This is a genomic window from Streptococcus sp. 2018WUSS126 (assembly GCF_044427425.1).
GTDB lineage: Bacteria > Bacillota > Bacilli > Lactobacillales > Streptococcaceae > Streptococcus > Streptococcus hashimotonensis.
Window position 1 is genome coordinate 1 of the sequence record NZ_JAOTGB010000014.1, and the last position, 57,671, is coordinate 57,671.

The 57,671-nt window shown below is 42.1% G+C and carries 55 protein-coding genes and 3 pseudogenes (1 of these 58 running past the window's edge); 44 read left to right on the plus strand and 14 right to left on the minus strand.

The genetic code is table 11. From position 1 onward, the window contains the following. The 6 genes and pseudogenes from ODU34_RS06335 to ODU34_RS06360 all read right to left on the minus strand — a co-directional run. Positions 1-200 (minus strand): annotated as a pseudogene (locus ODU34_RS06335) (hypothetical protein); the annotation flags it as partial. A gap of 109 nt (positions 201-309) precedes the next feature. Beyond that, entirely contained in the window at positions 310-723 is a 414-nt protein-coding gene (locus ODU34_RS06340) for a DUF6176 family protein (RefSeq protein ID WP_105178805.1), read from the minus strand. Between the two features lie 54 nt (positions 724-777). Next, a complete protein-coding gene (gene ilvD / locus ODU34_RS06345; protein ID WP_105178804.1) occupies positions 778-2,493 on the minus strand; it encodes a dihydroxy-acid dehydratase in 1,716 nt (571 codons plus the stop codon). 160 nt (positions 2,494-2,653) lie between these two features. Further along, positions 2,654-3,070, minus strand: coding sequence for a hypothetical protein (locus tag ODU34_RS06350; RefSeq protein ID WP_032536566.1), 417 nt, complete (start codon positions 3,068-3,070; stop codon positions 2,654-2,656). After that, positions 3,045-3,981, minus strand: a pseudogene (locus tag ODU34_RS06355) (phosphodiester glycosidase family protein). Before ODU34_RS06355 ends, ODU34_RS06350 begins: the two are co-directional and overlap by 26 nt. Then, positions 3,968-5,020: pseudogene (locus tag ODU34_RS06360) on the minus strand (glycosyltransferase). The pseudogenes ODU34_RS06355 and ODU34_RS06360 overlap by 14 nt, the downstream one beginning before the upstream one ends. A 225-nt stretch (positions 5,021-5,245) precedes the next feature. On the opposite strand from ODU34_RS06360, the gene ODU34_RS06365 reads away from it, so the two are divergent. The 6 genes from ODU34_RS06365 (at position 5,246) to ODU34_RS06390 (ending at position 11,333) form a co-directional block, all read left to right on the plus strand. Further along, positions 5,246-6,949, plus strand: coding sequence for an acetolactate synthase large subunit (locus ODU34_RS06365; protein ID WP_398578423.1), 1,704 nt, complete (start codon positions 5,246-5,248; stop codon positions 6,947-6,949). Further along, a complete protein-coding gene (gene ilvN / locus ODU34_RS06370; protein WP_136628872.1) occupies positions 6,942-7,418 on the plus strand; it encodes an acetolactate synthase small subunit in 477 nt (158 codons plus the stop codon). Before ODU34_RS06365 ends, ilvN begins: the two co-directional genes overlap by 8 nt. A 140-nt stretch (positions 7,419-7,558) precedes the next feature. Beyond that, positions 7,559-8,581, plus strand: coding sequence for a ketol-acid reductoisomerase (gene ilvC / locus ODU34_RS06375; RefSeq protein WP_009910803.1), 1,023 nt, complete (start codon positions 7,559-7,561; stop codon positions 8,579-8,581). 294 nt (positions 8,582-8,875) lie between these two features. Continuing rightward, the gene (ilvA, locus tag ODU34_RS06380) at positions 8,876-10,126 is read left to right on the plus strand and encodes a threonine ammonia-lyase IlvA (protein ID WP_074413942.1); all 1,251 of its coding nucleotides are present in this window, start codon (positions 8,876-8,878) and stop codon (positions 10,124-10,126) included. Positions 10,127-10,135: 9 nt separating this feature from the next. Next, on the plus strand, positions 10,136-11,038 hold the full coding sequence (locus tag ODU34_RS06385) for an SPFH domain-containing protein (RefSeq protein ID WP_002942264.1): 903 nt from the start codon (positions 10,136-10,138) through the stop codon (positions 11,036-11,038). 85 nt (positions 11,039-11,123) lie between these two features. Next, a complete protein-coding gene (locus tag ODU34_RS06390; protein WP_009910800.1) occupies positions 11,124-11,333 on the plus strand; it encodes a hypothetical protein in 210 nt (69 codons plus the stop codon). 123 nt (positions 11,334-11,456) lie between these two features. Here ODU34_RS06390 and ODU34_RS06395 read toward each other — a convergent pair whose 3' ends face one another. Together ODU34_RS06395 and ODU34_RS06400 are read right to left on the minus strand one after the other, a co-directional pair. Then, the gene (locus ODU34_RS06395; protein WP_205014966.1) at positions 11,457-12,200 is read right to left on the minus strand and encodes an amino acid ABC transporter ATP-binding protein; all 744 of its coding nucleotides are present in this window, start codon (positions 12,198-12,200) and stop codon (positions 11,457-11,459) included. Beyond that, on the minus strand, positions 12,193-13,758 hold the full coding sequence (locus tag ODU34_RS06400; RefSeq protein WP_044678761.1) for an ABC transporter substrate-binding protein/permease: 1,566 nt from the start codon (positions 13,756-13,758) through the stop codon (positions 12,193-12,195). The genes ODU34_RS06395 and ODU34_RS06400 overlap by 8 nt, the downstream gene beginning before the upstream one ends. 126 nt (positions 13,759-13,884) lie before the next feature. Here ODU34_RS06400 and ODU34_RS06405 point away from each other — a divergent pair, with 126 nt between their 5' ends. The 8 genes from ODU34_RS06405 (at position 13,885) to sufB (ending at position 22,382) form a co-directional block, all read left to right on the plus strand. Next, positions 13,885-14,721 (plus strand): undecaprenyl-diphosphate phosphatase, encoded by an 837-nt coding sequence (locus ODU34_RS06405; RefSeq protein ID WP_014638628.1) that lies wholly within the window; start codon positions 13,885-13,887, stop codon positions 14,719-14,721. Positions 14,722-14,848: 127 nt separating this feature from the next. Further along, entirely contained in the window at positions 14,849-15,571 is a 723-nt protein-coding gene (gene mecA, locus ODU34_RS06410) for an adaptor protein MecA (protein WP_002938171.1), read from the plus strand. Further along, entirely contained in the window at positions 15,568-16,740 is a 1,173-nt protein-coding gene (locus ODU34_RS06415; protein WP_024418504.1) for a glycosyltransferase family 4 protein, read from the plus strand. Before mecA ends, ODU34_RS06415 begins: the two co-directional genes overlap by 4 nt. 373 nt (positions 16,741-17,113) lie before the next feature. Beyond that, complete coding sequence (gene sufC, locus ODU34_RS06420) at positions 17,114-17,887, plus strand: Fe-S cluster assembly ATPase SufC (protein WP_002938165.1); 774 nt, start codon at positions 17,114-17,116, stop codon at positions 17,885-17,887. Positions 17,888-17,903: 16 nt separating this feature from the next. After that, positions 17,904-19,166 carry a Fe-S cluster assembly protein SufD gene (gene sufD, locus ODU34_RS06425; protein ID WP_105178806.1) on the plus strand — a complete coding sequence of 421 codons (1,263 nt, stop codon included), beginning with the start codon at positions 17,904-17,906 and terminating at the stop codon, positions 19,164-19,166. Positions 19,167-19,169: 3 nt separating this feature from the next. Beyond that, the gene (locus tag ODU34_RS06430; RefSeq protein WP_105178800.1) at positions 19,170-20,393 is read left to right on the plus strand and encodes a cysteine desulfurase; all 1,224 of its coding nucleotides are present in this window, start codon (positions 19,170-19,172) and stop codon (positions 20,391-20,393) included. After that, complete coding sequence (gene sufU / locus ODU34_RS06435) at positions 20,380-20,820, plus strand: Fe-S cluster assembly sulfur transfer protein SufU (RefSeq protein WP_105178799.1); 441 nt, start codon at positions 20,380-20,382, stop codon at positions 20,818-20,820. The genes ODU34_RS06430 and sufU overlap by 14 nt, the downstream gene beginning before the upstream one ends. A gap of 143 nt (positions 20,821-20,963) precedes the next feature. After that, positions 20,964-22,382, plus strand: a complete 1,419-nt coding sequence (gene sufB, locus ODU34_RS06440; protein ID WP_398578424.1) for a Fe-S cluster assembly protein SufB — start codon at positions 20,964-20,966, stop codon at positions 22,380-22,382. 378 nt (positions 22,383-22,760) lie between these two features. Here sufB and pbp3 read toward each other — a convergent pair whose 3' ends face one another. Beyond that, a complete protein-coding gene (gene pbp3, locus ODU34_RS06445; RefSeq protein WP_105178798.1) occupies positions 22,761-24,002 on the minus strand; it encodes a D-alanyl-D-alanine carboxypeptidase PBP3 in 1,242 nt (413 codons plus the stop codon). 212 nt (positions 24,003-24,214) lie between these two features. On the opposite strand from pbp3, the gene ODU34_RS06450 reads away from it, so the two are divergent. The 10 genes from ODU34_RS06450 (at position 24,215) to ODU34_RS06495 (ending at position 34,603) form a co-directional block, all read left to right on the plus strand. Next, complete coding sequence (locus tag ODU34_RS06450) at positions 24,215-26,005, plus strand: oligopeptide ABC transporter substrate-binding protein (RefSeq protein WP_105178797.1); 1,791 nt, start codon at positions 24,215-24,217, stop codon at positions 26,003-26,005. Between the two features lie 376 nt (positions 26,006-26,381). After that, on the plus strand, positions 26,382-27,380 hold the full coding sequence (locus ODU34_RS06455) for an ABC transporter ATP-binding protein (protein WP_105178796.1): 999 nt from the start codon (positions 26,382-26,384) through the stop codon (positions 27,378-27,380). A 2-nt stretch (positions 27,381-27,382) separates the two neighbouring features. Further along, a complete protein-coding gene (locus ODU34_RS06460) occupies positions 27,383-28,324 on the plus strand; it encodes an ATP-binding cassette domain-containing protein (RefSeq protein WP_002938145.1) in 942 nt (313 codons plus the stop codon). 1 nt (position 28,325) lies between these two features. Beyond that, positions 28,326-29,282 (plus strand): oligopeptide ABC transporter permease, encoded by a 957-nt coding sequence (gene opp4B, locus ODU34_RS06465; RefSeq protein WP_002938143.1) that lies wholly within the window; start codon positions 28,326-28,328, stop codon positions 29,280-29,282. 13 nt (positions 29,283-29,295) lie between these two features. Beyond that, entirely contained in the window at positions 29,296-30,198 is a 903-nt protein-coding gene (locus ODU34_RS06470) for an ABC transporter permease (RefSeq protein ID WP_024394948.1), read from the plus strand. Between the two features lie 121 nt (positions 30,199-30,319). Next, entirely contained in the window at positions 30,320-30,685 is a 366-nt protein-coding gene (locus ODU34_RS06475; RefSeq protein WP_002939192.1) for an Asp23/Gls24 family envelope stress response protein, read from the plus strand. A gap of 2 nt (positions 30,686-30,687) precedes the next feature. Then, positions 30,688-32,352 carry a DAK2 domain-containing protein gene (locus ODU34_RS06480; RefSeq protein WP_105178795.1) on the plus strand — a complete coding sequence of 555 codons (1,665 nt, stop codon included), beginning with the start codon at positions 30,688-30,690 and terminating at the stop codon, positions 32,350-32,352. Between the two features lie 100 nt (positions 32,353-32,452). Then, positions 32,453-32,893, plus strand: coding sequence for a tRNA (adenosine(37)-N6)-threonylcarbamoyltransferase complex ATPase subunit type 1 TsaE (gene tsaE / locus ODU34_RS06485; RefSeq protein WP_024376437.1), 441 nt, complete (start codon positions 32,453-32,455; stop codon positions 32,891-32,893). Continuing rightward, complete coding sequence (locus ODU34_RS06490; RefSeq protein ID WP_105178794.1) at positions 32,886-33,413, plus strand: GNAT family N-acetyltransferase; 528 nt, start codon at positions 32,886-32,888, stop codon at positions 33,411-33,413. Before tsaE ends, ODU34_RS06490 begins: the two co-directional genes overlap by 8 nt. Beyond that, positions 33,410-34,603, plus strand: coding sequence for an LCP family protein (locus ODU34_RS06495; RefSeq protein ID WP_105178793.1), 1,194 nt, complete (start codon positions 33,410-33,412; stop codon positions 34,601-34,603). The genes ODU34_RS06490 and ODU34_RS06495 overlap by 4 nt, the downstream gene beginning before the upstream one ends. Positions 34,604-34,715: 112 nt before the next feature. Here ODU34_RS06495 and ODU34_RS06500 read toward each other — a convergent pair whose 3' ends face one another. Both ODU34_RS06500 and ODU34_RS06505 read right to left on the minus strand, forming a co-directional pair. Beyond that, the gene (locus tag ODU34_RS06500) at positions 34,716-35,018 is read right to left on the minus strand and encodes a hypothetical protein (protein WP_024395377.1); all 303 of its coding nucleotides are present in this window, start codon (positions 35,016-35,018) and stop codon (positions 34,716-34,718) included. A 1-nt stretch (position 35,019) separates the two neighbouring features. Beyond that, a complete protein-coding gene (locus ODU34_RS06505) occupies positions 35,020-35,433 on the minus strand; it encodes an HIT family protein (protein WP_029171023.1) in 414 nt (137 codons plus the stop codon). Positions 35,434-35,496: 63 nt separating this feature from the next. Here ODU34_RS06505 and ODU34_RS06510 point away from each other — a divergent pair, with 63 nt between their 5' ends. The 12 genes from ODU34_RS06510 (at position 35,497) to ODU34_RS06565 (ending at position 46,962) form a co-directional block, all read left to right on the plus strand. Further along, positions 35,497-36,231, plus strand: coding sequence for an ABC transporter ATP-binding protein (locus tag ODU34_RS06510; protein ID WP_002942356.1), 735 nt, complete (start codon positions 35,497-35,499; stop codon positions 36,229-36,231). Continuing rightward, a complete protein-coding gene (locus ODU34_RS06515; protein WP_105178792.1) occupies positions 36,228-37,268 on the plus strand; it encodes an ABC transporter permease in 1,041 nt (346 codons plus the stop codon). Before ODU34_RS06510 ends, ODU34_RS06515 begins: the two co-directional genes overlap by 4 nt. Before the next feature lie 49 nt (positions 37,269-37,317). Beyond that, entirely contained in the window at positions 37,318-38,112 is a 795-nt protein-coding gene (gene ccrZ, locus ODU34_RS06520) for a cell cycle regulator CcrZ (RefSeq protein WP_002942360.1), read from the plus strand. Next, complete coding sequence (gene trmB / locus ODU34_RS06525; RefSeq protein WP_002939002.1) at positions 38,109-38,747, plus strand: tRNA (guanosine(46)-N7)-methyltransferase TrmB; 639 nt, start codon at positions 38,109-38,111, stop codon at positions 38,745-38,747. Before ccrZ ends, trmB begins: the two co-directional genes overlap by 4 nt. A 297-nt stretch (positions 38,748-39,044) precedes the next feature. Further along, positions 39,045-39,515 carry a ribosome maturation factor RimP gene (gene rimP, locus ODU34_RS06530; protein ID WP_002942369.1) on the plus strand — a complete coding sequence of 157 codons (471 nt, stop codon included), beginning with the start codon at positions 39,045-39,047 and terminating at the stop codon, positions 39,513-39,515. Between the two features lie 72 nt (positions 39,516-39,587). After that, on the plus strand, positions 39,588-40,730 hold the full coding sequence (gene nusA / locus ODU34_RS06535) for a transcription termination factor NusA (protein ID WP_014638606.1): 1,143 nt from the start codon (positions 39,588-39,590) through the stop codon (positions 40,728-40,730). Between the two features lie 16 nt (positions 40,731-40,746). After that, positions 40,747-41,043: an RNase P modulator RnpM gene (gene rnpM / locus ODU34_RS06540; protein WP_024389460.1), complete on the plus strand. Its 297-nt coding sequence runs from the start codon at positions 40,747-40,749 to the stop codon at positions 41,041-41,043. Continuing rightward, positions 41,000-41,338, plus strand: coding sequence for a YlxQ-related RNA-binding protein (locus tag ODU34_RS06545; protein ID WP_043028741.1), 339 nt, complete (start codon positions 41,000-41,002; stop codon positions 41,336-41,338). The genes rnpM and ODU34_RS06545 overlap by 44 nt, the downstream gene beginning before the upstream one ends. A gap of 17 nt (positions 41,339-41,355) precedes the next feature. Continuing rightward, a complete protein-coding gene (infB, locus tag ODU34_RS06550; protein WP_105179571.1) occupies positions 41,356-44,178 on the plus strand; it encodes a translation initiation factor IF-2 in 2,823 nt (940 codons plus the stop codon). A gap of 155 nt (positions 44,179-44,333) precedes the next feature. Then, the gene (gene rbfA, locus ODU34_RS06555) at positions 44,334-44,687 is read left to right on the plus strand and encodes a 30S ribosome-binding factor RbfA (RefSeq protein ID WP_002942382.1); all 354 of its coding nucleotides are present in this window, start codon (positions 44,334-44,336) and stop codon (positions 44,685-44,687) included. A gap of 280 nt (positions 44,688-44,967) precedes the next feature. Beyond that, positions 44,968-45,639 (plus strand): colicin lysis protein, encoded by a 672-nt coding sequence (locus tag ODU34_RS06560; protein WP_205014962.1) that lies wholly within the window; start codon positions 44,968-44,970, stop codon positions 45,637-45,639. 168 nt (positions 45,640-45,807) lie between these two features. Then, the gene (locus tag ODU34_RS06565; protein ID WP_105183868.1) at positions 45,808-46,962 is read left to right on the plus strand and encodes a carbohydrate-binding domain-containing protein; all 1,155 of its coding nucleotides are present in this window, start codon (positions 45,808-45,810) and stop codon (positions 46,960-46,962) included. 35 nt (positions 46,963-46,997) lie between these two features. On the opposite strand, the gene ODU34_RS06570 is transcribed toward ODU34_RS06565, so the two are convergent. Further along, the gene (locus ODU34_RS06570) at positions 46,998-47,657 is read right to left on the minus strand and encodes a trimeric intracellular cation channel family protein (RefSeq protein WP_024401072.1); all 660 of its coding nucleotides are present in this window, start codon (positions 47,655-47,657) and stop codon (positions 46,998-47,000) included. Positions 47,658-47,889: 232 nt separating this feature from the next. On the opposite strand from ODU34_RS06570, the gene ODU34_RS06575 reads away from it, so the two are divergent. From ODU34_RS06575 to rpsR, 8 genes are all read left to right on the plus strand, one after another. Continuing rightward, the gene (locus ODU34_RS06575; protein ID WP_013730549.1) at positions 47,890-48,858 is read left to right on the plus strand and encodes a thiamine pyrophosphate-dependent dehydrogenase E1 component subunit alpha; all 969 of its coding nucleotides are present in this window, start codon (positions 47,890-47,892) and stop codon (positions 48,856-48,858) included. Positions 48,859-49,171: 313 nt separating this feature from the next. Continuing rightward, positions 49,172-50,167: an alpha-ketoacid dehydrogenase subunit beta gene (locus ODU34_RS06580; RefSeq protein WP_014638601.1), complete on the plus strand. Its 996-nt coding sequence runs from the start codon at positions 49,172-49,174 to the stop codon at positions 50,165-50,167. 330 nt (positions 50,168-50,497) lie between these two features. Then, positions 50,498-51,886 carry a dihydrolipoamide acetyltransferase gene (locus ODU34_RS06585; RefSeq protein WP_136647199.1) on the plus strand — a complete coding sequence of 463 codons (1,389 nt, stop codon included), beginning with the start codon at positions 50,498-50,500 and terminating at the stop codon, positions 51,884-51,886. 275 nt (positions 51,887-52,161) lie between these two features. Then, the gene (gene lpdA, locus ODU34_RS06590) at positions 52,162-53,922 is read left to right on the plus strand and encodes a dihydrolipoyl dehydrogenase (RefSeq protein ID WP_105179576.1); all 1,761 of its coding nucleotides are present in this window, start codon (positions 52,162-52,164) and stop codon (positions 53,920-53,922) included. A 100-nt stretch (positions 53,923-54,022) separates the two neighbouring features. Then, positions 54,023-55,012 carry a lipoate--protein ligase gene (locus tag ODU34_RS06595; RefSeq protein ID WP_105179577.1) on the plus strand — a complete coding sequence of 330 codons (990 nt, stop codon included), beginning with the start codon at positions 54,023-54,025 and terminating at the stop codon, positions 55,010-55,012. Positions 55,013-55,183: 171 nt separating this feature from the next. Further along, positions 55,184-55,474, plus strand: coding sequence for a 30S ribosomal protein S6 (gene rpsF, locus ODU34_RS06600; protein ID WP_002942403.1), 291 nt, complete (start codon positions 55,184-55,186; stop codon positions 55,472-55,474). Positions 55,475-55,485: 11 nt separating this feature from the next. Next, the gene (locus ODU34_RS06605; protein ID WP_002942409.1) at positions 55,486-55,980 is read left to right on the plus strand and encodes a single-stranded DNA-binding protein; all 495 of its coding nucleotides are present in this window, start codon (positions 55,486-55,488) and stop codon (positions 55,978-55,980) included. Between the two features lie 32 nt (positions 55,981-56,012). Beyond that, positions 56,013-56,252 carry a 30S ribosomal protein S18 gene (rpsR, locus tag ODU34_RS06610; RefSeq protein ID WP_002939250.1) on the plus strand — a complete coding sequence of 80 codons (240 nt, stop codon included), beginning with the start codon at positions 56,013-56,015 and terminating at the stop codon, positions 56,250-56,252. Between the two features lie 388 nt (positions 56,253-56,640). Here the strand turns inward: rpsR and ODU34_RS06615 are convergent, their stop codons facing one another. Continuing rightward, positions 56,641-57,297 carry a DUF1129 domain-containing protein gene (locus tag ODU34_RS06615; RefSeq protein ID WP_012027735.1) on the minus strand — a complete coding sequence of 219 codons (657 nt, stop codon included), beginning with the start codon at positions 57,295-57,297 and terminating at the stop codon, positions 56,641-56,643. 15 nt (positions 57,298-57,312) lie between these two features. After that, positions 57,313-57,671, minus strand: the 3' end of a protein-coding gene (locus ODU34_RS06620; protein ID WP_002939248.1) for a magnesium transporter CorA family protein. Its footprint extends 586 nt past the window's final position; the window shows 359 of its 945 coding nt (coding positions 587-945); its start codon lies beyond the right edge, outside the window; the stop codon is at positions 57,313-57,315.

Consider the following 57,671-nt stretch of genomic DNA (forward strand, 5'->3'; position numbering starts at 1 on the left):
ACTAGAATGGCCACTTCTGAACTTACCTTACTCACGTCAATCCCAAATACTACTCGCATGATATTACCTCTTTGTCTTGAATGATTCCTTGTTTTAGTGATGTCATTTTCAATACTCGACGTCTGGCATCCCACATACTTTGATAACATTCTTTCTAAAACAGGTGCCTTGCCAGTTTTTGATGCGACGTCTAGCGTCAAAAGAGTTCTCGACTTAACAAGACACCTCTACTTTATCATCTTGAGAATGAAAAAAGTAGTGAGTACTCTCTCCCGTCGGAGATTTCTTCACTACTAATCTTAGTATGTTTTAGACCAGTCGAGTTCTTTCCCGCTCCCATTTTTTAAATGTCTCATCGTATTGTCTGTCTAATTCTTCCATGGTTTCATAAACAGGCTTTGGAATTATGATAACTTGCGGATCCAAATCGACCATACCATAGCTCGGGTCGATGCATTCTTCCCAGTATTCTAAATGTTTTTTATCAATATAGGATTCTGAATCTTCGACTTCAATCCCTCCTTCGACTTGGACAGAGTACCAGTAGAGGTATTCGCGGCCGTCCAGTACTTCACGGAAGATAGTTTCGACATACATTTTCTCTCCTTCAAGAGTCAGAAGGGTGTCTATCATGTGCTCGTTGAGAAAGGCCATCCATTCATCTACTTTGGCAGTCTTGCCTTCCTTAACGCGGAAGCGGGATAGTTCGACGTTTAGTTTCATTCCATTTACTCCTTTAAAAACCCCGGTCATTGTGTGACAGGGGTTGTATTCTTTTTATTTTTTACCGCTTCGTTCGGGTCTCCAGAAGTCGGTAACGGCTCCTTTAGAGGCAGATGATACGGTGTGGGCATATTTTCCAAGAACACCACGAGAGTAGAGTGGTGGGATAACAGTTGTTTTCTTGCGTTCTTCGATTTCTTGGTCAGAAACATGCATGGTGATTTCTTTGGTATCTTGGTCAACCGTCACCAAATCACCTGTACGGAGGTAGGCAATTGGACCGCCATCCTGAGCTTCAGGTGCGATGTGTCCAACAACCAGTCCATAGGTACCGCCAGAGAAACGACCGTCTGTTAGAAGGGCTACTTTGTCACCTTGGCCTTTTCCGACAATCATGGAAGAAAGGGATAGCATTTCAGGCATACCAGGACCGCCTTTTGGTCCAACATAGCGGACAACGACTACATCGCCATCTACAATTTCGTCAGTCAAGACTGCTTCGATCGCTTCTTCTTCAGAATCAAAGACCTTGGCTGGACCTGTATGGTTGCGGACTTTCACACCAGAAACCTTGGCAACGGCACCTTCAGGAGCAAGGTTACCTTTGAGGATGATGAGTGGACCATCTGCACGTTTTGGATTTTCAAGAGGCATGATGACATCTTGACCTGGAGTCAAGTCTGCAAAATTCTCTAGGTTTTCAGCAACGGTCTTACCTGTACATGTGATGCGGTCGCCATGAAGGAAGCCGTTTTTGAGCAAGTATTTCATAACCGCAGGGACACCGCCGACATTATAGAGGTCTTGGAAAACATATTTACCAGATGGTTTGAGGTCAGCTAGGTGAGGCACACGCTCTTGGAAATCGTTGAAATCTTCCAGTGTTAATTCAACATTAGCAGCATGGGCGATGGCTAGAAGATGGAGCGTAGCGTTGGTTGAGCCCCCCAGAGCCATTGTGACTGTAATAGCATCTTCAAAGGCTTCACGCGTCATAATGTCAGATGGTTTGATGCCAAGTTCTAGCATGCGTACAACAGCACGACCAGCTTCTTCAATATCAGCCTTCTTCTCAGGAGATTCAGCAGGGTGAGAAGAAGAGCCAGGAATGGACATGCCCATTACCTCAATGGCAGTAGCCATGGTATTGGCAGTGTACATACCACCACAACCACCAGGTCCAGGACAGGCATTACACTCAATCTGACGAACTTCTTCAGCAGTTAAGTCGCTATTATTCCATTTTCCGATTCCTTCGAAGACAGAAACCAAGTCAATATCTTTACCGTTGATGTTACCTGGTGCGATGGTTCCACCGTAGGCAAATACGGCAGGAATGTCCATATTGGCGATAGCAATCATAGAACCAGGCATATTTTTATCACAGCCGCCGATTGCGACAAAGGCATCCACGTTGTGCCCTCCCATAGCTGCCTCAATAGAGTCGGCTATGATGTCACGGGAAGTCAAGGAGAAGCGCATACCAGGAGTTCCCATAGCGATTCCGTCTGCAACGGTGATGGTACCGTATTGAACAGGCCAGGCACCTGCATCCTTGACCCCCTCTTTGGCTAATTTTCCAAAGTCATGAAGGTGGATGTTACAAGGTGTATTTTCAGCCCATGTCGAAATAACCCCAACAATAGGCTTTTCAAAGCTATCGTCGGTCATTCCTGTTGCGCGAAGCATGGCACGGTTGGGTGACTTGACCATCGAATCATAGACAGAACTGCGATGTCGAAAGTTTTTAAGTTTGTTTGTATCGGTCATAATTTTCTTCTCCCTATCTTATTTTACCCATTATATCATAGATATGAAAGAAACGATAAAAGATTTGATAAATAATTGGAAATTTCCGAATTTTTCAACAATTCATTCTACAGTAAAAGGCACCTAAGAATTTTAAGTGCCCTTATCATTTATTTGTAGATTAAGTGGTTGTTTTTCGGCGATTGTTTGCGGATGGATTGATGAAAAGACCGACTAACGATAGAACTAGGAAGGCTGCGCCGATGTACCAATAAGGTTGATCTAAGGTAGTTGAACGTCCAGATAGGTTGATAATGCCTCGGAGAAGACAACCAGCTGTAATAGTTGCAACGCCAGAATTCCACAAATTATAGGCGAGACGTGAAAGAGTAGGTATAAGTTGCAGCAGACCGAGTAGCACAGCTCCGCCTATTAATGGTACACAGAACATATAATGCATAAAGACAGAGACTTCGCCATAGCTGAGACTTTCATAGATTCGACTGAAAGTAAACAGGAAAGCTGTTATTGCTAAGTAGGAGATAAATGTTCTTGAAACTCTCGTAGTTGAATTAGTAACCGATGTAGACAATGTCACTCACCGCCCTTTCTGAGATAGTATTTCCATTTGTTGTTGGGTTGTTAATAACTTGACCGTTGAAGTAAAGAGTAGATGAACCACCGCCATCAAGGTTGTAGGCAGTTTGAGCACCATATTGTTTCATAACTTCTGCCAATTGATAGAGAGAGTCCTTCGCTTTCAGACATACGTCCATCTGCTACGACGATGATATAATGATTTTCATCGATAATCCCGATAGCAGAACGAGGGTTGGATGACATTGCACGTCCGACTTCTGTTGAAGTATCGACGACAATTTCGCCGTTTTCGACCAATGATGGACCAAATGCTAAGAGGTTGACAACGCCTTTGTCAATCAATTCTTGGGCGGTAATCTCATTTTCATAAATGACCTCAAATGAGCCGTCTGCGTAGATGGCCAAGTCGCCATAAGATGCATTGTCCCGAACGGTGTCTCGATACAGAACCCCATTCTTAATAACATGACCAGTTGAGTTGGCTCCGTAGTAGTCACCATTAACCGCTAGAATGGCATTGTTTGCTGCCGCTGTTTCTGAGGTTTTAGCTGTTACGTTTGTACCGTAAGTGTTTTGTGCAAGTGCTGTTTTTAAATACTCGGGTGAGCTGACTTGAATATCTGCGACGTAAACAGTTGTGTTATTGGTGGTAATCGTCTCTAAATTTATCTGAATATTATCATCAGAGTAACTAGTATCAGTAGTAGATACATTGGTTGCTGTTGTGGCAGTGGTGGAAGACGAAGCTGTGGTCGTATTCTGCTCGCTCGTAGAAGTAGCATTGCTTGCTGAGACGGTTGTTATCGCTTCAGAAATGACGAAGGTTTTTAACATGGAGTAAGTAAAGCCTCCTGTCAAAAGCATTCCGAAGATGGATGCGTAGGCAAAGGGTTTTTTAAGCAATTTCATGGGAAAATGATTTCCTTTCTTTAAAAATAATATTCTTTTGAACAAACCAAGAGGCTAGGAAAAGGAAGATACCAACTGCAAGTTTGACAATGTAGAGGTTGAGTCCTAGAATTTGGTGGAAGAGATAGAGGAGGGCTGTATCGCAAAGGAAGAGGACAAGGGCTAGTGTAAAGTAGCCTGCGCCTGTTCGTGCGATGCTCTCTTCATTGTTAAAGACTAATTTTTTATTAAGTGCAAAATTACAGGTAGCGCTACAAATGCGAGCAATCGTGTTTGCGACCAATAAGCGTACAGCAGTTGGTAAGCTAGTGAGTAGCAATAAGGCAAGTGCATACACTCCGTAGTCAACTAGAAATCCACCAAAAGATGCCAGGGCAAATTTGAAGAGATTCTTGTAAATGAGCAGTCCATCTTTTATGGGACGAAAATGCGAACTGGCATTATCATCGATATAAATGGTTTGGATTGGAACTTCCGTAATTTTATAGCGTTGACTTGCCTGAGTTAACATGTTCATCTCGTACTCATAGCGGTCGCCTTCAATATCTAACATGAATGGAATTAAGTCAGTATGGAATCCACGCAAGCCTGTTTGCGTATCGGACACATTGACACCAGTTTGCAATCTAAACAACACTCTGGTTAGTTTGTTACCAAATCGGCTACGGAGCGGGATGTCCTTAGTAAATTGACGGACGCCAAGGATGAGGCGGCTTGGTAGATTCATGGCGGCGCGTGCGACACGGTCAATATCATTCACAGCGTGTTGACCATCTGCGTCAGCAGTTACGATAACACCTGGTTTTCTCAAATCTTAGATGAAACTAAAGGCTGTTCGCAAGGCTTGGCCTTTTCCTTTGTTGACATCATGGTGTAGAACAATTGCATAGGTTTTGGCGATTTCAAGAATATTTTTGGATGCGCCAGTACTACCATCATCCACAACGATGACCTGACAATTTAGCCTGTTTTTCATTATTTCTAATAGTTGGATTAATTTTTCATCTGGCTGGTAAGCCGGTATCACTACATAATACATATCCTAAACCTCATTTAATTTTCTTAGTGGAACTACTATACTGATGTTTTCTGAAAGCAAGCTGAAACCAAGCCGGTCAAGGGATTTGCTTAAGTTTTGCTTAAGAAAATGTTAGGAAATAGTCAAGAAAACGAACAAATGTAGGAATTTTCAGAAAATTCCTTGACATTCTACTTCCTTGTGATATTATAGTAGATAACAAATTTGCAGAGAGGAGGAATATTCGTGCAAGAAATTCAACTAGACCAACCGCGTTCGGGGTCCTATCTCATTTTGGACACCCTGCATCAGCTGGGAGTAGACCTTGTTTTTGGTTATCCTGGTGGGGCAGTTTTGCCTCTATATGATGCTATCTATCAATATGAGGGAATCCAGCATATTTTGGCTCGTCATGAACAAGGAGCGGTCCACGAGGCCGAAGGATACGCTAAATCATCAGGAAAGGTGGGCGTAGCCATTGTAACCTCAGGGCCAGGAGCTACCAATGCCATTACTGGAATTGCGGACGCAATGGGTGATAGTGTTCCTCTTTTAGTTTTTACTGGTCAAGTCGCAACACGTGGTATCGGTAAAGATGCTTTTCAGGAAGCAGATGTCTTGGGGATGACAATGCCGATTACCAAGTACAATTACCAAATTCGGGATACGGCAGATATTCCTAGAGTCATCACAGAAGCTCTCCATATTGCAACAACAGGGAGACCGGGTCCCGTTGTTATTGATGTTCCAAAAGACATCCAAGAAAGAGTTGTTGATTTTTATCATGACCCAACTCTACACCTACCAAGTTATCAGCCAACGATTGAACCAAATGGTTTGCAGGTTAAGAAAATTTTGAAACAGCTTAGCCAAGCTCAAAAACCAGTTATATTGGCTGGTGGTGGTGTCAATTATGCAGATGCCAATAAAGAATTAGTTGCCTTTGCAGAGCGCTACCGTATTCCAGTAGTTTCAACCCTCCTTGGATTAGGTGCAATGCCCATTGAGCATGAATTATCCTTGGCTATGGGGGGGATGCACGGTTCATACGCTGCCAATATGGCTATGGATCAGGCTGATTACATTATCAATATTGGAGCGCGATTCGATGACCGCCTAACAGGAAATCCAACAACCTATGCGCCAAATGCGACGGTAGCACATATTGATATTGATCCCGCAGAAATTGGTAAAGTTGTCAAAACGGCTATTCCAGTAGTAGGCGATGCTAAGGCAACTTTGAAAGCTCTACTTGCTTTAGAAACAGTCGAAACAGGCTATGCTGATTGGACGGCACAAGTATTGGAAAACAAACGTCGGGCGCCATTTTGGTATGATGAAGATGAAAAGGTTATTAAGCCACAGGCGGCAATTGAATTAATTGGTCAGTTGACGCAAGGGGATGCCATTGTCGTGACAGATGTTGGTCAGCATCAAATGTGGGCTGCCCAATTCTACCCCTACAAACATGCACGTCAACTTGTAACATCTGGTGGCATGGGAACCATGGGCTTTGGTATTCCTGCAGCTATCGGCGCCAAATTAGCCAATCCAGATAAAGAAGTAATCATCTTTGTTGGTGATGGTGGCTTCCAAATGACCAACCAAGAATTGGCTATTTTGAATGGCTATGGTGTACCGATTAAGGTCGTATTGATCAATAACCACTCTCTTGGAATGGTTCGTCAATGGCAGGAATCCTTCTATGAAAAGCGTCGTAGCCAATCTGTATTTGACGATGAACCGAATTTCCAATTGTTGGCGGAGGCCTATAGAATTAGTCATTATAGTTTTGACAATCCAGCGACTCTAAGTGAAGACATGAAAGTTATCTTAGAAGATAAACCAATGCTCATAGAGGTTCATATTTCTAATCGTGAACATGTTCAACCGATGGTGCCAGCAGGTAAGAGCAATGCAGAAATGTTGGGGGTGAAGTTCAATGCGTAGAATGTTAACAGCTAAATTGCGAGATTCATCTGGTGTTCTGAATCGTTTTACAGGTGTCCTATCTCGTCGCCAAATCAATATTGATTCCATCTCCGTCGGCCCAACAGAAGTAGATGGCATCTCACGTGTGACGGTGATTGTAGACGTGGACAGTCACGATGAGGTCGAACAAATCATCAAGCAGCTGAACCGCTTGATTGATGTGGTTCGAGTACGTGACTTAACGGACATACCCCACTTAGAGCGTGAGGTGATTCTTGTCAAAATTTCAGCTCCGCCAACAAAACGAGCAGAAATTTTAGCGATTATCCAACCCTTTAGAGCAAATGTTGTCGATGTGGCACCTCACTCTATTACCATCCAAATGACAGGTGATGGAGATAAGATTGACGCCCTCCTGCGCGTGATTCAGCCTTACGGCATTAAGAATATCGCAAGAACGGGTGCGACTGGCTTTAGTAGAGACTAATCCTCTTCGATAATCAATCCTATACTGCGTTGACTTGGCTTGATGAACGTTAGTTCTATCTTCGCCTACTTCGCCTAGTCTAGCCTTCATTTTCTTTGAGCATCCAACCTTATAAATAAAAAAATAGAAAAGAGAATCTTATGACAGTAACAATGCAATATGAAAAAGATGTAACAGTAGCAGCACTTGACGGTAAACGTATCGCCGTTATCGGTTATGGTTCACAAGGTCATGCCCATGCCCAAAACTTGCGTGATACAGGACACGATGTTATCATCGGTGTGCGTGCAGGTAAGTCATTTGATAAGGCAAAAGAAGACGGTTTTGAAACTTTTGAAGTAGCAGAAGCGGCAAAACAAGCAGATGTCATCATGATCTTGGCTCCAGACGAAATCCAAGCAGACCTTTACAATGAAGAAATCGCTCCAAACTTGGAAGCGGGCAATGCCCTTGGTTTTGCCCATGGTTTCAACGTTCACTTTGAATTTATCAAGGTACCAGCAGATGTGGATGTCTTCATGTGTGCACCAAAAGGTCCAGGTCACTTGGTCCGCCGTACCTTTGAAGAAGGTTTTGGAGTACCAGCCCTCTATGCTGTTTACCAAGATGCAACTGGCAATGCAAAACATATTGCGATGGACTGGGCAAAAGGTGTTGGTTCAGCCCGTGTTGGTCTTTTGGAAACAACTTTCAAGGAAGAAACGGAAGAAGACTTGTTTGGTGAGCAAGCTGTTCTCTGCGGTGGTTTGACAGCCCTTATGCAGGCAGGTTTTGAAGTCTTGACAGAAGCTGGTTATGCACCAGAATTGGCTTATTTCGAAGTTCTCCACGAGATGAAACTTATCGTTGACCTTGTCTACGAAGGTGGCTTTAAGAAAATGCGCCAATCTATCTCAAACACTGCTGAATTCGGTGACTATGTATCAGGCCCACGTGTCATTACAGACCAAGTCAAAGAAAACATGAAGGCAGTCCTTGCAGATATTCAATCTGGTAAATTTGCAAATGACTTTGTAAATGACTATAAAGCAGGCCGTCCACGTATGGAAGCTTATCGTAAAGAAGCAGAGAATCTTGAAATCGAAAAAGTAGGTGCAGAACTCCGCAAAGCAATGCCATTTGTCGGACGCAATGATGACGACGCATTCAAAATCTATAATTAAACACTATCAAGGTAGATAGGGTGATAGTCAGCTTTACTTTGAGTGATGGCAATACATTTAAGGTTTGAGTTGGCAGATGAGGGGATGTCATTCCCTTTTTCCCCTATCTCCGAAAATGAATAAAAGAGCTGGTTTTCCCAGCTCTTTTGCCCATTTTGTTCATAAATAGATTTTTATAAAATTAAACATTCGTTTTCTGTTGAACAACATGCTAGTAGCTTGAATATAAGTCTAATTGCTAGGATTTTTCAGGGAATATTGGTACAATAAATATAGAAAGAAATTAATGGAACTATGATTACAGCAAAAAATGTAGAACAAGCATACTCCGTTCTTAAGCGCGTGGTAGTACGTACCCCCTTGGATTATAGTCGATACTTGTCGGAAAAATATGGTGCAACTATTTATTTAAAAAGAGAAAATGAACAGCGTGTTCGATCTTTTAAAATTCGAGGAGCCTATTATGCTATTTCACAATTGACAGATGATGAGAAGTCACGCGGAGTGGTCTGTGCTTCAGCCGGAAACCATGCTCAAGGTGTGGCCTATACCTGTCAGGAAATGCAAATTCCTGCTACGATTTTCATGCCCATTACAACTCCGCAACAAAAAATAGGGCAGGTTAAATTTTTTGGAGGAGACTACGTAGAGATTCGGCTCGTAGGTGATACCTTTGATGAGTCAGCCAAGGCGGCACAAGATTATACTCAGGAAAGTGGGAAAACCTTTATAGACCCATTCGATGATGAAAATGTGCAGGCTGGTCAGGGAACAGTAGCTTATGAAATCTTGGAAGAAGCGGAAGAGCAAACCATTAGTTTTGACCAAATTTTAGTTCCCATAGGAGGAGGTGGTCTGGTTGCAGGCGTTTCGGTCTATCTGAAAGAACATGCACCTGAAATTAAGATTGTTGGTGTTGAAGCAAGTGGGGCACGGTCAATGAAAGCGGCTTTTGATAAAGGTCGTCCGGTTAAATTAGACCAAATTGATAAATTTGCTGACGGTATTGCGGTACAGAAAGTTGGTAAGTCGACCTACGAAGTGGCTCGGAAATACGTAGATCGCCTGATTGGTGTGGATGAAGGATGGATTTCTGGGACTATTTTAGACCTCTATTCTAAGCTGGGTATTGTTGCTGAGCCAGCAGGAGCAGCAACGATTGCAGCTCTTGAGGTAGTCAAGGACCAAATCAAGGGGCAAACCATTTGTTGTATCATTTCTGGTGGTAATAACGACATCAACAGGATGCCGGAAATGGAGGAACGTGCGCTTATCTACGAGGGAATTAAACACTACTTTGTTGTTAATTTTCCACAACGTCCAGGGGCTCTTCGTGAATTTGTAAATGATATTCTAGGGCCAAATGATGATATTACTCGTTTTGAATATATCAAACGTGCCAATAAGGGAACAGGGCCGGTTCTAATCGGTATTGCCCTAGGAGATAAAACAGATTATACGCAGTTTATTTCTCGCTTGGAAGAGTTTGATCCCCAGTACATCAATCTTCATGAAAATGATTCGCTTTATAAAATGCTAGTTTAGGAGGTCATTATGGTGCTTGGTCCAATTGTTTTTATTGGTAGTTTCTTGTTCTTTGTACTGATTGCTTTGATTTTGATTGCTTCAGGGCTATACGTTGTCAAGCAGCAGACGGTCGCTATTATTGAGCGCTTTGGGAAATACCAAAAAACATCTACTTCAGGTATTAACTTTAAAATACCATTTGGAGTTGATGTCATCGCAGCCCGCATTCAATTGCGGATGTTGCAAAGTGAAATTGTGGTAGAAACTAAGACGCAGGATAACGTTTTTGTCACAATGAATGTGGCAACTCAATATCGAGTAAATGAAAATAATGTGACGGATGCCTATTACAAGCTCATGCACCCAGAAGCACAGATTAAGTCCTATATTGAAGATGCCCTGCGTTCATCTGTGCCTAAATTGACCCTGGATGAGCTCTTCGAGAAAAAGGATGAGATTGCACTTGAGGTACAAAAACAAGTAGCAGAAGAAATGTCAACCTACGGTTATGTTATTGTCAAAACCTTAATTACCAAGGTAGAGCCAGACGCCGAGGTTAAACAATCTATGAATGAAATTAACGCAGCTCAGCGGAAACGGGTTGCGGCCCAGGAATTGGCAGAAGCTGACAAGATAAAAATTGTCACAGCAGCAGAAGCAGAAGCTGAAAAGGATCGCTTGCATGGTGTAGGTATTGCACAACAACGTAAGGCGATTGTAGATGGACTGGCAGATTCGATTCGTGAACTGAAAGAATCAAATGTTAGCCTATCTGAAGAGCAGATTATGTCTATCTTGCTGACAAACCAATACTTGGATACTCTCAATAATTTTGCACAAGGAGGTAATCAAACTATCTTCCTTCCGGGGAATCCGGAGGGGGTCGAAGACATAAGGACGCAAATACTATCATCTCTTAGGGCAAAATGATGGTAAAAAACGAACATTTTACTTGACAAAATAGGTTAAAACATATTATACTAAATTGCACGAATAAAAAAGAAAGGGGTTTCTAATGACTAGTTACGAAAAAGTAGCCGCTGTTGTCGGCTGGGTTCGTGAAAAGAAAATCACAGGTTACCGTATCAGTAAGGAAACAAATGCTCGTGAAATGTCAGTTATCGCTCTTGCACAAGGTCGCGCTAAGATTGACAATATTTCATTTGCAACTGCCTTGGGTTTGATTGATTTTTACGACAAAAACCACAAGAAATTTGAAAACTAATCTAAATGGTTTCATTTAGAGATGTCCAAAAAGAGGAATTTTACGAATTCCTCTTTTTTAGTCTAAAAAAACTTACCAGCTTTGAAACTGGTAAGTAATAGTTTTCTATGGAACAGATTGAGTTTATCCAAGAAAACGCTGAAGGAATTCACGTGTGCGTTCTTCCTGGGGATTTTCAAAGATTTGCTGTGGGCTGCCTTCTTCGGCGATGACACCCTTATCCATAAAGATAACGCGGTCAGATACGTCACGGGCAAATTCCATTTCGTGAGTTACGATAAGCATCGTCAATCCTGATTTTGCCAAATCTTGCATGGTTTTGAGAACTTCCCCGACCATCTCTGGATCGAGAGCAGAAGTCGGCTCATCAAAGAGGATAACTTCTGGGTCAACAGATAGGGCGCGTGCAATGGCCACACGTTGTTTCTGTCCACCAGAGAGTTGACTTGGTTTGGCTTGCCAGTACTGTTCGGTCATGCCAACCTTGTTGAGATTTTCTTTGGCGATTTTCTCTGCCTCAGCTCGATCTCGTTTCAGTACCGTAGTTTGTGCTACAATGGCATTTTCCAATACATTTAGATTGTTGAAAAGGTTGAAGGATTGGAATACCATACCTAGTTTTTCACGGTAAGTCGTCAAATCATATCCTTTAGCCAAAACATCTTGTTCGTGGTATAGAATCTGTCCTTCTGTTGGTGTTTCCAAAAGGTTGATAGATCGGAGGAAGGTTGACTTTCCCGAACCAGATGAACCGATGATTGAGATAACCTCGCCCTTTTCAACGCTAATAGAGATGTCTTTGAGGACTTGATTTTGTCCGTATGATTTCTTTAGATTTTTGATTTCAAGAATTACATTTTTAGTCATGTGGCACCTCGACTTGCATTTGGTTTGCACCTGTTGTGTATGTATCTGTATCAAAATGCTTTTCAACTGCGCGTAAGATACGTGTCACAGTAAAGGTTAGAATGAAGTAGATAATAGCAATAACCGTAAAGGTTTGGAAATATTGATAGGTTTGGGTTGCGACAGTATTTCCTGAGAAATAGAGTTCAACAACTGAGATAACGTTCAATACAGAAGTATCTTTGATATTGATGACAAATTCATTACCAGTCGCTGGTAAGATGTTACGAATAACCTGTGGAAGGACAATCTTACGCATGGTCTGATTATGGGTAAATCCGAGAGCAGTCGCAGCTTCAAATTGGCCCTTATCGACGGCAAAGATACCACCGCGGACAATCTCGCTCATGTAGGCACCTGTGTTGATGGATACAATGAAGATAGCGGCAAGTGTGCGGTCAAGATTGAGTCCGAATGCTTGGGCGGTACCATAGTAAATAACCATGGATTGTACAATCATCGGCGTACCACGGAAAATTTCGATGTAGATATTGATAATCCAACCGAGCACTTTTTGACCAATAGCAAGTGCCTTGTTTGCTGCTTTTGGAGCTGTACGGAAGACACCGATGAGGAGACCGATAGCAGTACCGATAATTGTACCGAGGATGGAAATGAGTAATGTCATCCCAGTTCCGCGCAGAAGTTGTTGCCAGTTGTTAACAAGAATATTCCAAACTTGGGCGAAGAAACTAGGTGTTTCGCCCTCGCTGGCTTCTTCAACGGGTTGGTTTTCAATCATATCATCCATAAGTGCGATTTGCTCTTCTTCTGAAATAGTTGCTAAGACTTCGTTGACCTGAGTGATACGAGCGTCATCTTTGCGCATACCGACAGCAATGGTCACGTCTTCGGCATTGGTTTCAAAACTGTCTGCCAATTCAACCATTTTGAAGGCTTTATTTGCCGCTTCTGCTGTACGACCTTCTGGACGTTCAGAAACATAGGCGTCTATAATGCCAGATTCTAAAGCTTGACGGATTTGGGAGAAATCTCCCATGGCAGTCTGTTTGTTAGCCCCTTCAATTTGGTCAATCAAATCATAGAGGTAAACCCCTTGCTGGGCAGTGATTTTTGCACCAGCAAAATCTGCCAAGCTGGTTGCGTTTGCGTACTGACTATCAGAACGAACAACCAGGGTAGGAATTGAAGTGTAGTAGCTATCTGAGAAGGCAATTTCTTTCTTGCGCTCTTCTGTCGGGCTCATACCGGCGATAATCATATCGATTTTACCAGATGTAAGAGCAGGGACCAACCCTTCCCACTTGGTTTTAACAACCAAGAGTTCTTTGTCCATGGATGCAGCGATTTTTTTTGCAACCTGAACATCATACCCGTTGGCAAATTGATTGGTTCCCTCAATAGGAACGGCACCGTTGCTATCATCTTCTTGGGTCCAGTTAAATGGTGCGTAGGCGGCTTCCATACCGACCCGCAGGTATTCGTCTGCCCGAACCCCTGTTGTTACAGAAAAAACAGCGATTAGGGTCAGCAGAAATATACTGAGTTTACGTTTCATAATGTCTCCTTTAAAATGCTATTACACCATTTTATTAAAAATTCTGACAAATTTCAATATCCTTGTACTATGAATAGGGAGTTTTTTTATGATATAATGTAGAGAATTGATGAAAAGGAGCTTTTTATGCTATTGGAATTGTTGAAGGCTATATTTTTAGGAATCATTGAAGGGGTAACGGAGTGGTTGCCAGTTTCTTCAACTGGGCATTTAATTTTGGTTCAAGAGTTCGTGAAATTAAACCAAAGTAAGAACTTCCTAGAAATGTTTAATATTGTCATTCAGCTAGGAGCAATTCTAGCAGTTATGACTATTTACTTTAAAAAATTGAATCCATTCCAGCCTGGAAAAACCAAGCGTGATATTCAATTGACTTGGCAATTATGGGCCAAGGTTGTCATTGCCTGTATTCCGTCCATCCTAATTGCAGTCCCGTTGGATAATTGGTTTGAAGCGCACTTCAATTTTATGGTACCGATTGCGATTGCTTTGATTGTCTACGGTATTGCCTTTATTTGGATTGAGAACCGTAACAGAGGTGTAGAGCCACAGGTGACGGACTTAGCGAAAATGTCTTATAAAACTGCCTTGTTGATTGGGTGTTTCCAGGTCTTAAGTATCGTTCCGGGGACTAGTCGCTCAGGTGCGACCATTCTGGGAGCAATCATTTTGGGGACCAGCCGATCTGTGGCAGCAGATTTTACCTTCTTCCTTGGGATTCCAACCATGTTTGGTTATAGTGGCTTGAAGGCTGTTAAATATTTCTTAGATGGCAATAGCCTGAATATGGAGCAGGTATGGCTCTTGTTAGTCGCTAGTGTGACGGCTTACTTGGTATCCTTAGTTGTTATTCGTTTCTTGACAGACTTTGTTAAAAAACATGATTTCACGGTTTTTGGTTACTACCGCATCATTTTAGGGGCGATTTTATTGGTTTATGCCTTTATCACATTTTTATTTTAAGAGCAGGGAGACCTGCTTTTCTTTTGTCTTTCGAGCTTGGTTTTAGTATAATGGTGGAAGATATGTATGAGTATTGAAAATGATCAATCAATTTTAAGAAATTGATGAATCAATGAATGAGGTAGTTATGAAAGTAAAGCAAATTAGTGATTCAACCTTGAAAATCACTATAAAATTAGATGATTTAGAAGAGAGAGGAATGGAACTTTCGGACTTTCTCATTCCGCAAGAAAAGACAGAGGAGTTCTTCTATACAGTTTTGGATGAATTGGATTTACCAATGACTTTCCGAGAAAGCGGTATGCTGAGTTTTCGTGTGACTCCGAAGCCAGATCGGGTGGACATCTTTGTTACCAAGTCTGATTTGGATCAGAGCTTGAATTTTGATGAGTTTACAGATTTGTCGGAACTTGGTGATGTCGCAAGTATGACTCCAGATGAGTTTTTCAAGAGTTTGGAGCAAACCGTTCGTGAGAAAAGTGCACCGGATGCAACAGCTGTTCGTCATTTGGAAGAGGTAGAGCAAGAGGAAGAAGCAGATGAAGAGGAGCAGGAGCGCTATATTTACTATATTTTGGAATTTCCAACGATAGAGGATCTGTTTACTTTTGTTGGTACGGTTGATTATCCAGTAGAAGAATCGGAATTATATAAAATGGATGGTCACTACTACTTGACCGTTCTTATCAATGTAGAAAATCGTTCCAAGCAGTATCCAGGCTACATTCTCTCACGAATGTTGGAATTTACCAATGATACTAAGTTGACCAGACCTGCTTTACAAGAACACGGAACTTTGATGCTTCCGCTTGCGGCAATCGAGGAGCTTAGGAAGGTTCCGACAGTATGATTCCTTTTGCTCTAAAATACATAATGGTCATTATTACAACCATGGTCATATCAGCCATTGCGACCCCCTTGGTTCGTTTTATGTCCCTGAGGATTGGAGCGGTAGATAATCCCAATGCACGGCGGATAAATAAGGTGCCCATGCCTTCAGCGGGAGGTCTGGCCATCTTTGTGGCATTTACCATTTCTGTCCTATGGTTTTTACCAGGAATTGTTACCCGTGTCAATTACCATGGCACTTACTTGCATTATATCTGGCCCCTGGTCCTAGCATCCAGCATTATCGTTCTTACGGGATTCATTGATGATGTCAAGGAGCTAAAGCCTGCTCCTAAAATGTTTGGTATTCTAGCTGCAGCGACGATCATTTGGATTTTTACGGAATTTCGTTTTGATAGCTTTAAGATTCCTTTTGGAGGACCTTTCCTTCAATTTCCTGTCTGGCTCTCTTTTCTATTAACGGTCCTTTGGATTGTTTCCATTACGAATGCAGTCAACTTGATTGATGGTCTGGATGGTCTGGTTTCGGGAGTATCGATTATTTCCTTGACAACGATGGGAATTGTGTCTTATTTCTTTTTGCATGATAGCAATATTTTTTTGACCTTAACCATCTTTGTTTTGGTTGCGGCGATTGTTGGTTTTTTACCCTATAACTATAATCCCGCCATCATTTATCTTGGCGATACAGGAGCCCTTTTCATTGGGTTTATGATTGGAGTCTTGTCGCTTCAAGGACTGAAAAATTCGACAGCTGTTGCAGTGGTTACTCCGATGATTATTCTTGGAGTGCCTATTACGGATACTGTAGTAGCCATCATTCGTCGAAAATTGTCTGGGCAAAAAATCTATGAAGCAGATAAGATGCATCTGCATCATCGCTTGCTCTCTCTGGGACTTACTCATCGTGGTACAGTATTGGTGATTTACGCCATCTCTTTCTTATTCTCCCTGACCTCTCTTTTGCTCAATGTTTCGAGTCGAATAGGGGGGATTCTCCTATTGGTGACCATGGGACTGGGGATTGAGATTCTCTGTGAATTGATTGGCATCTTTGGTATCAATAGAACTCCGTTGCTCAACCTTCTTCGTTTTATTGGTAATAGCAGTTACCGTCAGGAAAAAATCGCAAAGTATAAAAAGTGCTACGAAGAGAAAAAAAGAAAATAAGAATCTTTCTAAACAAGATAAGAGCTGTCAGGCTCTTTTTTTGATATAATATAGTGGATATAGTTAATTAAAATTGTCAGAAAAGACTATTTTATAGATTAACACTCTCTGAAAATCATCATTAACAAGAAAAGAGGCTGGGCTCAAGCCCCGCACCGCTTTTCAAAGTTAGCGTCAACATCTCAATGCAGTGGTTGATTGGAGTTAACAGTCCGGTGGAGTGCAACAACTAGAAATAAAGACTTGTTGACGAACTCCCCTATGAATGGTCGGGTTCTTTCCTATTGCCAAAGTTGAGTCTTATCGGTGTATCTAGTTAGCTTGGTCAGTTAATGTGGTTTTTGAAGAGGACAAAAATGAAAAGGAGCACAGCATGTCAGTATTAGAAATCAAAGACCTTCATGTGGAAATTGAAGGCAAAGAAATCTTGAAGGGTGTGAATTTGACCCTTAAAACAGGTGAAATTGCAGCCATCATGGGACCGAACGGAACAGGGAAATCCACCCTTTCAGCAGCCATCATGGGCAATCCGAGTTATGAAGTGACCCAAGGTGAGATTCTGTTTGACGGTGTCAATATTTTAGAATTAGAAGTCGATGAACGTGCCCGTATGGGACTCTTCTTGGCTATGCAATACCCGTCAGAAATTCCAGGGATCACCAATGCCGAATTCCTCCGTGCAGCTATGAATGCTGGTAAGGAAGATGAAGACAAGATTTCTGTCCGTGATTTCATTACCAAGTTGGATGAAAAAATGGAACTCCTCAACATGAAGGAGGAAATGGCAGAGCGCTACCTCAATGAAGGATTCTCAGGTGGTGAGAAAAAACGCAATGAGATTTTGCAACTGCTCATGTTGGAACCAACTTTTGCCCTTCTTGATGAGATTGACTCAGGTTTGGACATCGATGCGCTTAAAGTCGTGTCAAAAGGAATCAATGCTATGCGTGGTGAAGGCTTCGGTGCCATGATTATCACCCACTACCAACGCTTGCTCAACTACATCACACCAGACGTTGTCCATGTCATGATGGAAGGCCGTGTCGTGCTTTCAGGCGGACCAGAATTGGCACAACGCTTGGAAAAAGAAGGCTATGTCCAAGTTGCAGCAGAGCTTGGCATCGACTACAAAGAAGATGACATTTAAGTCTTTGGAGGAAGCTATGACCAAAGAAAAAATTCAAGAATTTTCAGCCTTGCAGGCAGAACCAACTTGGTTGACAGACCTGCGTCTTAAGGCTTTTGACAAAATAGCAGAGCTGGACTTGCCGGTTATTGAGCGGGTCAAGTTTCACCGTTGGAATTTAGGTGACGGAAGCCTAGCCACAAATGATGAAATCGGGGCAGTACCAGATTTTACAGCCCTAGGTGACAATCCTATGTTGGTCCAAGTTGGCAGCCAAACTGTTCTAGAGCAGTTGCCGGTTGACCTTGTAGAGAAGGGTATAGTCTTTACAGACTTCGCATCGGCTATGGACATCATTCCAGATGTGCTTGAAAAATACATCGGCGCTGCCGTAGCCTACGACGAGCACAAATTAGCAGCTTACAACACAGCTTATTTTAACGCAACAGCTGTCCTCTACGTACCAGATAATGTTGAAATCGACCAGCCAGTTGAGGCCCTTTTCTACCAAGACAGCACTAGTCCAGTTGCCTTTAACAAACGCGTCCTCATCATCGCTGGAAAAAATGCCAAGCTTAATTACCTGGAGCGTTTTGAAAGTCTAGGCGACGGCACAGCAGCGACTTCAGCCAATATTGTTGTAGAAGTAATTGCTCTTGCTGGTAGCCAAATCAAGTTTGCGGCCATTGACCGCCTTGGTAAGCATTTGGATACCTACCTCAACCGTCGTGGCTATCTCGGAAACGATGCAACGATTGACTGGGCGATTGGTCTGCTCAACGAAGGAAATGTGGTTGCCGATTTGGACAGCGAATTGAAAGGAAACGGCAGTCATGCCAACCTCAAAGTTGTCGGCCTTTCATCTGGTCGTCAGGTACAAGGTGTGGATACGCGCGTGACCAACTATGGTCATAATTCGGTCGGTCACATCCTGCAACATGGAGTTATCTTAGAAAGCGGAACCTTGACTTTTAATGGTATCGGACATATTGTCCGTGGTGCTAAAGGTGCGGATGCCCAGCAAGAAAGCCGTGTCCTCATGCTGTCTGACAAGGCTCGCTCCGATGCCAACCCAATTCTCCTTATCGATGAGAATGAGGTCACAGCTGGACACGCCGCCTCAATCGGTCAGGTGGACCCAGAAGATATGTACTACCTCATGAGTCGTGGCCTGGACCGAGCAACTGCTGAACGTTTGGTTGTTCGCGGTTTCCTTGGCGCAGTCATTACCGAAATTCCTGTCAAGGAAGTTCGTGACCAATTGATTGCCGTGATTGAAGAAAAACTAACAAAGAGATAAGATATGGATTTGGAACGCATTCGCAAGGATTTTTCAATCCTAGACCAAGTTGTTAACGATGAGCCGCTGGTCTATTTGGACAATGCGGCGACCACTCAAAAACCGCAGCAGGTACTAGATGTGCTGGCGGATTACTACCAGAAGGACAATGCTAATGTTCATCGTGGTGTTCACACCCTGTCGGAACGGGCAACTGCTCGCTATGAAGCGGCTCGGCAGAAGGTGGCAGATTTTATCCAGGCCAAGTCTAGCAAGGAAATCCTCTTCACCAGAGGAACGACCACCAGTCTTAACTGGGTGGCTCAGTTTGCCAGAGAAATTCTCCAGCCAGACCAGGAAGTGATCATCTCGGTCCAAGAGCACCACTCCAATATCATCCCTTGGCAGCAAGCCTGTCAGCAAACAGGTGCTAAGCTCCGCTATGTGACCCTAAAAGACGGCGAGCTAGATATGGACCACCTATGGTCGCTGTTGTCTTCTAAGACCAAGTTCGTCTCCCTAGCCCACGTGTCCAATGTCCTAGGTTGCGTGGCTCCTATTGGGGAAATAGCAGAGCTGGTGCATCAAGTCGGTGCCTACTTGGTGGTGGACGGAGCCCAGTCAGTTCCCCACATGGCTGTCAATGTGCAAGAATTAGACGTGGACTTCTATGCCTTTTCAGGTCATAAGATGTTAGGTCCAACAGGAATTGGCATTCTCTACGGCAAGGAAGAATTGCTCAATCGTATGTCGCCTGTTGAATTCGGTGGCGAGATGATTGATTTTGTCTATGAGCAGTCAGCCACTTGGAAAGAATTACCTTGGAAGTTTGAAGCAGGAACGCCCAACATTGCAGGTGCCATTGGTCTGGGAGCAGCCATTGATTACCTAACGGAAATTGGCATGGACGCTATCCAGGCCCACGAGGCGGAACTGGTTGACTATGTCTTTCCAAAATTGCAGGCTATTCCAGGCTTGACCATTTATGGTAGTCAGGACCTGTCCAAGCGGACAGGGGTTATCGCCTTTAACTTGGACGACTTGCATCCGCACGATGTGGCGACCGCCTTGGACTATGAAGGGGTTGCGGTGCGGGCAGGCCACCATTGTGCCCAACCGCTTCTCAGGTACTTGCAGGTGCCAGCTACTGTGCGAGCAAGTTTTTACATCTATAATACAAAGTCTGACTGCGACAAGTTGGTTGAGGCAATCATCAAGACAAAGGAGTTTTTCAATGGCCCTATCTAGATTAGATTCTCTTTATATGGCAGTTGTGTCTGAACACTCCAAGTCGCCTCGTCACCGCGGAAGTTTGGACGGAGTGGAAAAGTTAGAACTCCACAACCCAACCTGTGGCGATGTGATTGAACTATCAGTCAAGATTGAAAATGATGTGATTACCGACATTGCCTTTGACGGAGTTGGATGTACCATTTCAACCGCATCGGCTTCCATGATGACCGAGGCAGTCCTTGGCAAAGAAATCAGTCAGATTCAAGAACTGGCAGAAATCTTCTCACAAATGGTCCAAGGGCAAGAGGACACACGCCAGAAGGAACTGGGAGACGCCTCCCTTCTCGCAGGCGTTGCCAAATTCCCTCAACGCATCAAGTGTGCTACACTTCCATGGAATGCCCTAAAGAAGACAATCGAACGCAGTGAAAGTGCTGACTGAGCACCATCGAATAAACAAAAAACGAAAATCATACAGAAAGGATTGTTCAGTTTCTGATTGGAATTGAAATTGAACAGGCCCAGCAAGTATTGAAGAGAGCGTAACTGTTATTTTCATACTTTTTGGGCTTAGTATCTTATATTATGTCAGAAGAAAGAATTGAACCAACCCCGATTGACCTTGGGGAATACAAATTCGGTTTCCATGACGAGAACGTGGAACTGGTGGCTTCGACTGGGAAGGGTTTGAACGAAGAAGTCATTCGTGAAATGTCCCGTATCAAAGGCGAGCCTGAATGGATGTTAGAATTCCGTTTGAAATCCTACGAAACCTTTAAGAAAATGCCTATGCAGACCTGGGGAGCCGACTTGTCTGATGAACTGGATTTTGATGATATTGTTTACTATCAAAAACCGTCGGATAAGCCAGCACGTAGCTGGGATGATGTACCAGACAAAATCAAAGAAACCTTTGAACGCATCGGTATTCCAGAAGCTGAGCGTGCTTACCTGGCAGGAGCTTCTGCCCAGTACGAATCAGAAGTGGTCTACCACAACATGAAAGAAGAGTACGACAAGCACGGTATTATCTTTACAGATACCGACACGGCTCTCAAGGAACATCCAGAACTCTTCAAAAAATACTTTGGAAAACTCGTTCCGCCGTCAGATAATAAACTAGCTGCCCTCAACTCAGCAGTTTGGTCAGGTGGGACCTTCATCTATGTACCAAAGGGTGTTAAATTGGATATTCCACTCCAAACCTATTTCCGTATCAACAACGAAGGAACAGGTCAGTTTGAACGCACCCTCATTATCGTGGATGAAGGAGCAAGCGTTCACTACGTAGAAGGCTGTACCGCTCCGACTTACTCAACTGCCAGCCTCCACGCTGCTATTGTGGAAATCATTGCCCACGAAGGTGCCTATATGCGTTACACCACCATTCAAAACTGGTCAGATAATGTTTATAACCTGGTAACCAAACGTGCTCGTGCCGAGAAAAATGCCACTGTCGAGTGGATTGACGGGAACCTTGGTGCTAAGACGACCATGAAATACCCTGCGGTTTACCTAGAAGGCGAAGGAGCCCGCGGAACTATGTTGTCCATTGCTTTTGCCAACAAAGGTCAGGTCCAAGATACCGGTGCCAAGATGATCCACAATGCACCACGGACTTCATCTTCTATCGTATCCAAATCCATTGCCCGTGGCGGTGGAGAAGTTAACTACCGTGGTCAAGTAACCTTTGCTAAAAACTCAGCCAAGTCTATCAGCCACATCGAGTGTGATACCATTATCATGGATGATATTTCCAAATCAGATACCATTCCATTTAATGAAATCCACAACTCACAAGTGGCCCTCGAACACGAAGCCAAAGTATCAAAAATCTCAGAAGAACAGCTCTACTACCTCATGAGCCGTGGCTTGTCCGAGTCCGAAGCTACAGAGATGATTGTCATGGGCTTTGTCGAACCATTCACAAAAGAACTCCCAATGGAATATGCAGTCGAACTCAACAGACTGATTGCCTATGAAATGGAGGGCTCGGTTGGTTAGATTTTTGGCAATTTAGCAAACATGAGTTTGCTAAAAGCCAAAAAATCTCCAACCGAGGTGGGAGATAAGGAGTAGCGAAAGCTACTCTACATTGTAATGCCAACGCTCGTTGGAAATAGGGAGCGACGGGAGTCGCTCTTCTTTGTAATCATAATAACCTTATCACAATTCCGTGCCTTCCACGCTCGTCGTTTTCTGTCAGAAAACGATATGTAGTAAGGAGTTCCGCAGGAACTCCCTCCAACTCAATCTCCAACCGAGGCTGGAGATAATGAATAGCGAATGTTACTCTACATTGCAATGCCAACGCTCGTTGGAAATAGGGAGCGACGGCAGTCGCTCTTCTCTATAACTAACATAGTCAGAGAAACTATTTTTTTATAATTTTTCGTTGACATAGCGGACAAATTGATTCCACCAAGAGAATGGCCAGGATGCTTCTTTCATATCGCTAGGGATAATCATATTGACACTAGCTTGCTCGGAAATATAACCTTTTCCAATGAGATCTTGATCTTTCAGTTGCAGTTTACCAACCAAGGTCCCTGCTTTGAGGGGAGCATCAATTTCTTTTATATCCGTTGTAAAAGTTGCGGTGGGGACATTATCAGTTTGTTTTCGTTGAACAACGGTTAAATCTGCTGCTGCAACAACAGGACTTGTTTCTTTTTCACCATTGAAAACCTTTATCTTACTATCTTCAAAGGCTTCACCTTTTTTTACTAGTGTAACAAGCGAAAAGTTAGAATAAACATAGTTCATCAAATCATTTGTCGCGACAAAGCGATTTTCTGGAGAGGTCAGCCCATCATTGGCATTCAATACTACTGTGATAATGCGCATACCAGCTTGTTGAGTTGTTGCAAGAAAACTTGAACCAGCCGAGTTTGAGGTCCCTGTTTTTAAGCCGTCAACCCCTCCACGGGCGTGAGTGCCGTCGCTCAGCATTTGGTTGGTGCTATAGTAAGTGTAGCCGCCAAAATCGTAGGCGTTTAGCGAAGTAATGTCGAGCACCTGAGGATAGTCGAGTATTAATCGTCTTGCGATGATAGCAACATCTAGGGCTGAAAACATATTTACATCTTCAGGACTGGAACCTGGATAAATATTTTCACCCAAGTCGGTATTATCTAGCCCGGATACATTGACAATTTTTGTATCGGTAATTCCCCATTCTTGGACTTTTGTTTTCATTCGATCTACGAATGCAGCTTCGCTACCGGCTATTTTTTCTGCCAGAGCAATAATAGCACTATTGGATGATGTTATTAAAGAAGCGTTTAATAGGTCTCTTACTGAATAGGAACGTTCATCTAGATTGACATTGCTTAATTCGGTATTAGAAGTGAGGCTATAGGGATAATCAGAAATCTCTACCATAGTATCTAAAGTGATCTCACCCTTTGCCAGTGCTTCGTAGATCAGGTAAATGCTCAATGTCTTACTGATAGAAGCAATGCTTGCTTTGGTTTCGGCATCTTGCTCATACAAGATTTTGCCGCTACTTACTTCAACCGCGATAGCATGCTTGGCTGCAACAGAAAAATCTTCTGCCAAAATAGGTGTGGAAGTTAAAAAAACGGCAAGGATTGTAGTGAGTGTTAGTAAAAGTTTACGCATAATCATTCCTTTTTGGGGTATTTTATTCTATTATATCACAAGAAATGTGAGAAAAATTTGGAAAAAACATGTAAAAAATGAGAAAATGATGAAAAAATATGTTTTTACAAAATTTTCTGACAAAAAGACTTTATTTAAGAAAAATTTATGATATAATGATTTTTATAAGACATAGTAATAAGTGTCAAACAAAAAGAAAACAGAGGTGTTTTATGAAAAAGACAACGAAACTTTTTGCACTTGCAGGTGTGACTCTCCTTTCAGCATCTGTTCTTGCAGCATGTGGTTCAAAACAATCAGGTGCAGCAAAACAGGAATTGTCATTCCCAGCTGAAGTAAAACAAGATGGAACAGCAGTCGCAGATGCTCAATTGAAATATGCTTGGGTATCTCCTACAACTTCATCAGGTCTTTTAATTGACGAGTTGACTGAGAATACTACTGATTCAACATTTGGTGGTATGGTTGATATTTCAATGTTCGGTTACGACGGAGAACGTAAGTTGGACGACTCAGGTCTTGCCAAGGCTGAATTTGATGTAAAAGGCAAGAAAATCACAGTCAGCTTGACTGGTAAGGATTACAAGTGGTCAGATGGTGAGCCATTCACAATCAACGACTATATCTTTACAATTAAGTCAATGGCAAGCAAAGACTATACAGGTATTCGTTTTGATGATAAATTCTTGAACATTGAAGGTATGCAAGAATTTGTTGATGGAAAAGCATCAGACATCTCTGGTATTAAGAAAGTTGATGACTATACAGTAGAATTGACTGTAAAAGAAATGTCACCTTCAATGATGTATGCAGGTGGTGATGTCCCAGCCTATATCCAACCAGAACACATCTATAAAGACATCCCTGTTGCAGACTGGGAAAAGAGCGAATACTCACGTACTGCGAAGCTTGTTGGTATGGGGCCGTGGAAGATTAAGGAAATCGTCAATGGTGAGTCTATCACTTACGTACCAAACGAATACTTCTTCAAGGGTACGAAACCAAAAACAAGCTCATTGAAGATTGACATCGTATCTCCTGATACTATTGTTTCTGAAATGAAAGCGGGGAATTATGATATCGCAGAAATGCCGGTTGATCAGTTAGATTCATATAAGGATGCTTCTAACTTGAATATCGTTGGTCAGTTAGAGTCGTCTTATGAGTATATCTCATTTAATTTTGGTAAATATGACGAAGCAGCTGGTAAGAACGTTATGGATGAAAATGCCAAGATGAATGATGTGAAACTTCGTCAAGCGATTGCCTATGCGATTGATACTAAGACAGCTGGTGAGTCATTGTACAATGGTCTTTACCACCCTGCAAAATCATTGATTATCTCATTCTTCGGCGATATTCATGATTCAGAGTTGGAAGGCTATTCATACAATCCTGAAAAAGCGAACAAGCTTTTGGATGAAGCTGGCTACAAAGATGTAGATGGTGATGGTATCCGTGAAGGCAAAGATGGTAAGGCATTCAAGATTACCTTTGCGGCTCGTAAACGTACTGAAGCTAACGAAGCGCTTGTACAACAATACATTGCTTGGTGGAAAGAAGTTGGCTTGAATGTCGAACTTTACACAGGACGTACAGTTGAAGGGAAGTCGTTCTATAACTCAGTTCAGGCTAATGATGCTGCTATTGATATGTATGCTGGTGGATGGTCAACAGGTTACGATCCAAACCCAAGTGGTCTATGGGGACCTATCGCTGCCTTCAACATGTCACGTTTCGTGTCTGATGAAAATACTAAGTTGTTGGAAGCAATTAGCTCAACAGAATCATTTGACGATAAGAAAAATGTTGAGAACTATAAGGCTTGGCAAAAATATGCTCACGAGCAAGCATTTGCCATTCCAACATTTGAGTCTGAGTCAATTACTGCGCTTAACAAACGCGTGAAAAACTATGACACTAACTACGGTTCAGCTTCAGGTAAAGGTATCGCTCTTGAGAATATCGAACTTACTGCTGATAAAGGTGTAGTGGCAGAATAATTTGTTAGAAGACAATAAAATCTGAAAAAGCCAATTTGATTGGCTTTTTTCAGATTGCTATTGGAATTTTCAGATAATTGTGGTATAGTAGATTCAGTACACAAAAATGAGTCCCTACTAACAAAAACTCAAGATGAAGAACATTAACCTACTCAATTCCTAATTGAGACAGTGATAGGGATGGTCTTGATTTATGATTGGATATAGGTACATTTTTTACTTCTGGGTAATCGCTATCAAACGATAATTTGGTAGAAATGTGTTATTCTAGAGTAGTTATATAAAGTCAGTTAATCAAACGTTATATGAACTTGATAATCGTAAGGCTATTGAATTGATTGAGCTTGATTAGCTGGCACATAAAGGAGGAAAAAGCGTGGCTACCGAAAAACCGCTTTTAGACATTAAAGATTTACACGTCGGTTTCCGTATTGGAGATGATTATTTTGACGCTGTTGACGGTGTTGACATCTCATTGCAAAAAAATGAAATTTTGGCAATTGTAGGGGAATCTGGTTGTGGTAAATCAACTTTGGCAACGACCATTATGGGCTTGCATAACCCGTTGAATACCAAAATCACAGGAAGCATCCAGTACAACGATATGGAATTGATTGGCATGGATGAAGCCAAGTACAATACGGTACGTGGTAATGATATTGGTATGATTTTCCAAGATCCCTTGGCTTCTCTGAATCCATTGATGACGATTGGTGCACAGATTGATGAGGCGCTGTTCTATCACACTGATTTGGATGCCAATGCTCGTACAGAGCGAGTTTTGGAACTCTTGGCTCAGGTAGGTATTCCAAATCCTAAGCGGACATTTAAACAGTATCCACATGAGCTTTCAGGTGGTATGCGTCAGCGTATCATTATTGCGATGGCCTTGTCTTGTAAACCGCCAATTATTATTGCGGACGAACCTACAACGGCCTTGGATGTTACAATTCAAGCACAAATCTTGGATCTCTTAAATGATATTCAAGCGGAGACAGGTTCGGGTATTATTTTGATTACCCATGACTTGGGAGTGGTTGCAGAAACTGCTGATCGTGTGGCTGTCATGTACGGTGGCCAGTTTGTTGAAGTGGCACCAGTAGAAGAACTCTTTACCAATCCAAAACATCCATATACACGTTCGCTCTTGAAGTCAAATCCTCAATCAGGTAGCGAAGGAGGCGATCTTCATGTTATTGAAGGTATTGTGCCTCCGATTACAAAAATGGTTCGTAAGGGTTGCCGTTTTGCTCCACGTATTCCGTGGATTGGAGCAGAGGCTCATGAAGAGAATCCGAGCATGCAAGAGGTAGGTCCAAATCACTTTGTTCGTTGTACCTGCCATGAGACATTCTATTTTGAAGGGGAGGCCTAATAGTGGGATTTATTGAAGTAAAAGATTTAAAAGTCCATTATCCAATTCGTAGTGGCTTCTTTAACCGTGTGACGGATCATGTCTATGCTGTCGATGGCGTTAATATTGAGTTTGAAGAAGGAAAAACCTATGGTTTGGTAGGTGAGTCAGGTTCTGGGAAATCAACCATTGGTAAGGCAATTATCGGTTTAGAGCGTGCCACTTCTGGTCAGATTATCTATGAGGGACAAAATGTAACCAACAAATCACGTGGTAAAAAAGGAAACTTTAATCGTGATGTTCAAATGATTTTCCAAGATTCTCTTTCAAGTTTCAACCCGAAAAAACGTATCTTGGACATCATTGCAGAACCAATTCGTAACTTTGACCGTTTATCTCCAGATGAAGAAAAGAAAAAAGTTCTTCAACTCTTGGATACAATCGGTCTAAATGAAGAAGCTCTGATTAAATATCCTCACGAATTCTCAGGTGGTCAGCGCCAACGTATCGGTGTTGCTCGTGCCTTGGCTAGTAACCCTCGTTTGATTATTGCAGACGAGCCGGTTTCTGCCTTGGATTTGTCTGTGCAGGCACAGGTCTTGAATTATATGAAACGTATCCAAGATGAGTTTAAGCTCAGCTATCTCTTTATTTCCCATGACCTCGGTGTTGTGCAACACATGTGTGATGAATTGTTCATCATGTATCGCGGACGTTTCGTAGAAACAGGAAATAAGAACGATATTTATAATAATCCACAACACATTTATACTAAACGTTTGTTGTCAGCTATTCCAACGATTGACCCACTCAATCGATTGAAGAATAAAGAAAAGCGTTTGGCTGCTGAAAAAGAATATCAAGAAATGCAAGGTCAATACTATGATGAAAACGGTCGTGTGTACGATTTGAGATCCTTCTCAGAAACTCATCAAGTAGCCCTTCCAGAAGGAGGTCAGAACTAAGATGTGGAAAACAGTATTACGTCGTTTACTCATGATGATTCCGCAGATTATTATTTTGAGTGTCATTGCGTTCTTTGTTGCGAAGATGATGCCGGGGGATCCCTTTACAGGATTGATTGACCCAAATATTGATCCAGCAATCATTGAACAAAAACGGATTGCGGCAGGTTATTATGACCCAATCCCTGTTCAGTATTTCCGTTGGGTAGGCAATCTTTTGCAAGGAGATTTTGGTCAGAGTGTTATTTTTAAACAACCAGTTGTTGATGTCATCATGCAGCGTTTGAATAATACAATTGGATTATCCCTCTTGACGATGGTATTGACTTATTTGATTGCACTTCCATTGGGTATGATTGCAGGTCGTTATCAAAACTCACTTGCAGATAAAATCATTGGCGTGTATAACTTCTTGACATTTTCAACTCCAACTTTCGTTTTTGCCATCCTCATGCTCTGGATGTTTGGCTTTAGTTTGGGCTGGTTCCCGACGCGCGGTTCGATTAGCGGTGGTGTGGAAGGATTTGCAGCGACTCTCAGTCGTTTACACCATATGATTCTGCCAGCGATTACAATGGCGATTTTGTCAACAACAGTTACTATTCAATATCTCCGTACGGGGATTATTGATGCTAAGAGCCAGGACTATGTTCGTACAGCTCGTGCCAAAGGTGTTCCTGAGAGAGTTGTTTATAACCGTCATATTTTCCGTAATTCGATTTTACCGATCGCATCTTTCTTGGGTTATGAATTGACAGGATTAATTGGTGGTTCTATCTTTATTGAAAATATTTTCACTTACCCAGGTATCGGTCAGTTATTCTTTAACTCTATTTCTAGTCGTGACTATAGTGTTATCTTAGCTTTATTGTTGGTATTTGGTATGGGTACTTTGTTGGGGACATTGATTTCAGATATTATCATGAGTATCGTGGATCCACGTATCCGTGTGAAATAGAAGGAGGAGTAAGGTGAGTAAAGAAAATAAAAAACAAGTACAATCTGCTTCAACTCCTCCAGGTGGCTTCCGTGTCATCGCGCGGGAGTTTATGAAAGATCGACTTGCATTGACCTCATTAATTATCTTAGTGACGGTTCTCTTAGCAGTCTTTATCGGTGCACTTCTGTTGAATCAAGAACAAGTTATGAAAGTCAACCTTTTGGGACGTTACTTGGAACCAGGTGTTAACGGCTATATCTTGGGGACAGATGAAGGTGGTAAAGATATCTTTGGTCAGCTGATTATCGGTGCTCGTAACTCAATCATTATCGGTTTTACCATTACGATTATTACTAGTATCGTTGGTATCTCTATCGGTTTGATTTCTGGTTATTACGGTGGTCGTTTGGACGGATTCTTGATGCGTATTGTCGATTTCATCATGATTTTGCCGGTAACAATGTTGATCATTGTTTTCGTGACAGTTATCAAGAACTATACGATCTATCACTTCATTCTCATCATGAGTGCCTTTTATTGGACGGCCAAGGCTCGTCTATTCCGTACAAGGACTTTGTCAGAGGCAAGCTTGGATTATGTCAATGCATCAAAAACATTGGGAACAAGCGACTTCATGATTATGTTCCGTGAAATTTTACCAAACTTAAGTTCATTGATTATCGTTAACTTGACCTTGAACTTTGCGGGAAATATCGGTATCGAGACTTCGTTGACTTATCTTGGTTTCGGTCTACCATCGACAGTACCAAGTTTGGGTACCTTGATTGCCAATGCCCGCAATGCAGATATTTTGGAAAACAAGACATGGATTTGGTTGCCAGCAGCCATCTTCATCCTTGTGATGATGCTCTGTATCAACTATGTCGGACAAGCTTTCCAACGTGCAGCAGATGCTAAGCAGCGTTTAGGTTAATTGTGAAAAGGGTTCCTTTTGGAGCTCTTTTTTTGTAAAATCCGATGTAACAAGCTTGTTTTTTACAGAAAGCAGAAAATGTGGTAAAATGGAGTGATAAAACTATTTGAGGTAACGAATTATGACTGTTAAAATCAATACTAAAGACGGCCAAATCGAATTGACTGATGACGTGATTGCCACAGTTGTTGGCGGTGCTACGACTGAGATTTTCGGTGTTGTTGGGATGGCTAGTAAGTCTGCGATCAAGGATAATTTTCAAGCACTTTTGAGAAAAGAAAATTATTCTAAAGGTGTTGTTATCAAGACCTTGGAAGATGGTCGCATTGCAGTCGATGTTTATACTGTGATGAGCTACGGTGTAAAAATCAGTGAAGTATCTCGCAATATCCAAGAACGCGTTAAGTTCAACTTGGAAAATCAACTAGGTATCTCTGTAGATGCCGTCAATGTCTTTATCCAAAATATCAAAGTCGTAGGAGAATAATTGTGTCTAAAATTACAACTAGTTTATTTCAAGAAATGGTGCAAGCAGCATCAACTCGTCTGAATAAACAAGCCGAATATGTGAACTCACTCAATGTTTTCCCAGTTCCAGATGGGGATACTGGTACCAATATGGGGATGACTATTACCAATGGTGCTAAAGAAGTAGCAGATAAGTCTGCTTCTACTGTTGGAGAAGTTGCGCAAATTCTTTCTAAGGGCTTGTTGATGGGAGCTCGTGGAAACTCAGGTGTTATTACGTCGCAATTGTTCCGCGGTTTTGGTCAATCTGTTAAAGGCAAGGTTGAATTGGACGGTAAGGATTTGGCGCAAGCCTTTCAACATGGTGTAGAAGTGGCTTATAAAGCCGTTATGAAGCCAGTTGAAGGTACAATTCTTACTGTTTCGCGTGGAGCAGCCACTGCCGCTTTGAAAAAAGCAGAAGAGACTGATGATGCGGTTGAGGTTATGCGTGCCACCCTTGACGGTGCTAATCGTGCTCTTAAGAAAACGCCAGAGATGCTTCCAGTCTTGAAGGAAGTTGGTGTTGTCGATTCAGGTGGACAAGGTCTTGTTTACATTTATGAAGGGTTCTTGTCAGCTTTGACAGGCGAGTATATTGCTTCAGAAGATTTTGAGGCGACACCTGCTGTTATGTCTGAAATGATCAATGCTGAGCACCACAAGTCAGTTGCAGGTCATGTAGCGACTGAAGATATTACCTTTGGTTATTGTACAGAAATCATGGTAGCTCTTCGCCAGGGTCCTACTTATGTGAAGGACTTTGATTATGAAGAATTCCGTAACTACCTCAACGACCTTGGGGATTCCCTCCTTGTGGTCAACGATGATGAAATCGTTAAAGTCCATGTCCATACAGAAGATCCAGGTTTGGTCATGCAAGCGGGTCTTCAATACGGTAGCTTGGTCAAGGTAAAAGTGGACAATATGCGCGAGCAACATGAAGCTCAGGTTGAGAAAGAAGAAACTTTCCAAAAACCGACTGAACAAAAAGAGTATGCTATTATTGCGGTTGCTGCTGGGGAAGGTTTGACAGAAATTTTCAAATCACAAGGCGTTGACTATGTGATTTCAGGTGGTCAGACTATGAACCCATCAACAGAAGATTTTGTCAATGCTATTGAATTGGTCAATGCCCGAAATGTCATCTTGTTGCCAAACAATAAGAACATCTTGATGGCGGCTCAGACGGCTGCTGAGGTTGCAGAAGTTGCGGTTAAGGTTGTGGAAACCAAGACCCTACCACAAGGTTTTACTAGCTTGCTTGCTTTTGATCCAAGTCGTGATTTGGAAAGCAACTTTGAAGCGATGACGGCATCGCTTGCAGAGGTGAAAAGTGGTAGCGTGACAACTGCGGTCCGTGATACAACCATTGACGGTCTTGAAATCCATGAGAATGACAACCTTGGTATGGTTGATGGCAAGATTGTGGTTTCTAATCCAGATATGATGGAAACACTTGTCGCTACATTTGAGAAAATGCTCGATGAAGATAGCGAAATCGTGACGATCTATATCGGTGAAGATGGTAATGAAGAATTGGCTCAAACTCTTGCTGAACAGCTAGAAGAACAATTTGAAGATGTCGAGGTCGAAATCCATCAAGGAAATCAACCAGTCTACCCATATCTTTTCAGCGTAGAATAAACAAAATCGCAGGCTCTGGCTTGCGATTTTTTCTGTCGACTTGTCTACAATTTCCAGTAGACCTATGACAAACTACCGGGGCTATGGTATAATTAAAGACATGTATAGTCAAAATGAAAATGAATTGATTGCCATTGGTGAGAGAATTGGAAAAGCCTGTAAGCCAAATCAAGTTCTAGTATTATCAGGGGATTTGGGTGCTGGGAAAACAACTCTGACCAAGGGTTTGGCCAAGGGTTTAAAAATTGAACAGATGATTAAGAGTCCTACTTATACGATTGTTCGAGAGTATGAGGGGACCATGCCACTCTATCACTTAGATGTTTATCGAATTGGAGATGATCCTGACTCGATTGATTTGGATGATTTTCTCTATGGAGGTGGTCTAACGGTTATCGAGTGGGGAGAATTACTGGATGTCAGTCTGTTTGATGACTATTTGCTCATTCGTATAGAGAAAGAGGGAGATGGTCGACGATTGACAGTCGAATCTCATGGGGCTCAAAGTAGCGATTTAGCGAAGGAGTTCCAAAATGTCTGAAAAAGAAGTGTATTTTAGTGAAGCTGAACCAGCTGATGCAGTAGCTTTTATTGATTTTATGAATCAAGTTGCTAGAGAAACGGATTATCTGGTCATGGATGAGACTGGTTTTCGATTTAGTGTTGATGAAATGGAGACCATCTTCGAAGCAGGAATCGAAAATCCTCGTGAATTGTGCCTGTTGGCTAAGGTTGGTTCGGAAGTCGTCGGCGCAATTTCTGTTAAGTCCTCTAAGCAGTTTCGCATTAGCCATATCGGAAATATTTTTATTGCAGTAAAAAAAGCCTATTGGGGTCACGGTCTAGGGACGATTTTACTGGAGGAAGTATTGCATTGGGCAGAGGAAATGGATGTATTGAAGCGTTTGGAATTAACGGTTCAGGTTCGCAATCAGGTGGCAGTACATTTATACCAAAAACTAGGATTTAACATTGAAGGAACCCAGGTATGTGGGGCTAGAACAGATGAAGGAGAATGGCTTGATCTTTATTATATGGGCAAGTTAATTGGTGAAGTATGACAATTGGAAAAAAAATATTCTTAATGTCTTTGGCTATTATTGGTTTAACACTAGGTGCCGGCTTAATATATGGAGCCAGCTTGTTAAATTTTTCTACGGATGCTATTTCGAAAACATTTAAGCAATTGGATGGAGAAGAAAAAATCACTCCGATTGATGCGACAGAGCCCCTAACTATCTTACTGATGGGGGTGGATATGGACCAAGCGACCCGTGGAGGAGATTGGGAGGGTGGTCGTAGTGATTCGATGATTTTGGTAACCGTCAATCCTAAGACTAAGGAAACCAATATGATGAGCTTGACTCGTGATATTATGGTTGAAATCGCAGAAGCGAGCGGGGAATCTTCAGGAACGGTTGAAAAACTAAATCATTCTTATAGCTACGGACAGGCACCGATGGCCATTGCCACGATCGAAAAGATGATGGATATTAATATTGACCGCTATATCGAAATAAATATGGATGGTCTGGTTGAGCTTGTTGATGCGGTTGGAGGTATTGAGGTAAATAATACTCTTGGCTTCCCTATATCCATTTCGGAACATGAGCCTGCCTACACCTCTATCGTTCAGCCGGGGAAACAGTTGGTAAATGGAAATCAGGCGCTGGTTTATGCTCGGATGCGCTATGATGATCCTGAGGGGGATATTGGTCGTCAGAGACGTCAACGTGAAGTTATAACGGCTATTATAAAAAAACTCCTTCAGTTAGACGGTTTTACCCAGTATAAGAAGATTCTGACTGCCATTTCCAATAATATGCGAACCAACATTGAGATTAGTCCTGCGACAATTCCAAGTCTCTTGGGGTACAAAGACTCTGTCTCCAAGTTGAATTCCTATCAGTTGCGCGGTGTGGATCAAATGGTTGATGCAATCTATTATCAATTACCAACCAGCGAACACCTATTGGAAATGCAAAATATTTTGAAAAAATCTATAGGCTTAGAAGAAAAGACCGACTTAGTCACAAACGTGAAGGTTTACGAAGGACAAGTGGGATTACCAAGTCCAATCAACGTTTATGATGTATATACAAATCTCTTGTTGCTAGAAGCAAGTCCGTGGGCGGAACGCTTGGATCCAGAAATAGGGAATCCATCAGCTACTACGACTGTAACAACAGAAGAGCAGGTAACCGATTTTTCAACAGAGCCAATACTCGGTGATGAAAACGGGTCACAATAATAATGTAGTCATCTAGTTTTTCTTTTATTACTTTGACGAGCGAGTACTAAAAGCCTATAAAAATAGAGGTTATTTACAACCTCTATTTTTATATATTTGGAAATTCCCTATATTAGGGAGTGCTATTCTCATTCTGGTATTTTTTGAGAATCTGTTGGATTTCTTCCAAGTTTCCTGCAATGCTTTGCTGATAGACTCGAGTCTTATATTGTAAGTCAGAAGCCATTTCCTGCAAGGGTTCTTGAAAACTTTGGATAATAGCAAGTTGTTCCTGAATATTATCCTTGCTCAATTGAATATCTGATAGAAGTTGTTTGGTTTCCTGTACTTCTTTAGCAATTTTATCCCGATGCGTGACTGCAAGGAAGCTGGCGGTAGCGGCGCTTACGGCTAAAATGATATTACGAAGTTTCATATTATTCTCCTAGATAGAGCTCTTGTGCCAGTTGAGCCAGGGCTGGGAAGTCAGGGTCGTTGGCTTTAAATTGAATGTTCAATCCATCTTGATTGTTAAAGCGTGGTAAGAGATGGATGTGTGTATGAAAGACGGTTTGCCCAGCGGCCTCCTCGTTGTTATTAACGATGTTTAGACCGCTAGCGCCAAGTTTTTCTTTTAACTGACGGGCGATGGTTGGCACAACAGAAAAGAGTGTAGCTGCAGCTTCTTCATCCATGTCAAGCACGTTTCGGTAGTGTTTTTTAGGAACAACCAGTGTGTGTCCTTTTGTGACTTGAGTGATGTCTAAAAAGGCTAATACTTGGTCATCTTCGTAGACTTTTGAAGCTGGTATTTCTCCAGAGATAATTTTGCAAAAAATACAATCCGACATAATGGCAACCTCTTTCTGGGATTTTTGTTATAATAATTATATCAAATTGTAGGAAGAAAATGTATGTTAGAAGTAAAAAATGTAACTGGAGGATATGTCAATATCCCGGTTTTGAAAGATGTATCTTTTACGGTTGAGGATGGTCAATTAGTTGGTCTAATTGGTTTAAATGGTGCAGGGAAATCAACGACTATTAAGGAAATTATCGGTCTTTTGACACCTTATCAAGGACAGATTGCAATTGACGGCTTAACTTTGCTACAAGGGGCTGAAAATTATCGGAAGAAGATTGGTTTTATCCCTGAAACACCAAGTTTGTATGAAGAACTAACCCTCAAAGAGCACTTGGAAGTGGTAGCAATGGCCTATGATTTATCCTGGGAGCAAGCTTGGGGACGTGTTGAGCACTTGTTAAAACTGTTTCGCTTGGATGAAAAATTGGACTGGTTTCCTGTCAATTTTTCAAAGGGAATGAAGCAGAAGGTCATGATTATTTGTGCTTTTATGGTGGAGCCGAGTCTGCTGATTGTTGATGAGCCTTTTCTGGGATTAGACCCTGTGGCTATCTCTGACTTGATCGCTCTTTTGGAGGAAGAAAAATCTAAGGGCACTTCCATTCTCATGTCCACTCACGTTCTTGACTCAGCTGAGAAAATGTGCGACTCTTTTGTGATTTTACATCAGGGTCAGGTCCGTGCAACTGGAAATTTGGAGGAGCTACAAAGCGCATTTGGTATGGATGGTGCAAGTCTGAACGAAATTTATCTGGCCTTGACGCAAGAAGGAGTGGCTGGATGAAAGAATTGTTTCAACAACGCCGACTAGATTTTTTAAATCGTTGTTCCAAGTATCTGCGCTATGTTCTGAATGACCATTTTGTTTTGGTTCTCATGGTTTTATTAGGCTTTTTGAGTTTGCAATACCGTCAATTATTGTTGTCATTCCCTGAGAATCCGTTGCCGATTGTTTTGGTGGTTATTGCAATCAGTCTACTGGTGCTATTGTCCGGAAGAATTGCGACTTATTTAGAAGAAGCTGATCAAATCTTCTTATTGACCAAGGAAAAAGACATTCTGCAAGGACTCGAGGTTGCAGCCAGACGCACGGTCTTGTTTTGGTCCTCTATACAGGTGGTGGTTCAGCTTGTTTTGTTACCAATCTATTTGAAACTGGGTTTACCGGTGTGGATGATTGTAGCTGGTCTTCTTACTTTGTTGGTTTTAAAATGTCTTCTTGTCAAGCGCCAATTAGCGGCTTATCAGTCACAGGGAGTATTGGACTGGTCTAAGGCTATTCAAGATGAACAAAAAAGGAAACAGTCTATTTTACGTTTCTTTGCCTTGTTTACGACGGTTAAAGGCATCAGCACGACTGTTAAACCGAGAAGCTATCTCAATGGAATCTTGCGTCTTGTCAAGTCGAGACAGACTTGGTTTTATCTCTACTTACGGGCTTTCTTGCGTTCAGGAGACTACTTGGGCTTGACGATACGTCTACTGTTGTTGGCGATTTTGTCCCTATTTGCCATCGAAGAATCGTGGTTATCCATCGGCCTAGTTTTAGTCTTTCATTATTTGCTTGTCTTCCAGTTGTTGGGGCTTTACAAGCATTATGATTATCAATATGTAACACAACTGTATCCTTTGGAGAAAGATTCCAAGAAAATCGGTCTTCAGAATTTGCTTAGAGTGATTTTATACAGTCTATTACTGGTGGAATTGGGCTTTGCTCTGCTATTTTTTAAAGAGAATACGATGGTAGTCATCTTACTTCTCGTGGGGATTTTCTTGCATGAAATATATTTGCCTCTAAAATTAAAAAAATTGATTGACTAAATAGACGAAAATTAGTAAAATAGTAGGGAATTTTTAAAGGAGGAAAGGCATGCAGTTTGATACCAGTGGGCTACAATTACAGTCTATTGCAGGAAATAGTGGCAAAGCGTTTAAAGGCCTACGGTCAGACGGAACGCCAGTCTTTGTGAAGTATGAGATGCCTCCGATAGTGTCTGCTCTTGCGCGTGAGCAAATTACACCACCCGTTTTGTCAGCAAATCGTGAAGTAGGAATGGGGCATCGTGTAGAGCAGGAGTGGTTGAATGGTCGTACCTTGGAGCGTCAAGATATGACTAGTAAACAGATTCGTCAAATACTGGTGAGAATGCACTATTCTCGTATTTTGCTCAATCAGGCTTTGCAGATGAATTATACCTATATGGAACCTCAGGATTTGGTTTATCGTTGGCAAAAAGAGGCGCCAACTAGATTGGGACAGAATTCTTATCTGCAATCTATCTGCCAAGATTTATTGAATAATCTACCAAGATTCCGTCAAGAGGTGGCAACATTTGTTCACGGAGATTTGCATCATAGTAACTGGGTAGAAACGACGTCTGGTTTGGTGTATTTGACAGATTGGGAGACCGCTTGTGTAACGGATCGGATGTTGGATGTTGCCTATATTTTGACGCATTATATTCCTCGTCAGTCCTGGGAAGAGTGGCTTCGGGCTTATGGCTACAAATATAACAGCACAGTATTAAATAAGGTTTATTGGTATGGCCAGCTTGGCTACCTAAACCAAATTGCTAAGCATGTAGAAAGCTACAATGTTTTGGCTGCAAATAAAGAAATTTACGCTCTACGGCAATTCCGTCAGAGTTTCTATAAGGAAGTATGAGAGTTAGAAATCGTAAGGGAGCGAGTGAGCTTCTAGCAAACAATCCCCAGTATGTTATCTCCAATCCAGAGGAATGTAAGGGGAAATGGGCAGAGATTTTTGGAAACAATAATCCTATCCACATAGAAGTTGGTTCTGGTAAAGGTCGCTTTGTCACTGGTATGGCTGCGCAAAATCCAGATATTAACTATATTGGTATTGATATTCAGATGACCGTGTTAAGCTATGCCTTGGACCGTGTGCTTGAAGCTGGCTTGCCAAATATAAAATTATTGCAGGTGGATGGTTCGAGTTTGACCAACTATTTTGCACCGGCAGAAATAGATCAGCTTTATCTGAATTTTTCAGATCCATGGCCTAAGAAACGTCATGAGAAACGTCGTTTGACCTACAAGTCATTCTTGGATACCTACAAGGAAATCTTGCCTGAGAAAGGAGAAATCCACTTCAAAACAGATAATCGTGGTCTGTTTGAGTATAGCCTGGCTAGTTTTTCTCAATATGGCATGGTCTTGAAGCAAGTTTGGCTAGATTTGCATGCTGATGGTTTGGAAGGCAACGTTATGACAGAGTATGAGGAGAAATTCTCAAACAAGGGTCAGGTCATCTATCGTGTGGAAGCACAGTTTCAATAATTCCCTTAGTGGAAAATGAGAAGAGGTCTAGCAGAGACCTTTTTCCTTTGTCGAATAAACTAAATGACTATAATCCATCGTTTTCCTTTACAAATAGGGATAGATATGATAGAATAATGGAAGTGAATAATGAGAAAAGGGGTTGGCGTCAGTCAACCCTTTCCCTGTACACGGATTTCTGTATATAGAATGAATGATAGTACAAGGGAGTTTACTGTCAAAGGAAATAGAGAGTCCTGGATAGTGCGAACTATTTGAGTAATGTATTTCTAGCGACTGTAAAAGTAGGAGGTGTTTATGTCATCAATTATTGAATTGGTCACAGCAGCAATTACCCCCGCTATTCAAACTCCTTACGAGTTGGTAGATGTGGAATATGGTAAAATGGGCGGTGACTATGTCCTATCGATTTTTGTCGATAAGGAGGGTGGAATTTCCCTTCAAGATACGGCAGATTTATCCGAAAAGATTAGTCCGATTTTGGACACTATCAAACCAGACCCATTTCCAGACCAATACATGCTGGAGGTAACAAGTCCAGGTTTGGAACGTCCTTTAAAAACGGCAGATGCTGTTGAAAAGGCAGTTGGAAAGTACATCCATGTCAAGCTCTATCAGGCAATTGATAAAATCAAGGTTTTCGAAGGAACTTTGCTCTCCTTTGATGGAACAGACCTGATCATGGAATATATGGATAAAACTCGTAAGAAGGAAGTGACTATTCCTTACCAGACGGTGGCTAAGGCCCGTTTGGCTGTTAAGTTATAATGCTCTTTCATGAGTATTTTAAAAGATATTAGACTTTAAGAAAGGACCTTTTGAGCGCAAAAGGAAAACAACATGAGTAAAGAAATGCTAGAAGCCTTCCGTATTTTAGAGGAAGACATGGGTATTAACAAAGCGGATATCATTGATGCAGTTACAGAGTCGCTTCGTTCAGCTTATAAACGCCGTTATGGTCAATCAGAATCAGCAGTGATTGAATTTGACGAGAAAAAAGGCGATTTCCATGTATTTACTGTTCGTGAAGTAGTAGATGAAGTATTTGATAGCCGACTAGAAATTAGTCTAAAAGATGCCTTGGCTATTTCATCAGCTTATGAAATGGGTGACAAAATTAAATTCCAAGAAGACCCAGCGGAATTTGGACGTGTAGCTGCTCAATCAGCTAAACAGACCATCATGGAAAAGATGCGCAAACAAAAGCGTGCCATTACCTTCAATACCTACAAGCAACATGAAAATGAGATTATGTCAGGTACGGTAGAGCGTTTTGATAATCGGTTTATCTATGTCAACCTTGGTACGATTGAAGCACAGTTGTCAAAACAGGATCAAATTCCTGGTGAGGTTTTCCAATCTCATGATCGCATCGAAGTCTATGTCTACAAGGTAGAAGACAATGGTCGTGGGGTTAACGTATTTGTTAGCCGTAGCCATCCAGAAATGATTAAACGTCTCATGGAACAGGAAATTCCAGAAGTATACGATGGAACAGTTGAAATCATGAGTGTTGCCCGTGAAGCTGGAGACCGTACGAAAGTGGCTGTTCGTAGCCATAATCCAAACGTGGATGCCATCGGTACGATCGTTGGTCGTGGTGGTTCAAATATCAAGAAAATCACTAGCAAATTCCATCCAGCTCGTTACGATGCTAAGAATGACCGTATGATTCCTACTGAGGAAAATATTGACGTTATCGAGTGGGTAGCTGATGAAGCGGAATTTATCTACAATGCCCTTGCACCTGCTGAAGTTGACCAAGTATTGTTTGACACGGAAGATGGGAAACATGCTACAGTCGTTGTACCAGATGATAAGTTGTCATTGGCAATTGGTCGTCGTGGTCAAAACGTTCGTTTGGCAGCGCATTTGACAGGATTCCGTATCGACATCAAGTCAGCATCGGAGTATGAAGCTTTTGAAGCAACTCAATATGCAACAGACGAAGTTGTAGAAGAAGTCGAAGAAGAACAAGAATAAGGCAAAAGGAGCAACCATGGCAAAAGCTAGAAAAATACCCTTGCGCAAGTCTGTGGTGTCCGGTGAAATCATCGACAAACGGGATTTGCTCCGTATTGTAAAAAATAAAGAAGGTCAAGTATTTATCGATCCAACAGGCAAGGCAAATGGTCGTGGGGCTTACATCAAGCTTGATAATGATGAGGCAAGCCAAGCTAAGAAACGTCGTGTCTTCGATCGTTCCTTTAGTATGGAAGTGACCGAAGAATTTTACGATGAATTAATTGCCTATGTTGATCATAAGATCAAGAGGAGAGAACTTGGACTCGAATAAGAGACAGAAAATCTTAAATTTATTAGGTTTGGCCCAGCGAGCTGGTCGCCTGGTTTCTGGTGAGGACCTGGTTGTTGAAGCTATTCAAAAAGGGCAGGCAAAGTTGGTGTTTTTAGCCGAAGATGCTGCTGGAAATTTAAGTAAAAAAGTAACAGATAAAAGTCATACCTATCAAGTAGAAGTTGTAACAGTGTTTTCAACACTGGAATTGAGTGCAGCTGTCGGCAAGGCTAGAAAAGTTCTTGCAGTGACAGACGCTGGATTTACAAAGAAGATGAGGTCTATTATGGAATAGAACAGGAGGACAAGGCATTGTCTAAGAAGAGATTGAATGAAATAGCCCGTGAATTAGGCGTAAGCAGTAAGGAAGTTGTTGCTAAGGCTCAAGAATTGGGCTTTGAAGTCAAAAGCCATGCTTCAAGCGTAGATGAAGCAAGTGCTAAACGCCTTGCAGAAAGCTTTGGTGGACAAAAATCAGAGGCAACTAAAGTTGCGACAAAAGTTAGCAAGCCTGAGAAGGTTGATGAAACTCCAAAGGTGGAAACAGCTAAGCTAGAAAAAGCTAAGGAAACACAGCCAGTAGTAAAAGAAGAAGTTGCGACAGCTACAGTACAATCAGCTCCACATCGTCCACAGAGTCGAAACTTTAAGGCAGAACGTGAAGCACGTGCCAAAGAGCAGGCTGCTAAGCGAGCTCAGGGGCAAGGAAAAGGTGGTCAAACTAAATCTGGTCAGGACCGTCGTGATAACCGTCAACAAGGTCAGGGACGTTCAAACAATGAGCGAAATGATCGCCGCGACAATCGTCGTGACCAGCGTCCAGAAGAGCGGAAAGACAACCGATTTGGTGAACGACGCGATAATCGTGCCAGCCGTCGTCAGGACAACCGTCCAGGTCAGTCAGCTCGCTTTGAACAAAGAGAGGCTGCAAAACCAGCAGGACCTAAAATTGACTTCAAAGCGCGTGCTGCTGCTTTGAAAGCAGAACAAAATGCGGAGTATGCTCGTACCAGTGAAGAACGTTTTCGTCAGGCTCAGGAAGCTAAAAAGCAACCTAAGAAGCCAAAAGAAATTAAGTTTGAAGAACCGGTTGTGGAAAGCAAACCATTTGTGAAGCCTGCACCTGTTGCATCGGTACCAGAGCAAGTTGCAGAAACTACTGTAGATACCCGTCGTAAGAAACAAGCTCGACCAGATAAAAAACGTGACTTTAATAGTGACGAAGAAGATGGTCCACGGAAACAACAAAGAAATCGAAATAGTCAAAATCAAGTGAGAAATCAAAGAACAAGTAACTGGAATAACAACAAGAAAAATAAAAAAGGCAAGGCTAACCAACCTGCCAAACCTGTCACAGAACGCAAGTTCCACGAATTGCCAACTGAATTTGAATATACTGCTGGCATGACCGTCGCAGAAATTGCAAAACGGATTAAACGCGAACCTGCTGAAATTGTGAAAAAACTCTTCCTTATGGGAGTTATGGCGACTCAAAACCAATCTTTGGATGGAGATACTATCGAACTCCTCATGGTTGATTATGGTATTGAAGCGAAAGAAAAGGTAGAGGTCGATAACGCAGATATTGAGCGTTTCTTCGTAGAAGAGGGCTACCTCAATGAAGAAGAGATGACAGAACGCCCACCTGTTGTGACTATCATGGGACACGTTGACCATGGTAAAACAACCTTGTTGGATACCCTACGTAATTCTCGTGTTGCTACTGGAGAAGCTGGTGGTATCACACAGCATATCGGTGCCTACCAAATTGAGGAAGCTGGTAAGAAAATTACCTTCTTGGATACTCCAGGACACGCGGCCTTTACTTCTATGCGTGCACGTGGAGCATCTGTTACCGACTTGACCATCCTAGTCGTTGCAGCAGATGATGGTGTCATGCCACAAACAATTGAGGCTATCAACCACTCAAGAGCAGCTAATGTGCCAATCATTGTAGCTATCAACAAGATTGACAAGCCAGGTGCAAACCCAGAGCGTGTCATCGGTGAATTGGCTGAGCACGGTGTTATCTCAACCGCTTGGGGTGGAGAATCTGAATTTGTAGAAATCTCAGCTAAGTTTAACCAAAACATTGATGAATTGTTGGAAACTGTTCTTTTGGTTGCTGAAATTCAAGAACTGAAGGCAGACCCAACTGTTCGTGCGATTGGTACAGTTATCGAAGCGCATTTGGATAAAGGGAAAGGTGCGGTTGCAACCCTCCTCGTTCAACAAGGGACACTTAATGTTCAAGACCCAATCGTTGTCGGAAATACCTTCGGACGTGTTCGTGCCATGACAAACGACCTTGGTCGTCGTGTTAAAACTGCTGGTCCATCTACACCGGTATCTATTACTGGTTTGAACGAAGCTCCTATGGCAGGCGATCACTTTGCAGTTTACGAGGATGAGAAATCAGCTCGTGCAGCAGGTGAAGAACGTGCTAAACGTGCTCTTCTTAAACAGCGTCAAGCAACGCAACGAGTTAGTCTTGAAAACCTCTTTGATACCCTTAAAGCAGGTGAGGTTAAGTCAGTTAATGTGATTATCAAGGCCGACGTACAAGGTTCAGTTGAAGCACTTGCATCATCGCTTCAAAAGATTGAAGTAGAGGGAGTACGTGTCAATATCGTCCACTCTGCAGTCGGAGCTATCAACGAATCAGATATTACTCTTGCGGAAGCTTCAAATGCTCTTGTGATTGGTTTCAACGTTCGTCCAACAGCTGAAGCACGTAACCAAGCTGAAGCAGATGATGTTGAAGTACGTCTTCACAGCATCATTTACAAGGTTATCGAAGAGATGGAAGACGCCATGAAAGGTATGCTTGACCCAGAATATGAAGAAAAAATCATTGGTGAGGCAATCATTCGTGAAACCTTCAAGGTATCCAAAGTTGGAACGATCGGTGGTTTCATGGTTGTTCGTGGTAAAGTTACCCGTGATTCAAGTGTTCGAGTTATCCGTGATGGTGTTGTAGTATTTGATGGCAAACTAGCTAGTTTGAAACGCTATAAAGATGACGTGAAAGAAGTTGGTAATGCCCAAGAGGGTGGTTTGATGATTGAGAACTACAACGACTTGAAAGTTGATGATACCATTGAAGCTTACATCATGGAAGAAATCAAAAAATAATATTTTCTCATTGTCAGAATCATAGACAAGTGATTTTGTCGAGGAAGTGATAATTTAATAGATTTTAGTAGATTTTAAAGCAATAGTTTTTAATCTACTTGGATTATTCAAGCTGGGGAAACTCAGCTTTTCTATCATCTAAGAAAGGAAAGAATATGGCGAATCATTTTCGTACAGACCGTGTCGGGATGGAAATCAAGCGCGAAGTCAATGAGATTTTGCAAAAGAAAGTTCGTGATCCACGTGTGCAGGGAGTGACTATTACAGATGTTCAGATGGTCGGCGATTTGTCAATGGCCAAGGTTTACTACACAATCATGAGTAATTTGGCATCCGATAATCAAAAAGCACAAACGGGTCTTGAAAAAGCGACGGGAACCATTAAGAGAGAACTTGGTCGTAAGTTAACTCTTTATAAAATTCCGGATTTGGTCTTTGAAAAAGACCAATCAATTGAGTACGGTAATAAAATTGATCAAATGTTGCGTGCTCTTGATCAGAAAGATTAACAACAAAAGTCGGATGGAAACATTCGGCTTTTTCTGGCTCGGATGCTTTGTCCATATATGGTGGCGTTTACAAGCCCTCGGAAAGATGTTATACTAATACTCAATGAGAATCAAAAGTAGCCTAGGAAACGAAGTCGAAGATAGAACTCTGTTACTATCTTATTTCAAGGTAACAGGCTGAAAACCTCCACTGGAGCTTTTCACTCATCAAGGCTCTTGACAACGGATAATTTTGGTTTTCGAAGAGTATAAGACCAAAGATAGAGCACAGGAGGAAGTTATGAAAACATTTATTAGTAAACTGATGTTAGTGTCCACGGTTGTACTATTAGGTGCTTGTCAGTCTAATCAGGTAAAAGGTGGTGAGAGTTCTAGTTCTAGTGCTTCAAGCCAAGTTTCAGATAGTTCTAGTTTGCAGCAAGCGTCAACGATAGCATCTAGCTCCGAGACGCAAGCATCCTCAGTGACCACTCCTGAACTAAGTGAGGTATACCAATCAGTTATTGATCGTTATCAAGCGAATATGGGGCAGCCTGCTGAGGCAATCAATCAGGATGAGGTCAGTAGCTATCTGAGCTTATTAACTAGCCAGGGGCAAGAATACAGTGGAATATTTTATAGTTTGTATGATGTCAACCATGATGGTACAGAGGAGCTACTTCTAGCTTTGGACAAGTCGGGAGAATATGTCTTAATTGATCTCTATACTCAGCTTGCCGATGAGAGTCTACGTTTGGTGGATAATTTCCGCAATCTTGGATTTGAAATTGGACCGGACGCCCTACTTCGTCCTTTACAGGATGGAACATACTTATTTGAAGGAGATGGTGTTTTTCGCATTTATCAATACAATGCGATGATTCCAGGTTTAAAACGCATTTCTGAATCAGATACCAATCCTGAAACTTCTCCCTTGCTTGAGTTGAAAAGCTTGAATTGGGTTAAGTTATAGATTTTATCAATGATTATTCCTAGGCTGGGTTTCCCGGCCTTTTGTAGTTCCTAAGAACTTTAAGTTTTCTTTTGGCAATCTTTAATCTTTCTTTTAGGAAGGAAAGGTAAACTAGGAGCATATCAGGAAGGGATACGACTTCCTAAAGAAAGAAAAGGAATCTTTATTATGAAAACAAATCTTAAAAAATTACTTTACTCTGGTGTTACTCTTATGAGTCTAGGTGTCTTAGCAGCATGTTCATCTACTTCAAGTTCAACGACGACTTCAAGCTCAGCAGCAACTAGTCAGACAAGTGTAGCGACAACTTCAAATAATAGCACTTCATCAGATTCGAGCTCGTCATCTATTGACTGGTCAGCCCTTCCAACGACAGAAGTGACGCTTTCAAATGATGGCTTGAAAATTACTGAGGGAGGAACCTATATTTTGACTGGTTCAACAACAGCTGGTGTAACGGTTGAAACAGATGCCAATGTTCGCATCATTCTAGCAGGTGCTGAGATTTCAAGTTCAGATACTGCAGCAATCAATGTTATTAATGCTGATAATGTTGAACTGGAAATCAAAGATGGTACGACGAATACAGTGAAAGATAGCAGCAATCATACAGACACCAATATTGAGGGGGCTATCCATGTTGAAGCAGATTTGACCATCACTGGTAATGGTAGCTTGACAGTTGAGGGGAACTTCCAAGATGGTATTGTATCGACGGACGACCTTGTCGTGAATTCAGGAAACATTACCGTCACTGCAGTAGATGATGGTATCCGTGGTAAGGATTCATTGACAATCAATGGTGGTACAATCAATGTAACAGCAGGTGGAGATGGTATCAAGTCAACAAATGATACAGATACAACTAAAGGATACACAACAATCACAGGTGGTGAAATTACTGTAAAAGCAGGTGATGATGGTATTAAAGCGGAGACGGCTTTGACAATTGACGGAGGTACCATTACAGTATCAGAATCTGCTGAGGCACTGGAAGGTACTAACATCACGATTAATGGTGGTACATTAGATGTTTACGGTTCAGATGATGCTATTAATGCGGCAAGTACAACGTCATCAGATATCTTTATCAAGGTAACTGGCGGTGACTTGAAAGTGGCTGTAGGTAGTGGAGATACGGATGCCTTTGATGCTAATGGAGACATTTATATCTCCGGTGGGACAATTGATGTAACAGCTCAATCTGCTTTTGACTTCGATGGAACTGCTGAATTGACAGGAGGTACTGTGACAGTTAACGGTGAGCAGATTACTCAAATCACAGCAACAGGACCAGGTGCAGGTGGTCACGGTGGCTGGTAATCAATAATAATACAAAAAGGTCTGAGTTGACGAACTCAGACCTTTCGTTTGCTTTCCATATTGGGAAGATTGATTTTGTATTTAATTACCAATAATCGAATGACTAAAGAAATGGTAAAAATGGTGATGAAGGTTGGAATTTGTGGTAATTTCCAATTTACAACGCAAAGATGATAGAGGACTCCTGAGAAAAATGCAAGGACAGCATAGACATCTTCTTTAAGAACAATAGGTGTTTCATTGACGAGTAAATCACGGGCGATTCCGCCTCCGACACCTGTCAAAGCTGCCAGAATACCACTGGTTAGAGCGTTTAGCTGGAGAGAGATGCCAGTACTGGCTCCAATGAGGGCGAAGATGGCTAGACCGATTGCATCAAAGATAAGGTTTGTCTGGGAAAGGAAATGAATCATCTTCTTATCAAGTGGTTTGTCCTGCTTTAGATTGATAACAATCAAGTACATGCTAATCGCTACTCCGAGAGATAAATAGATGGCTGTAGGATCGGTCAGAGCAGTAGGAATGCGATTGGCCATCGTATCTCGAATAATTCCCCCACCAACGGCGGTAATGATGCCGAGCAAGCTAATTCCAAAAATATCTAACTTTTTCTTAAATCCTTTTACGGCCCCCGAAACAGCAAATGCGATAGTGCCTACGTAGTTACAAATCATAAGAAATAAATCGAATTCCATAAGAACCTCCGTACCTATATTAACAGAAAGAAAGACGGCGTGCAAGCTCATTTTAAAGTTTGTGAAAAAAGTTTCAAACAAGGAAAATAAACCTTTTTGGAATTTGTGAAAAAACGCACTAAATCAATGTTTTCACGAAAATTTCTGTAAAAAGAAAACGGTTCAATTACTTGCCATTTGTGAAATATTGGTCTATCATAGTACAGAAAGAGAAAAAACTTTGGAGGAAATTATGGTATCTATCACAAAAGAACAACATTTGGACATGTTCTTGAAAATGCAACAAATCCGTGATGTTGATATGAAATTAAATAAATTAGTGCGTCGCGGTTTCGTACAAGGTATGACTCACTTCTCAGTCGGTGAAGAAGCTGCAGCTGTTGGACCTATTGCTGGATTGACAGATGAGGACATCATCTTCTCACATCACCGTGGTCACGGTCACGTTATTGCAAAAGGTATTGACATCAATGGCATGATGGCTGAGCTTGCTGGTAAGGCAACTGGTACATCAAAAGGTCGTGGTGGTTCTATGCACTTGGCAAACGTTGAAAAAGGAAACTTTGGTTCAAACGGTATCGTAGGTGGTGGTTATGCCCTTGCAGTTGGTGCAGCCCTTACGCAACAATACCTTGGTACAGATAACATTGTTATTGCCTTCTCAGGTGATTCAGCTACTAACGAAGGTTCCTTCCATGAATCAATGAACTTGGCGGCAGTTTGGAACTTGCCAGTTATCTTCTTCATTACAAACAACCGTTACGGTATCTCAACAGATATTTCTTACTCAACTAAGATTCCTCATCTCTACCAACGTGCAGCAGCATACGGTATTCCAGGTCATTATGTTGAGGATGGTAACGACGTTATTGCTGTTTATGAAAAAATGCAAGAAGTTATCGAGTACGTTCGTGCAGGAAATGGTCCTGCCATGGTTGAGGTTGAGTCATACCGCTGGTTTGGTCACTCAACTGCCGATGCAGGTGTGTACCGTACAAAAGAAGAAGTCAACGAGTGGAAAGCAAAAGACCCACTTAAGAAATACCGCAAATACTTGACAGAAAACAAGATTGCGACTGACGAAGAATTGGATGCCATCGAAGCACAAGTTGCAGAACAAGTAGAAGCATCTGTGAAATTCGCACAAGAAAGCCCAGATCCAGACATCTCAGTAGCTTACGAAGATGTTTTCGTAGACTAACGTAAGAAGTTTGACTAAGCTCTAAAGAGCAAGTCAAACTAGGGTAGCTCACCAAGGTGGACTACCTGCTTACAGGAGGAGAACAAAGTTCTCCCTATCGGGAAGACCTTCAAACATTTCCCAAATGTTTGAAGCTAACTTCGCCTATTCAGCAATATCGGCTGAATAGTCTCCGTGTCGTAAGTAACGTCAGAGTTTAAGGGAAAGTCAAACTGAGGTGTCTTAAGCAGGGACTATAGACAATTACATTGTGGTAATTGTTTGATCTTCCTTAGTACAGTAAAGATAAATTGATATAAATTAGGAGTAAAAAATGGCTGAAACAAAAGTAATGGCCTTGCGTGAAGCGATTAACTTGGCTCAAAGCGAAGAAATGCGTAAGGATGAAAAAGTATTCTTGATGGGTGAAGACGTAGGTATCTACGGTGGTGACTTCGGTACATCTGTTGGTATGTTGGACGAATTTGGTCCAAAACGCGTTCGCGACACGCCTATCTCTGAGGCAGCAATCGCTGGTTCTGCGGTTGGTGCAGCTCAAACAGGTCTTCGTCCAATCGTTGACTTGACCTTCATGGACTTCGTAACCATCGCCCTTGATGCGATTGTTAACCAAGCGGCTAAAACCAACTACATGTTTGGTGGTGGCTTGAAAACACCTGTAACCTTCCGTGTGGCATCTGGTTCAGGTATCGGTTCAGCGGCACAGCACTCACAATCTCTTGAAGCTTGGTTGACTCACATCCCAGGTATCAAAGTTGTTGCACCTGGTACAGCTAACGATGCAAAAGGTCTCTTGAAATCATCTATCCTTGACAACAACCCAGTTATCTTCTTGGAGCCAAAAGCACTTTACGGTAAAAAAGAAGAAGTTAACTTGGACCCAGATTTCTACATCCCACTTGGTAAGGGTGAAATCAAACGTGAAGGTACGGATGTAACTATTATTTCATACGGTCGTATGTTGGAACGTGCCTTGAAAGCGGCTGAAGAAGTAGCTGCAGAAGGCATCAGCGTAGAAGTGGTTGACCCACGTACCCTTATCCCATTGGATAAAGAATTGATCATCGAATCTGTGAAGAAAACTGGTAAGGTTATCTTGGTTAACGATGCTTACAAAACAGGTGGTTTCATCGGTGAAATCGCATCAATCATCACAGAAAGCGAAGCCTTTGACTACTTGGATGCACCAATCATCCGTATCGCTTCAGACGATGTACCAGTTCCTTACGCAAACATTCTTGAAAACGCAGTATTGCCAAACGTAGAGAAAATCAAAGCGGCAATCTACAAGCAAGTAAACAAGGGTTAATCTTATCGTCATCCGCTTATCTTTTCTGGCTATGTTGATTTGGCTTGCCTAAGGTCAGTTATGCCTGCACAAAATTGACTTGTCAGAAAAGCAATCGGAAAGATGATAACCCTAATATGCTAGAAATAAAGTGTTCTAGCATGACTAAGAATGCTTGGAAAAGAATTAAGCCACTTCGATCATCGAAGTCTGGTTTGGTTCTTGACAAGGTAAGAAACTGAAAGAAAGGAATTGAACCCGTCCGGAAGACTTGGAAAAAAGATAAATCGCTACGAAAATGAGGATTTTCTATTTTTCAATCGTTTTCTGTTCGGACTTGGTATCTTAATAATGGCTATTGAAATCATTATGCCTAAGCTCGGTGTGGACATGCAAGAAGGTGAAATCATCGAGTGGAAAAAACAAGAGGGCGATTTTGTCAACGAAGGCGACGTCATCTTGGAAATGATGTCTGACAAGACCAGCATGGAGCTGGAAGCAGAAGAGTCAGGCGTCCTATTGAAAATTGTTCACGGAAACGGTGCTACCGTTCCTGTAACAGAAGTTATTGCCTACATCGGTGCTGAAGGTGAGACGGTTGAAGCCGGCGCTTCAGCTGCACCTGCTGTTGAACCAGCAGCGGCTATTGAAGAAGTACCTGCAGGTCGTACACCAGTGATTGTTGCTCCTGCAACTGCTGCCAAACCACAAGGTGGTGGCAAGGTTCGTGCGACTCCAGCAGCACGTAAATTGGCGCGTGAGCTTGGAATTGACTTGGGTCTGGTTCCAGGAACAGGTGCTAACGGTCGTGTCCACAAGGTTGACGTTGAAGACTTTAAGGGAGCAGCTCCAAAAGCAACACCGCTTGCAGCCCGTATTGCAGCAGATCAAGGTGTTGACTTGTCAACTCTTACTGGTTCAGGTGTCAATGGTAAGATTGTCAAGAACGACGTTCTTGCAGTACTTGCTCCTGCAGCTGTAGAAACTGCTGCTCCAGCACCAAAAGCAGAAGAAAAACCAGCTAAAGAATTGCCAGAAGGCGTTGAAATCATCAAGATGAGCCCAATGCGTAAGGCGATTTCAAAAGGTATGGTCAACTCTTACTTGACTGCTCCGACATTTACACTTAACTACGATATTGACATGACCAACCTCATGGCACTTCGTAAGCAAGTCCTTGAGCCAATCATGAATAAGACTGGTTTGAAAGTAACCTTTACAGATTTGATCGGTCTTGCGGTTGTTCGTACTTTGATGAAAGAAGAACACCGCTACATGAACGCATCTTTGATTAACGATGCACAAGAAATCGAATTACACAAGTTCGTCAACCTTGGTATCGCAGTAGGTCTAGATGATGGCTTGGTGGTGCCAGTTGTTCACGGCGCAGATAAGATGAGCTTATCTGACTTTGTGGTGGCTTCGAAAGATGTCATCAAGAAGGCTCAATCTGGTAAGTTGAAGGGGGCTGAAATGTCAGGTTCGACCTTCTCTATCACCAACTTGGGTATGTTTGGTACTAAAACCTTTAACCCAATCATCAACCAACCAAACTCAGCAATCCTTGGTGTAGCATCAACTGTTCAAACACCAGTTGTTATCGACGGCGAAATCAAAATCCGTCCAATCATGGCACTCTGCTTGACCATCGACCACCGTATCATTGATGGTATGAATGGTGCTAAGTTCATGGTTGACTTGAAGAACTTGCTGGAAAACCCATTGGAATTGTTGATCTGAGATAAGATGCAAAAGGCGTTAAGAAAACCGTATGAAAATAGGAAATCAACGATGTGCCTTGAGGCACGAGGCGATTTATCTTTTTCAATAGGTTTTTAGCCTGTGCTCAATTTGGTAAAGAGAAAAAATAAAGAAAGGGAATAAGAGCGAGAGAGTTTTAGCAATTGAACCCGAGCGGAAAGCTCGGAAAAATAGATAAATCGTTTAGAAAATCAGGATTTTCTACGATTTCCTAATTTTTCAGTCGCTTTCTCTTCGCTCTTGGTATCTTAAACATGGCAATTGAAATTATTATGCCGAAACTTGGTGTCGATATGCAAGAAGGCGAAATCATCGAGTGGAAAAAACAAGAGGGTGATTTTGTCAACGAGGGTGATGTTATCTTGGAGATGATGTCAGACAAGACAAGCATGGAATTGGAAGCGGAAGAATCAGGTGTTCTTTTGAAAATCGTTCATGGTAACGGTGCAACTGTTCCTGTAACAGAAGTCATTGCTTACCTTGGTGCAGAAGGTGAAACTGTTGAAGTGGGTGCTGCACCTGCTCCAGCTGAAGTTGCTCAAGCAACTGCCGACTTGAAAGCAGCTGGTTTGGAAGTACCTGCAGCTCCTGCAACAGCTCCACAAGCTCCTAAGGCTGAATTGGCAGCTGACGAGTACGACATGGTTGTTGTCGGTGGTGGTCCTGCTGGTTACTACGCTGCTATTCGTGGTGCTCAATTGGGCGGTAAAATCGCTATCGTTGAGAAATCAGAATTTGGTGGTACTTGCTTGAACAAGGGTTGTATCCCAACTAAGACCTACCTTAAAAACGCTGAAATCCTTGACGGCTTGAAGATCGCAGCTGAGCGCGGTATCAACCTTGCTTCAACTAACTACACCGTTGATATGGACAAGACAGTTGACTTCAAGAACAAGGTTGTGAAGACATTGACTGGTGGCGTTCAAGGTCTCTTGAAAGCTAATAAAGTGACTATCTTCAACGGTCTTGGTCAAGTAAATCCTGATAAGACTGTTGTTATTGGCGACAAGGTTATCAAAGGTCGTAGCATCATTCTTGCAACAGGTTCTAAAGTATCACGTATCAACATCCCAGGTATTGATTCTAAGTTGGTATTGACTTCTGATGATATTCTTGATTTGCGTGAAATTCCTAAGTCACTCACTGTTATGGGTGGTGGCGTAGTCGGTGTGGAACTTGGTCTGGTTTACGCATCATACGGAACAGAAGTAACCGTTGTTGAAATGGCTGACCGTATCATTCCAGGTATGGACCGCGAAGTGTCTGTTGAATTGCAAAAAGTCCTTTCTAAGAAAGGTATGAAATTCTTGACATCCGTTGGTGTATCTGAAATCGTTGAAGCTAACAACCAATTGACAATCAAATTGAACGACGGTTCAGAAATCGTTTCTGAAAAAGCCCTTCTTTCAATCGGACGTGTACCACAATTGGCTGGTCTTGAAAATCTTAACCTTGAGTTGGATCGCGGTCGTATCAAGGTTAATGCATACCAAGAAACTTCTATCCCAGGCATCTACGCACCAGGTGATGTCAACGGTACTAAGATGTTGGCACACGCTGCTTACCGTATGGGTGAAGTGGCAGCTGAAAATGCGATCCACGGTAACCACCACAAAGCTAAATTGGACTTCACACCAGCAGCGGTGTACACACACCCAGAAATCGCTATGGTTGGTTTGACTGAAGACCAAGCAATCGAGAAATACGGTAAAGAAAACATCCTTATCGGTCGCAACAGCTTCACTGGTAACGGTCGTGCAATCGCTTCTAACGAAGCACACGGTTTCGTAAAAGTTATCGCTGATAAGAAATACCATGAAATCCTTGGTGTCCACATCATCGGTCCAGTTGCAGCTGAAATGATCAACGAAGCAGCAACCATCATGGAATCTGAATTGACAGTTGACGACGTGGCAGCATCTATCCACGGTCACCCAACCTTCTCAGAAGTGATGTACGAAGCCTTCCTTGATGTGCTTGGTGTTGCGATCCACAATCCACCAAAACGTAAATAATAAGAGCCTCTAAAATACAGTAGAGAGACAGGTCTTCGGACTTGTCTTTTGTTATCGTTTCCACTATAATAAAAATTAGTTAACAATAAAGGAGTTTTGCATGAAATACATCGTAAACAACAGCAATGACCCAGCCTATAATATTGCCCTCGAAGCCTATGCCTTCAAGGAATTAACAGATATTGACGAAATTTTTATTCTCTGGATCAATGAGCCTGCCATCATTATCGGTAAGCATCAGAATGCTATTGAAGAAATCAACAAGGAATTCACAGACGAAAAGGGCATCCATGTTGTTCGCCGTCTGTCAGGTGGTGGCGCTGTCTATCATGACCTCAACAACCTTAACTACACCATTATCTCTAACAAGGCAGACGAGGGAGCTTTTGATTTCAAAACCTTCTCCAAGCCTGTGATTGATACCCTTGCGACACTAGGTGTTGAGGCGAATTTCACCGGCCGTAATGACCTGGAAATTGACGGCAAGAAAATCTGTGGTAATGCCCAAGCCTATGCTAAAGGTCGCATGATGCACCACGGTTGCTTGCTCTTTGATGTGGATATGTCAGTCCTCGCAAGCGCCCTCAAGGTCAGCAAGGACAAGATTGAGTCTAAGGGAGTCAAGTCAGTCCGTGCCCGTGTGACCAACATCAACAACGAACTGCCAGAGAAGATGACGGTCTTGGACTTCAAAGATGCTATCCTCAACCAGATGAAGCTAGAATATCCAGATATGGACGAGTATGTCTTGTCAGAAGATGACTTGGCCCGTATCCAAGAAATCCGTGATACCCAGTTTGCGACATGGGATTGGACCTACGGTCAAACACCAGAATACACGGTTGAGCGTAGCGTTCGTTATCCAGCTGGTAAAATCACAACCTACATCAAGGCTGAAAAATCCGTCATCGAATCCATCAAGATTTACGGAGACTTCTTCGGTATCGGTGATGTATCAGATATTGAAGATTTGCTGGTAGGCACTCGCTACGAATACGCAGATGTCCTAGCGAAACTCCAAGAAATCGACACAACACACTATTTCTCACGCATGACAACAGAAGAAGTAGCAAAAGCGATTGTAGCTTAATCCATAGGGCTGCCCTTTGTTTGGGCAGTCTTTATTTTTTGTGAAAATGTTTTCGGAAAACTGTTTTCGCTTGCACATTTTCTATATTATGGTATAATTATTTTCTGTGAGTATCCCTCACTTACTCGTGGCTAGACCATGAGTCATTAGACCAAAAGGAGGAACATATCAATGGCTAAATACGAAATTCTTTATATTATTCGTCCAAACATTGAAGAAGAAGCTAAAAACGCTTTGGTAGCACGCTTTGACTCTATCTTGACTGACAACGGTGCAACTATCGTTGAATCAAAAGCATGGGAAAAACGTCGCCTTGCATACGAAATCAAAGATTTCCGCGAAGGTTTGTACCACATCGTTAACGTTGAAGCTAACAACGATGAAGCTCTTAAAGAGTTTGACCGTTTGTCAAAAATCAACGGCGACATTCTTCGTCACATGATTGTCAAACTTGACGCGTAAGAAGGTGTTGTATGATTAATAATGTAGTATTGGTTGGTCGTATGACCCGTGATGCAGAACTTCGTTATACTCCGTCTAATCAAGCTGTTGCGACTTTTACTTTGGCGGTTAACCGCAATTTTAAAAATCAAAACGGTGAGCGTGAAGCGGACTTTATCAACGTAGTCATTTGGCGTCAACAAGCTGAGAATTTGGCGAATTGGGCTAAGAAAGGTGCTCTGATTGGTGTTACAGGTCGTATCCAGACTCGTAGCTATGACAATCAGCAAGGGCAACGTGTCTACGTTACTGAGGTAGTTGCAGAAAGTTTCCAACTCTTGGAAAGCCGTACTGCCCGTGAAGGTCAAGGTGGAGGCTATTCAGCTGGCAACTCGTTTGCTGGAGGAAATGACTATAACTCACCTTATCAAGCACCTGCACAATCTACACCAAACTTCGCTCGAGAAGAAAGTCCATTTGGAGCAAGCAATCCAATGGACATATCAGACGATGACCTACCATTCTAGGTCAAAAATTAATAATATAAAGGAGAACACACATGGCTCAACAACGTCGTGGCGGTTTCAAACGCCGTAAAAAAGTTGACTATATCGCAGCTAACAAAATTGAATATGTTGATTACAAAGATACTGAGCTTCTTAGCCGTTTCATTTCTGAACGTGGAAAAATCCTTCCACGCCGTGTAACTGGAACTTCAGCTAAAAACCAACGTAAAGTAACAACAGCTATCAAACGTGCTCGCGTTATGGCTCTTTTACCATTCGTAAACGAAGATTAAAAAAACAACCCCGACGGGTTGTTTTTTCATGAGCTCGGAAATTAGAAGGCGAATTGAGACCCTGACGGGTCTTTTTAGCTTGTGCCCTAGAAACTGGAAAGGCGCAATCGCCCTGTGTGGCGATTTTTTCTTGCGCTCTAGAAATGCGAAAAGTGCAATAACAGAATGGTTCATTTTTCATGAGCTCGAAATTAAGAAAATGAATTAAGTTCTTGAATGGACTGTTTCAACCCGAGCCAAGAAGTTAGAAAGCGAGGCACGGTCTGGGGATAGACTATTTTAGCAGAGTACATAGATAAGTGATAGCGGATAAAGTTCTCGGGTGATTTGATAGCTGGACTGTATAGATAAACAAAAGCGACTGGAATATTCCAATCGCTTTGTTTTATTATTGAACTGGGGACATGGCATTGCGAATGTTATATTTCTTTTTCAAGAGGTAGCGTGCACCGAAAGCAGCAGCTCCGATAAGAATAGTAACAAGCGGAGGGAGAACTGGATTAAATGCGGCTGGAATCAGTGCTGCTAGAATGAAAACGACTGACCAAGCCAGCGTAGCAAGTCCGAGAAAAGCGATAGCTTTCAGCAATTTAGGACGTTGCCCAGTTTTAATTTGTTCTCTATAAACGAAATGGTACATCAAGTACATCCCTGCACCAACACCGAAACCGATGACAAATAAGGTCAATAGCCCATACTGTGCACCTTGGCCAAAAAGATTCATCAAACCATTGATACCAGCAATAATTGCAAGCATGAAAAGACTAGAATCTAGCCACATCAACCATGGATTTTCATTGTATTCCACTTGGTCTTTCTTTTCCTGTTCAGAAATTGTCTTACTAGCAGCCCACTCACTTGGTGCTCCATAGAGATTACGGGCAGTCACGCCAGTTTTTTGCTTTTCAATGATAGTTGGTAAAATTTCTTCCAAGAGTTCTTTGATTTCGCTATCAGACTTTCCATCTTTAATCAGTTGGTTGGTCGCAATATGGATAAATTCTTGGTTCTTTTTTGTTAATCCGTTGATTTCTGTAAATGACATGTTAATCTCCTTAGGTTAAAACCATCTCTTACGGATGAAGTAGAAGGTGAGTGATAGGCTGATTGCAAATGCGAAGAGGATAATCCACCAAAAAGCATAGGGAATATCGTTAAAAGGAATGATGTTGTCCTTAAAGTTCATACCGTATGCAGAGAAGACCATGGTTGGGATAGAGAGAACGATTGTCACTAATGCCAAGGTTTTCATGATGGTATTCTGGTTGTTAGAAATGATAGAAGCAAAGGCATGGGTCATAGAGTTCAGGATGGAACCATAGATGTCTGCCATCTCAATGGCCTGTTGGGTTTCGACCAAGGTATCTTCAAGCAAATCCTCATCCTCTTCATACTTACGGAGTAGACGTGAGGAACTAG

What these genes read in the sequence shown, in the direction of transcription:
- rpsF (WP_002942403.1), top strand. Translation starts at nt 55,184, where the DNA reads ATGGCTAAATACGAAATTCTTTATATTATTCGTCCAAACATTGAAGAA.
- ODU34_RS06560 (WP_205014962.1), top strand. Translation starts at nt 44,968, where the DNA reads ATGAAAACATTTATTAGTAAACTGATGTTAGTGTCCACGGTTGTACTA.
- ilvN (WP_136628872.1), top strand. Translation starts at nt 6,942, where the DNA reads ATGCGTAGAATGTTAACAGCTAAATTGCGAGATTCATCTGGTGTTCTG.
- ODU34_RS06545 (WP_043028741.1), top strand. Translation starts at nt 41,000, where the DNA reads ATGTTGATCATAAGATCAAGAGGAGAGAACTTGGACTCGAATAAGAGA.
- ODU34_RS06515 (WP_105178792.1), top strand. Translation starts at nt 36,228, where the DNA reads ATGAAAGAATTGTTTCAACAACGCCGACTAGATTTTTTAAATCGTTGT.
- sufB (WP_398578424.1), top strand. Translation starts at nt 20,964, where the DNA reads ATGTCAGAAGAAAGAATTGAACCAACCCCGATTGACCTTGGGGAATAC.
- ODU34_RS06405 (WP_014638628.1), top strand. Translation starts at nt 13,885, where the DNA reads ATGCTATTGGAATTGTTGAAGGCTATATTTTTAGGAATCATTGAAGGG.
- ODU34_RS06570 (WP_024401072.1), bottom strand. Translation starts at nt 47,657, where the DNA reads ATGGAATTCGATTTATTTCTTATGATTTGTAACTACGTAGGCACTATC.
- ODU34_RS06595 (WP_105179577.1), top strand. Translation starts at nt 54,023, where the DNA reads ATGAAATACATCGTAAACAACAGCAATGACCCAGCCTATAATATTGCC.
- ODU34_RS06585 (WP_136647199.1), top strand. Translation starts at nt 50,498, where the DNA reads ATGGCTATTGAAATCATTATGCCTAAGCTCGGTGTGGACATGCAAGAA.
- trmB (WP_002939002.1), top strand. Translation starts at nt 38,109, where the DNA reads ATGAGAGTTAGAAATCGTAAGGGAGCGAGTGAGCTTCTAGCAAACAAT.
- lpdA (WP_105179576.1), top strand. Translation starts at nt 52,162, where the DNA reads ATGGCAATTGAAATTATTATGCCGAAACTTGGTGTCGATATGCAAGAA.
- ODU34_RS06430 (WP_105178800.1), top strand. Translation starts at nt 19,170, where the DNA reads ATGGATTTGGAACGCATTCGCAAGGATTTTTCAATCCTAGACCAAGTT.
- ODU34_RS06580 (WP_014638601.1), top strand. Translation starts at nt 49,172, where the DNA reads ATGGCTGAAACAAAAGTAATGGCCTTGCGTGAAGCGATTAACTTGGCT.
- mecA (WP_002938171.1), top strand. Translation starts at nt 14,849, where the DNA reads ATGAAAGTAAAGCAAATTAGTGATTCAACCTTGAAAATCACTATAAAA.
- ODU34_RS06605 (WP_002942409.1), top strand. Translation starts at nt 55,486, where the DNA reads ATGATTAATAATGTAGTATTGGTTGGTCGTATGACCCGTGATGCAGAA.
- opp4B (WP_002938143.1), top strand. Translation starts at nt 28,326, where the DNA reads ATGTGGAAAACAGTATTACGTCGTTTACTCATGATGATTCCGCAGATT.
- pbp3 (WP_105178798.1), bottom strand. Translation starts at nt 24,002, where the DNA reads ATGCGTAAACTTTTACTAACACTCACTACAATCCTTGCCGTTTTTTTA.
- ODU34_RS06575 (WP_013730549.1), top strand. Translation starts at nt 47,890, where the DNA reads ATGGTATCTATCACAAAAGAACAACATTTGGACATGTTCTTGAAAATG.
- ODU34_RS06400 (WP_044678761.1), bottom strand. Translation starts at nt 13,758, where the DNA reads ATGAAACGTAAACTCAGTATATTTCTGCTGACCCTAATCGCTGTTTTT.
- ilvC (WP_009910803.1), top strand. Translation starts at nt 7,559, where the DNA reads ATGACAGTAACAATGCAATATGAAAAAGATGTAACAGTAGCAGCACTT.
- ODU34_RS06395 (WP_205014966.1), bottom strand. Translation starts at nt 12,200, where the DNA reads ATGACTAAAAATGTAATTCTTGAAATCAAAAATCTAAAGAAATCATAC.
- ODU34_RS06510 (WP_002942356.1), top strand. Translation starts at nt 35,497, where the DNA reads ATGTTAGAAGTAAAAAATGTAACTGGAGGATATGTCAATATCCCGGTT.
- rimP (WP_002942369.1), top strand. Translation starts at nt 39,045, where the DNA reads ATGTCATCAATTATTGAATTGGTCACAGCAGCAATTACCCCCGCTATT.
- ccrZ (WP_002942360.1), top strand. Translation starts at nt 37,318, where the DNA reads ATGCAGTTTGATACCAGTGGGCTACAATTACAGTCTATTGCAGGAAAT.
- sufU (WP_105178799.1), top strand. Translation starts at nt 20,380, where the DNA reads ATGGCCCTATCTAGATTAGATTCTCTTTATATGGCAGTTGTGTCTGAA.
- ilvA (WP_074413942.1), top strand. Translation starts at nt 8,876, where the DNA reads ATGATTACAGCAAAAAATGTAGAACAAGCATACTCCGTTCTTAAGCGC.
- ODU34_RS06385 (WP_002942264.1), top strand. Translation starts at nt 10,136, where the DNA reads ATGGTGCTTGGTCCAATTGTTTTTATTGGTAGTTTCTTGTTCTTTGTA.
- ODU34_RS06615 (WP_012027735.1), bottom strand. Translation starts at nt 57,297, where the DNA reads ATGTCATTTACAGAAATCAACGGATTAACAAAAAAGAACCAAGAATTT.
- ODU34_RS06500 (WP_024395377.1), bottom strand. Translation starts at nt 35,018, where the DNA reads ATGAAACTTCGTAATATCATTTTAGCCGTAAGCGCCGCTACCGCCAGC.
- nusA (WP_014638606.1), top strand. Translation starts at nt 39,588, where the DNA reads ATGAGTAAAGAAATGCTAGAAGCCTTCCGTATTTTAGAGGAAGACATG.
- ODU34_RS06390 (WP_009910800.1), top strand. Translation starts at nt 11,124, where the DNA reads ATGACTAGTTACGAAAAAGTAGCCGCTGTTGTCGGCTGGGTTCGTGAA.
- ODU34_RS06490 (WP_105178794.1), top strand. Translation starts at nt 32,886, where the DNA reads ATGTCTGAAAAAGAAGTGTATTTTAGTGAAGCTGAACCAGCTGATGCA.
- ODU34_RS06505 (WP_029171023.1), bottom strand. Translation starts at nt 35,433, where the DNA reads ATGTCGGATTGTATTTTTTGCAAAATTATCTCTGGAGAAATACCAGCT.
- ODU34_RS06565 (WP_105183868.1), top strand. Translation starts at nt 45,808, where the DNA reads ATGAAAACAAATCTTAAAAAATTACTTTACTCTGGTGTTACTCTTATG.
- rnpM (WP_024389460.1), top strand. Translation starts at nt 40,747, where the DNA reads ATGGCAAAAGCTAGAAAAATACCCTTGCGCAAGTCTGTGGTGTCCGGT.
- ODU34_RS06495 (WP_105178793.1), top strand. Translation starts at nt 33,410, where the DNA reads ATGACAATTGGAAAAAAAATATTCTTAATGTCTTTGGCTATTATTGGT.
- sufD (WP_105178806.1), top strand. Translation starts at nt 17,904, where the DNA reads ATGACCAAAGAAAAAATTCAAGAATTTTCAGCCTTGCAGGCAGAACCA.
- rbfA (WP_002942382.1), top strand. Translation starts at nt 44,334, where the DNA reads ATGGCGAATCATTTTCGTACAGACCGTGTCGGGATGGAAATCAAGCGC.
- ilvD (WP_105178804.1), bottom strand. Translation starts at nt 2,493, where the DNA reads ATGACCGATACAAACAAACTTAAAAACTTTCGACATCGCAGTTCTGTC.
- sufC (WP_002938165.1), top strand. Translation starts at nt 17,114, where the DNA reads ATGTCAGTATTAGAAATCAAAGACCTTCATGTGGAAATTGAAGGCAAA.
- tsaE (WP_024376437.1), top strand. Translation starts at nt 32,453, where the DNA reads ATGTATAGTCAAAATGAAAATGAATTGATTGCCATTGGTGAGAGAATT.
- rpsR (WP_002939250.1), top strand. Translation starts at nt 56,013, where the DNA reads ATGGCTCAACAACGTCGTGGCGGTTTCAAACGCCGTAAAAAAGTTGAC.
- ODU34_RS06475 (WP_002939192.1), top strand. Translation starts at nt 30,320, where the DNA reads ATGACTGTTAAAATCAATACTAAAGACGGCCAAATCGAATTGACTGAT.
- ODU34_RS06340 (WP_105178805.1), bottom strand. Translation starts at nt 723, where the DNA reads ATGAAACTAAACGTCGAACTATCCCGCTTCCGCGTTAAGGAAGGCAAG.
- ODU34_RS06450 (WP_105178797.1), top strand. Translation starts at nt 24,215, where the DNA reads ATGAAAAAGACAACGAAACTTTTTGCACTTGCAGGTGTGACTCTCCTT.
- ODU34_RS06415 (WP_024418504.1), top strand. Translation starts at nt 15,568, where the DNA reads ATGATTCCTTTTGCTCTAAAATACATAATGGTCATTATTACAACCATG.